At 58.8% G+C, this 57,671-nt stretch carries 42 protein-coding genes and 1 tRNA gene (2 of these 43 cut by a window edge); 19 read left to right on the top strand and 24 right to left on the bottom strand.

Annotation, left to right across the window (positions count from 1 at the left end; translation table 11 throughout):
* The 4 genes from MWH26_RS14120 to MWH26_RS14105 form a co-directional block, all read right to left on the bottom strand.
* A protein-coding gene (locus MWH26_RS14120) for a hybrid sensor histidine kinase/response regulator (protein WP_247974796.1) crosses the window boundary here: on the bottom strand, window positions 1-2,251 show its 5' portion. The gene continues 1,394 nt to the left of window position 1, outside the view; the window shows 2,251 of its 3,645 coding nt (coding positions 1-2,251); its start codon is at window positions 2,249-2,251; its stop codon lies beyond the left edge, outside the window.
* 204 nt (window positions 2,252-2,455) lie between these two features.
* Complete coding sequence (locus MWH26_RS14115) at window positions 2,456-4,495, bottom strand: OmpA family protein (protein ID WP_247974795.1); 2,040 nt, start codon at window positions 4,493-4,495, stop codon at window positions 2,456-2,458.
* A gap of 147 nt (window positions 4,496-4,642) precedes the next feature.
* A complete protein-coding gene (locus MWH26_RS14110; RefSeq protein WP_247974794.1) occupies window positions 4,643-5,707 on the bottom strand; it encodes a tetratricopeptide repeat protein in 1,065 nt (354 codons plus the stop codon).
* 149 nt (window positions 5,708-5,856) lie between these two features.
* A complete protein-coding gene (locus tag MWH26_RS14105) occupies window positions 5,857-6,150 on the bottom strand; it encodes a hypothetical protein (RefSeq protein ID WP_247974793.1) in 294 nt (97 codons plus the stop codon).
* Between the two features lie 190 nt (window positions 6,151-6,340).
* Here MWH26_RS14105 and MWH26_RS14100 point away from each other — a divergent pair, with 190 nt between their 5' ends.
* On the top strand, window positions 6,341-6,763 hold the full coding sequence (locus MWH26_RS14100; protein WP_188556178.1) for a BrxA/BrxB family bacilliredoxin: 423 nt from the start codon (window positions 6,341-6,343) through the stop codon (window positions 6,761-6,763).
* 109 nt (window positions 6,764-6,872) lie between these two features.
* Here MWH26_RS14100 and MWH26_RS14095 read toward each other — a convergent pair whose 3' ends face one another.
* Both MWH26_RS14095 and recQ read right to left on the bottom strand, forming a co-directional pair.
* Complete coding sequence (locus MWH26_RS14095; protein ID WP_247974792.1) at window positions 6,873-8,582, bottom strand: carbamoyltransferase family protein; 1,710 nt, start codon at window positions 8,580-8,582, stop codon at window positions 6,873-6,875.
* Between the two features lie 179 nt (window positions 8,583-8,761).
* Window positions 8,762-10,960 (bottom strand): DNA helicase RecQ, encoded by a 2,199-nt coding sequence (recQ, locus tag MWH26_RS14090; protein ID WP_247974791.1) that lies wholly within the window; start codon window positions 10,958-10,960, stop codon window positions 8,762-8,764.
* Window positions 10,961-11,134: 174 nt separating this feature from the next.
* On the opposite strand from recQ, the gene MWH26_RS14085 reads away from it, so the two are divergent.
* Window positions 11,135-12,112 carry a KpsF/GutQ family sugar-phosphate isomerase gene (locus MWH26_RS14085; RefSeq protein WP_375374019.1) on the top strand — a complete coding sequence of 326 codons (978 nt, stop codon included), beginning with the start codon at window positions 11,135-11,137 and terminating at the stop codon, window positions 12,110-12,112.
* 257 nt (window positions 12,113-12,369) lie between these two features.
* On the top strand, window positions 12,370-13,497 hold the full coding sequence (locus tag MWH26_RS14080; RefSeq protein WP_244697238.1) for a mannose-1-phosphate guanylyltransferase: 1,128 nt from the start codon (window positions 12,370-12,372) through the stop codon (window positions 13,495-13,497).
* Between the two features lie 95 nt (window positions 13,498-13,592).
* On the opposite strand, the gene rlmB is transcribed toward MWH26_RS14080, so the two are convergent.
* The 5 genes from rlmB to MWH26_RS14055 form a co-directional block, all read right to left on the bottom strand.
* Complete coding sequence (gene rlmB / locus MWH26_RS14075; RefSeq protein WP_244697237.1) at window positions 13,593-14,555, bottom strand: 23S rRNA (guanosine(2251)-2'-O)-methyltransferase RlmB; 963 nt, start codon at window positions 14,553-14,555, stop codon at window positions 13,593-13,595.
* Window positions 14,519-15,733: a GWxTD domain-containing protein gene (locus tag MWH26_RS14070; RefSeq protein WP_247974789.1), complete on the bottom strand. Its 1,215-nt coding sequence runs from the start codon at window positions 15,731-15,733 to the stop codon at window positions 14,519-14,521. The genes rlmB and MWH26_RS14070 overlap by 37 nt, the downstream gene beginning before the upstream one ends.
* 102 nt (window positions 15,734-15,835) lie before the next feature.
* Entirely contained in the window at window positions 15,836-18,826 is a 2,991-nt protein-coding gene (locus MWH26_RS14065; protein WP_247974788.1) for a glycosyltransferase family 117 protein, read from the bottom strand.
* A 219-nt stretch (window positions 18,827-19,045) separates the two neighbouring features.
* A complete protein-coding gene (locus tag MWH26_RS14060; protein WP_247974787.1) occupies window positions 19,046-19,486 on the bottom strand; it encodes a T9SS type A sorting domain-containing protein in 441 nt (146 codons plus the stop codon).
* Between the two features lie 353 nt (window positions 19,487-19,839).
* Window positions 19,840-20,601, bottom strand: a complete 762-nt coding sequence (locus tag MWH26_RS14055; RefSeq protein ID WP_247974786.1) for a biotin--[acetyl-CoA-carboxylase] ligase — start codon at window positions 20,599-20,601, stop codon at window positions 19,840-19,842.
* A 42-nt stretch (window positions 20,602-20,643) separates the two neighbouring features.
* Here MWH26_RS14055 and rsfS point away from each other — a divergent pair, with 42 nt between their 5' ends.
* Window positions 20,644-21,039 (top strand): ribosome silencing factor, encoded by a 396-nt coding sequence (rsfS, locus tag MWH26_RS14050; RefSeq protein ID WP_247974785.1) that lies wholly within the window; start codon window positions 20,644-20,646, stop codon window positions 21,037-21,039.
* A 99-nt stretch (window positions 21,040-21,138) separates the two neighbouring features.
* Window positions 21,139-23,256 (top strand): ATP-dependent zinc metalloprotease FtsH, encoded by a 2,118-nt coding sequence (ftsH, locus tag MWH26_RS14045; RefSeq protein ID WP_244697233.1) that lies wholly within the window; start codon window positions 21,139-21,141, stop codon window positions 23,254-23,256.
* 79 nt (window positions 23,257-23,335) lie between these two features.
* Here ftsH and MWH26_RS14040 read toward each other — a convergent pair whose 3' ends face one another.
* The gene (locus MWH26_RS14040; RefSeq protein ID WP_244697232.1) at window positions 23,336-23,536 is read right to left on the bottom strand and encodes a hypothetical protein; all 201 of its coding nucleotides are present in this window, start codon (window positions 23,534-23,536) and stop codon (window positions 23,336-23,338) included.
* Between the two features lie 278 nt (window positions 23,537-23,814).
* Here MWH26_RS14040 and MWH26_RS14035 point away from each other — a divergent pair, with 278 nt between their 5' ends.
* The 5 genes from MWH26_RS14035 (at window position 23,815) to MWH26_RS14015 (ending at window position 30,333) form a co-directional block, all read left to right on the top strand.
* Window positions 23,815-24,477 (top strand): LutC/YkgG family protein, encoded by a 663-nt coding sequence (locus MWH26_RS14035; RefSeq protein ID WP_244697231.1) that lies wholly within the window; start codon window positions 23,815-23,817, stop codon window positions 24,475-24,477.
* On the top strand, window positions 24,452-25,246 hold the full coding sequence (locus MWH26_RS14030; RefSeq protein WP_247974784.1) for a UDP-2,3-diacylglucosamine diphosphatase: 795 nt from the start codon (window positions 24,452-24,454) through the stop codon (window positions 25,244-25,246). The genes MWH26_RS14035 and MWH26_RS14030 overlap by 26 nt, the downstream gene beginning before the upstream one ends.
* Window positions 25,247-25,301: 55 nt before the next feature.
* The gene (locus tag MWH26_RS14025) at window positions 25,302-26,162 is read left to right on the top strand and encodes a hypothetical protein (RefSeq protein WP_247974783.1); all 861 of its coding nucleotides are present in this window, start codon (window positions 25,302-25,304) and stop codon (window positions 26,160-26,162) included.
* Window positions 26,163-26,355: 193 nt separating this feature from the next.
* Window positions 26,356-27,519, top strand: coding sequence for a zinc-dependent alcohol dehydrogenase (locus MWH26_RS14020; protein WP_247974782.1), 1,164 nt, complete (start codon window positions 26,356-26,358; stop codon window positions 27,517-27,519).
* Between the two features lie 186 nt (window positions 27,520-27,705).
* Window positions 27,706-30,333: a S8 family serine peptidase gene (locus MWH26_RS14015; protein ID WP_247974781.1), complete on the top strand. Its 2,628-nt coding sequence runs from the start codon at window positions 27,706-27,708 to the stop codon at window positions 30,331-30,333.
* A 384-nt stretch (window positions 30,334-30,717) separates the two neighbouring features.
* Here MWH26_RS14015 and MWH26_RS14010 read toward each other — a convergent pair whose 3' ends face one another.
* The gene (locus MWH26_RS14010; RefSeq protein WP_247974780.1) at window positions 30,718-31,521 is read right to left on the bottom strand and encodes a M57 family metalloprotease; all 804 of its coding nucleotides are present in this window, start codon (window positions 31,519-31,521) and stop codon (window positions 30,718-30,720) included.
* Between the two features lie 528 nt (window positions 31,522-32,049).
* On the opposite strand from MWH26_RS14010, the gene MWH26_RS14005 reads away from it, so the two are divergent.
* Window positions 32,050-33,525 (top strand): PSP1 domain-containing protein, encoded by a 1,476-nt coding sequence (locus MWH26_RS14005; RefSeq protein ID WP_247974779.1) that lies wholly within the window; start codon window positions 32,050-32,052, stop codon window positions 33,523-33,525.
* Between the two features lie 11 nt (window positions 33,526-33,536).
* Entirely contained in the window at window positions 33,537-34,043 is a 507-nt protein-coding gene (locus MWH26_RS14000; protein WP_247974778.1) for a gliding motility lipoprotein GldH, read from the top strand.
* 94 nt (window positions 34,044-34,137) lie between these two features.
* Here MWH26_RS14000 and MWH26_RS13995 read toward each other — a convergent pair whose 3' ends face one another.
* On the bottom strand, window positions 34,138-34,329 hold the full coding sequence (locus tag MWH26_RS13995) for a cold-shock protein (protein ID WP_044003100.1): 192 nt from the start codon (window positions 34,327-34,329) through the stop codon (window positions 34,138-34,140).
* A gap of 141 nt (window positions 34,330-34,470) precedes the next feature.
* On the opposite strand from MWH26_RS13995, the gene MWH26_RS13990 reads away from it, so the two are divergent.
* Complete coding sequence (locus MWH26_RS13990; RefSeq protein ID WP_247974777.1) at window positions 34,471-35,418, top strand: hypothetical protein; 948 nt, start codon at window positions 34,471-34,473, stop codon at window positions 35,416-35,418.
* A 67-nt stretch (window positions 35,419-35,485) separates the two neighbouring features.
* Here MWH26_RS13990 and MWH26_RS13985 read toward each other — a convergent pair whose 3' ends face one another.
* The 3 genes from MWH26_RS13985 to MWH26_RS13975 all read right to left on the bottom strand — a co-directional run bounded on the left by MWH26_RS13985 (window position 35,486) and on the right by MWH26_RS13975 (window position 38,648).
* The gene (locus MWH26_RS13985) at window positions 35,486-36,352 is read right to left on the bottom strand and encodes a YjiK family protein (protein ID WP_247974776.1); all 867 of its coding nucleotides are present in this window, start codon (window positions 36,350-36,352) and stop codon (window positions 35,486-35,488) included.
* A gap of 189 nt (window positions 36,353-36,541) precedes the next feature.
* A complete protein-coding gene (locus tag MWH26_RS13980) occupies window positions 36,542-37,573 on the bottom strand; it encodes a ComEA family DNA-binding protein (protein ID WP_247974775.1) in 1,032 nt (343 codons plus the stop codon).
* Window positions 37,574-37,673: 100 nt separating this feature from the next.
* On the bottom strand, window positions 37,674-38,648 hold the full coding sequence (locus MWH26_RS13975; RefSeq protein ID WP_247974774.1) for a hypothetical protein: 975 nt from the start codon (window positions 38,646-38,648) through the stop codon (window positions 37,674-37,676).
* Between the two features lie 123 nt (window positions 38,649-38,771).
* On the opposite strand from MWH26_RS13975, the gene MWH26_RS13970 reads away from it, so the two are divergent.
* From MWH26_RS13970 to MWH26_RS13960, 3 genes are all read left to right on the top strand, one after another.
* Window positions 38,772-39,353: a DinB family protein gene (locus tag MWH26_RS13970; RefSeq protein WP_244697219.1), complete on the top strand. Its 582-nt coding sequence runs from the start codon at window positions 38,772-38,774 to the stop codon at window positions 39,351-39,353.
* Window positions 39,354-39,596: 243 nt separating this feature from the next.
* Window positions 39,597-45,902: an alpha-2-macroglobulin family protein gene (locus MWH26_RS13965; protein WP_247974773.1), complete on the top strand. Its 6,306-nt coding sequence runs from the start codon at window positions 39,597-39,599 to the stop codon at window positions 45,900-45,902.
* A gap of 153 nt (window positions 45,903-46,055) precedes the next feature.
* Complete coding sequence (locus MWH26_RS13960; protein WP_247974772.1) at window positions 46,056-46,499, top strand: hypothetical protein; 444 nt, start codon at window positions 46,056-46,058, stop codon at window positions 46,497-46,499.
* An 83-nt stretch (window positions 46,500-46,582) separates the two neighbouring features.
* On the opposite strand, the gene MWH26_RS13955 is transcribed toward MWH26_RS13960, so the two are convergent.
* The 4 genes from MWH26_RS13955 to MWH26_RS13940 form a co-directional block, all read right to left on the bottom strand.
* Window positions 46,583-47,371: a hypothetical protein gene (locus MWH26_RS13955; protein WP_247974771.1), complete on the bottom strand. Its 789-nt coding sequence runs from the start codon at window positions 47,369-47,371 to the stop codon at window positions 46,583-46,585.
* A 163-nt stretch (window positions 47,372-47,534) separates the two neighbouring features.
* Window positions 47,535-47,861 (bottom strand): 2Fe-2S iron-sulfur cluster-binding protein, encoded by a 327-nt coding sequence (locus MWH26_RS13950; RefSeq protein ID WP_188556204.1) that lies wholly within the window; start codon window positions 47,859-47,861, stop codon window positions 47,535-47,537.
* A 102-nt stretch (window positions 47,862-47,963) separates the two neighbouring features.
* Window positions 47,964-48,977: an NAD(P)/FAD-dependent oxidoreductase gene (locus tag MWH26_RS13945; RefSeq protein WP_244697212.1), complete on the bottom strand. Its 1,014-nt coding sequence runs from the start codon at window positions 48,975-48,977 to the stop codon at window positions 47,964-47,966.
* Between the two features lie 134 nt (window positions 48,978-49,111).
* Window positions 49,112-49,531, bottom strand: a complete 420-nt coding sequence (locus tag MWH26_RS13940) for a hypothetical protein (protein ID WP_247974770.1) — start codon at window positions 49,529-49,531, stop codon at window positions 49,112-49,114.
* Between the two features lie 477 nt (window positions 49,532-50,008).
* On the opposite strand from MWH26_RS13940, the gene MWH26_RS13935 reads away from it, so the two are divergent.
* The gene (locus tag MWH26_RS13935) at window positions 50,009-52,864 is read left to right on the top strand and encodes a TonB-dependent receptor (protein ID WP_247974769.1); all 2,856 of its coding nucleotides are present in this window, start codon (window positions 50,009-50,011) and stop codon (window positions 52,862-52,864) included.
* A 48-nt stretch (window positions 52,865-52,912) separates the two neighbouring features.
* Entirely contained in the window at window positions 52,913-54,433 is a 1,521-nt protein-coding gene (locus MWH26_RS13930; protein ID WP_247974768.1) for a beta-helix domain-containing protein, read from the top strand.
* 330 nt (window positions 54,434-54,763) lie between these two features.
* Here MWH26_RS13930 and MWH26_RS13925 read toward each other — a convergent pair.
* The 3 genes from MWH26_RS13925 to MWH26_RS13915 form a co-directional block, all read right to left on the bottom strand.
* A tRNA-Arg gene (locus tag MWH26_RS13925) sits at window positions 54,764-54,840 on the bottom strand.
* A gap of 131 nt (window positions 54,841-54,971) precedes the next feature.
* Entirely contained in the window at window positions 54,972-55,697 is a 726-nt protein-coding gene (locus MWH26_RS13920; protein ID WP_247974767.1) for a TVP38/TMEM64 family protein, read from the bottom strand.
* A 73-nt stretch (window positions 55,698-55,770) separates the two neighbouring features.
* Window positions 55,771-56,706: a DUF2167 domain-containing protein gene (locus tag MWH26_RS13915; RefSeq protein ID WP_247974766.1), complete on the bottom strand. Its 936-nt coding sequence runs from the start codon at window positions 56,704-56,706 to the stop codon at window positions 55,771-55,773.
* A 212-nt stretch (window positions 56,707-56,918) separates the two neighbouring features.
* Between MWH26_RS13915 and MWH26_RS13910 the strand changes: the two genes are divergently transcribed.
* A protein-coding gene (locus MWH26_RS13910) for a cystathionine gamma-synthase (protein WP_247974765.1) crosses the window boundary here: on the top strand, window positions 56,919-57,671 show its 5' portion. It continues 387 nt past the right edge of the window; 753 of the gene's 1,140 nt are visible here — the first part of the coding sequence; the start codon lies at window positions 56,919-56,921; its stop codon lies off the right edge, out of view.

The raw sequence follows: 57,671 nt of genomic DNA, 5'->3' as shown, positions 1-57,671 counted from the left end.
GGGAAGACGACTGAATGGCCTCCAAATACTCGCCCTGCTCAGCATCTACGGGAGTATTGCGCAGCAAGTGAGTCAGGCCGATGACCGCATTCATGGGCGTTCGGATTTCGTGGCTCATGTTGGCCAGAAACTGAGCCTTCGCCCGGCGCGACGCCTCGGCCGCGTCCCGGGCTACCACCAAGTCGGCGTTGATTTGTTCGGTTTGAGCTTTTTGCTGGCGCAGCTCGGCGGTTCTTTCGCGCACGGTGGTTTCCAGCTGTAGCTTTTGGCGGCGCAGCGTGATTTCGCGCCCCCGTACAAACGCCCAAATAGCTGCTCCCGCCGCCAGCACGCTCAGCGCGGCAAACCACCACGTGCGCCAGAAGGGAGTTGCAATGCTGAAGCTGGCGGCAACCGGCCTCGACCAAGGGCCATGTTCCCCGGAGCGGGCCCTAACTTCGAAGGTATACTGACCCGCGTCGAGGCGCGGAAACTGCGCTTCGTCCACAGTGGTAGGACGGCTCCATTCCGCGTGGTAGCCCCGCAGTCGGTACTGGTACTGTACGCCCGCTCGGCCCGGCAGCAGGCTGATGCCCCGAAACCGAAATGACACCCGGTGCTGGGTAGCCGATAGATCACCTAGTTGCTGGGGCGGGCGGGCAGCACCATCTACCTCGCTGGTTAGTAGGGCTGGCTGCGGCGCGCTGGAGGTAGGCAACAGGTGTGGCGCATCGGTGCGCAGGCGCAGCAGGCCGGAGCGGGTGCTAACCCACATGCAATACTCGTCTTGGGCTGCGGCAACCTGGGGTAGCAGGCCTTGGACCAGTGGATTGTCGGGCAACGTAGCCGGGGCAAAATGCTGCCTGGAATCCGCGAAACTGATGGCATTGCGGTGAATGACTGCTATCTGCTTCCGGCGAAAGTCGGGCTGGAAGCTGCCGCCCCAACGTAGGGGTAGCAAGGCGTAGACATAAGGCGAAGCCAACCCCTGCGCAGTGCTGTAGGCTTGAAATTTACCTTTCGAGTAGCACAGGATTCCAGTGCCTTCCGTCCCAATCCACACGCGACCGGCCTCATCAGTCAGCAACGCCGCTACATCAATGCCGCCTTGGGGAAAACGATGGTACCGAAACTGCCCGCGCTGCCACACGGCCAGGCCCGTGTCGTGGGTGCCCATCCAAATGCCGCCGGTCGTATCAGTCGTGAGGGCGTAGATGGTGTTGTGCAGCAAGCCATTGGCCGTGGTGAAGTGCTGGGCTGGCCGGGCGGAATCAGCGGGCAAACGGTACACGCCGTCTAGTGCCGTGCCTACCCATAGGTCGCCGTTGGGGTGCTGGGTGAGGGCCGTAATGCTTGCGTCCATTGGCAGCCGTCGAACCCGCTTCATCATGGGCTTGGGGCGGGTAGCTGCTAGTTGCATTTGCCAGAGACCATGCCCGGTGGTGCCCGCCCACACAGAGGCGGGGGGAGAGTTAGGGTTGGAGCCATCGGCAACCGGGTGCCCACGTCCGTCCGGCGTTTCTAGCACCACGCTCGGTGGGTAGGGTAGCAGCTTGCCGGGGAAAACAGTCAGCGGCGAAGTGCGCCGGGGATTCTTATCTAACTGAAACAACTGCCCCGTGCTGAGCATACCAAAGGCTTTGTTCTGACTGAACAGCGCCCGCACTGTGCCCGTGGGCGAGTTTTCGACGAAAGGAAAAAAGGTAATATGCCGGTCCGACCAGCGCCACAACCCCCGCCCGGCAGTCCCGATCCAGACATTATGCTCCCGGTCGGTTAGCACGCATTGGGCTACGGTGCCAGGGGGTAGTACTTGCGATAAGGAAACCGCGCCATCAGGAGCAGCCAGTGTTGTATCCGGGGGCGCAATACCCTGCGGGGCCGAAAAACCCGCTGCCCGTGCCGCCTGGGCAGATACCCGCTGCAGCCGCTGCCCCTGCCAGCGCGACACCGCGCCCTGATAGTGCCCAACCCACAGCTGGCCGGTGCGCGGGTGCACGTACAGGCGAGTGACAAAATCCTCGGCCAGCCCCTCGGCGGTAGTAAACGTCACGAATTCTGTGCCATCAAAGCGTACCAAACCCTCGGCGGTACCAATCCAGAGGTAGCCGGCACGGTCCTGGGCCAGGGCATAGATGAATGGCTGCGGTAGGCCCTCAGCGGCCCCAAACTGCGTTACAAACCGCTTGGCTGGCAGTAGCTGCGCCGTAGCCGCGGCACTAAACAGCGCCCAGCCCAGGAAAACTAGAACAAACCAACGGCAAAAGCGCATGAACGAAACGGGTAGGATCAGCAAGTTACGCCCTTGCCCTACGGCGCGGGTGGCGCTTTGGCCGGGCGGTAGATTTTCCTCGTTGAATCCCGAGAACAGGCCGCTTGGTGAGCTGCAACCAAACCATAAGACTGCGTTACTACCCGCTGCCTAGGCTGGCAACGGCGGGTAGCAGCGCAGTCTTTTCGCCTTCCTTCGTAGCTCCTACTTACCCGTCACTTTAAACTCGGTGCGGCGGTTAAGCTGGCGGCCGGCCTTGGTAGTGTTGGGCGCCACCGGCTGAGCATCGCCATAGCCGGCAAAGGTCAGGCGGCCTTTATCGATGCCCTTCCCGACTAGGTATTCCACAACGGCTTTGGCGCGGCGCTGAGACAGGTCCTTGTTGTATTCAGCTTTACCTACGTTGTCGGTGTGGCCAGAAATTTCCAGGCGCAGGGCAGGGGTTTCGGTGAGTAGCTTCTGCAGGCGCTCCAACTCCCCGGTGCTTTCCTTGCGCAGCGTGGCCTTGTCGAAGTCGAAGAAGATATTGTTCAGCACCACTTTCACCCCTACGTCCAGCTTCTTGAGGGCAATGTCTTTCACTACCTCCGAGTAGGCGGCCCCGGCCGGCAAATCAAAGTTTTCAGAGTGGAACAGGTAGCCGTCTTTGCGCACCACAATGCCATAGTTGATACCTGAAGGCAACGACACCAGGTAGCGCCCTGACTGCGCATTGCTCTGAAACGAGGCAATAACTTGGTTCAGAGAGTTGTCGATAACGTCGATGGTAGCCTCGGTGGGTTGCTTGCTGGCCTCGTCGGTAACTACCCCTTTCAGGATAGTTACCTGGGCCGAGGCAATGGCTACCGGCGGGGCCAGCAGGGTTTCCTTAACCGGCTGCACGCGCGAGGCCAGCAACTGGTCTTCCTGGCTGAGCAGCGGCGGCTTTTCGGGCCCGAGAAAGGTAATCTGGTAGATGTCCTTAGAGCCTAGCCCATCATCCCGGAACGAGGAGTAGTAGCCGTGGCGGCCCGAGGCGGAAATCACGAAGAATACGTCGTCATCGGGCGTGTTAATGGGCCAGCCCAGGTTTTCCGGCGGGCTCCATTTGCCGTTCTGGAACACCGATTTGAAGATGTCGTAGCCGCCCATGGAGTTGTGCCCCTCCGAGGAGAAGTACATGGTCTTGCCATCGGGGTGCAGAAATACGCCTTCCTCCCCGTACTGAGTGTTAATGGTAGAGCCCAGGTTAACGGCTGGGCCCCGGCCCTCAATTTCAATCCGGTAAATGTCGCGCCCCCCGATGCCGCCTTCCTTGTCGGTGACAAAGTACAGGCTGCGCCCGTCCGGGGTGTAGGCCGCCGACGACTCGTGGGCCTTGGAATTGATGCGGGAGCCTAGCTTCTGGGGCTTGCGCCACTGCGCGCCCCGCAGGTTGGCCTCGTTCAGGTCGCCGCCGTTTTCCTCCAGGTATACCAGTAGCCGCTGCCCATCCGGCGCCAGGCCTACGGTGGCATCGTGGCCCTCGGTGTTTACCGGCTCGCCCAGGTTGCGCGCCGCTGACCACTCGCCCTTGCCCGTGCGAGTACTTTGGTACACGTCCTCGAAAAAACCACCGGTTTCGGGGTCCTTTTGGCCACCCATGGAGTTGTCGCGGCGCGAAGTGAACAGGATGACGGATTCATCGGCGGTGATTACCGGCCCGTAATCGGCGAAGGCCGAGTTTACGCCCGGCCCGGCATTGTCGATAAACACGCGGCTGGGCTTAGCCGCTAGCTTCCGGCCGTTCTCGCACTCCCGGATTTTCTTCTGAATATCCTGGCTGAAACCCGCCGTATTCTTGGCGCCGGCCGCCGGGGTAGCACGCTTATACTCGGCAATGGCCTCGTCCCACTTGGCATTTAGGTGCAAGCCCCGGCCCAGCAAGTAATGAATGCGCGGGTCTACGTCGGGGTTGAGCTGGTAAGCCTTCTGCAGATATTCTAGCGCCCGGGGCTTAAAGCCGGAGTGCAGGTAACAGTCCCCGATTTTGAGGTTGAGCTGGGCGTTATTGGGGTTGAATTTTTGGGCTGCTAGGTAGTGGGGGAGGGCCTGCTCGTAGCGGGGTGGGTCCAGGTCGTAGAACTCGTCGCCGGCCTTAATTTCCTTCTGTGCCGTTTTCAGCCCTTCCTTATCACTGCCGAACTGGTCTTTGCTGAACTCCACGTTCTGGGCCGTAGCCGCCGTGGCCGAGAGTAGCAGCAGGGCGAGTAAATACTTGTGCATATTCAATGGTGGCGTTACCGGCTCATCCTGCAGAGGCAGAGCATGTGGCGTGCTGACGGTGGTATGGTAATTTGATTACTCACGAGCGAGATGCTTGGGCTGCGCCTCTACAGCACGTTCTGAGTTTAACAGGAGGTAGGTTGCGCCTTATTCAGCTCCGCAGCCGGAATTGGCCGCATGGGTGTTACCTATTTCCAGTCCCAACTCGGCCGCTTTGCGCCAGTCCTGGCAGGCGGCTTCGGGTTGGCGGAGCATTTCGCGGGCGTGGCCGCGGTTGAGGTAGGCTTCGGCGTACTGCGCGTTCAGGCCAATGGCTTTGGTAGCATCGGCTTCGGCGCGCTGGTAGTCTTCCAGCTTGAGGTAGGCGGCGGCGCGGTTGTTCCAGGCAAAGGCATAGCTGCCATCCAGGGCCACGGCCTTGCTAAAATCTTCCACTGCGCCTTTGTAGTCGGCCTGCTCGAAGCGGGTGCTGCCGCGGTTGGTGTAGGCGAGGGCGTTATCCTGTTTTTTGGCGAGGTAGTCGTTGTAGTCCTGCAGGGCACCTTTCAGGTCGCCGGCGCGGCGGCGGGTAGCGGCTCGGTTCAGCAGGGCCGGTAGCAGCTCGGGCTGCAGCTTTAACGCTTGGGTATAATCCTGAATGGCGGCGGGCAGGTTGCCTAACTGACGCTGAGTGCTGGCCCGGTCGTGCCAGGCGTAGGCGTAGGTAGGGTCCGCTTTGATGGCCGCGTCGAAATCAATCTTGGCAGCTTGGTATTCGGCTTTCTCGAAGCGTAAGGCGCCGCGGTAGTACCAGGCGGGCGCGTAATCAGCCTTCAACTCGGTGGCTTTGCTGTAGTCTTGTTCTGCCTCCGTTGGCTGTTTCAGGGCCTCGCGGGCCTGGCCACGTCCGAAGTAGGAGCCAAAGGTGCTAGGGTCGAGCTTGATGGCCTGGTCGTAATCCTGCACGGCGGGCTGGTACTCTTTGAGCTCGTAGCGTACAGCAGCCCGGTTGTAGTACGCTTTGGCAAAATCGGGCTTGGCGGCCAAAGCCCGGTCGAAATCCTGCAGAGCAGCCCGGTAGCTTTTCTGGTTGAACTTGGCTACGCCGCTGTTATAAAGCTTCTCCGCAAGCTGGGCTGGCGGCAGGGTAGTAGCCCGCACCGTATCTACCTGAGCGTGGGCCGCAACAGCTGCCAACAGTAAGGTAGCGGACAAGAAAGGTATCTTTTTCATAGCATCCCGCCAGTTTCAACGGCGCGGGATAAATATAATTTTAATTACGCAATGGTCAGCAAATCAGATCAATGAATGTAGGTAAGTGTAAATTTATCAAGATGTAATATACCCAATTGCTTTACGTCGCTTATAGGCCGCACGCCGGTTTAAGCGGTAAGCTGGGTCCGAACCAACTCTTCCCACTCCCGACGCAACGTGCCATAGAACGCGGGACGCCCGGCGCGGCGGTACCAATACGCGGCGTTGCCCTGGTCACCTTCTTGGCGGTGCAAAAAGGCGTGCAGCCAGTTCTGCAGTGGGTCGTGTTCATTGTCCTGGGCAATGTCGTGGGCTTGGTGCCACTCGTCGCGGCCGGCGTGCCAAAGGGCAATGAGCAGGGGCGACAAGCCGGCGGGCGGCTCCGGCTGGGTCTGCGAGGCAAGGAAAGCAGCGTAGGTCATAGTAGTAAGCAAACGGTCCGGCAAAAGCTACCCGCAATTGCCGGACCAAGCTTTACGGAAAGTAAACTTCCGGGCCCAGTTCGTGGTTCTATACGCCGACCGTGGCAGTGCGGCGGCAGTTACGTAATTTCGTGCTGCCGCCGGCCTTCCCGTCGTCGGAATAGTTCACCTTAAAGCCTAGCTTTCACCTATGGCCACGTATCCCGAATACATGGTAGCGCCGATTCGCCAGGACCTCGTTGAGGCCGGTTTCGAGCAGCTGATGACCCCCGAAGAAGTTGACACGGTGCTCAACGAGCAGAGCGGTACCGTACTGGTGGCCGTTAACTCGGTGTGTGGCTGTGCCGCCGCCAAAGCCCGTCCGGCCCTGAAAATGGCCGTTTCTAGCTCCGACAAAAAGCCCGCTAAACTGGTAACAGTATTCGCTGGCATGGAAACGGAAGCCGTGGCCAAGGCCCGCGAGCATATGCTGCCCTACCCACCCAGCAGCCCTTGCATTGCCCTGTTTAAAGATGGTGAGCTGGTGCACATGATTGAGCGTTACCACATTGAGGGCAACGATTTGATGCGCATCGTGAACAACCTGCAGGGTGCCTTCGAGGAGCACTGCTAAACCTGAGCTGCTGCTTTTGCCCATCAGCAAGAGTATCTGACCCAAGCAAAAGCCCGTCACAACATTCGTTGTGACGGGCTTTTCTGCTGAATACGGGACGAATACCAGCTTATTTCCGCAGCAGAAACGGCCCCAGTACCAAGGCATCGAGGCCGGAGCGTAGGTAGCAATCCAGGGCGTCGGCCGGCGACTCTACCATGGGCATGCCGTTGAGGTTGAAGGATGTGTTCAGCAACACAGGTACCTCACTTCGCTTTTCGAAGGCGAGCAACAACTCGTGAAATAGTGGGTTATCGTCGGCCCGGACGCTCTGGAGCCGGCCCGTGCCATCGTCGTGTGTGACGGCCGGGAGGCGCTGCTGGGCTAGCGGGAGCAGCGGAAATACCTTTTCCATGAAATAAGCCGTTTCACCCGCTGGCAAATCGAAGAACTCGTGCTGACGTTCCACGGGCACTGCGGGGGCAAAGGGCCGGAAGGCTTCGCGGTATTTGATGCTGGCATTTACCCGGGCTTTCATGTCGGGCAGGGTGGGGTTAGCCAGAATACTCCGGTGCCCCAGGGCGCGCTGGCCCAGCTCCGAAGCTCCCTGAAACCAGCCTATTACCAGCCCTTCGTGAAGCAAATCCGCCGTAGCTTCGGTGAGATTAGAAGGGCACTCATACTGCAGCTTGCGGCGCTGGAGCTCCTTTTCAATGTCAGCCGCCACGTATTCCTGGCCAAAGAAATTATGCGTGCTAGCCCGGCTTGGTTCGGCCGGAAGGTTGAGCACGTACTGCCGGCCGTACAAGGCGCTGCCCACACTGATGCCGGTATCGTCGGGGGTAGCGCCGATGTATACTTCCTGGTAAGGTGTCCGTTGGGTGAGCTTGCCGTTGAGCACCGAATTCATGAGCACGCCCCCACCCAGCACCAGGCGCCGCTGGCCGGTACGGGCGTGCAGGTTGCCCAGAAGCTCAAACACAACCTCCTCAGTGATGCGCTGCACGGCAGCCACAATATCAAATTCGCGCTGGGCGGGCTCAGCGCCGGGGGGTAGGGGCGCTCCGAGCAGCTCCACCAGCTTGGGCGAGTAATAGTGCGGCGTAAAAAACAGGAAGAACTCGAAATAGCGCAAGTCCAGCTCAAAGTGCAGGCCGCTTACCTGAATCAGGGGCCGCAGCACTTCGTAGTACGTCTGCGGGTTGCCGCGCGCCGCCAAGGCCATAATCTTCCACTCGTCGCCGTTGGGACGGAAGCCCAGGAACTCCGTGAAAGTGCCGTAAAACAGTCCTAGTGAGTGAGGTGTGCGGTTGGCGGCCAGTTCCTGTAGGCCTGCCGTGGTAGCCGTGCCCATAAGCCCCGTAGTGGTTTCGCCAAAGCCATCGGCTACAAAAAAGTCGGCCTCTGCGAAGCCTGATTGCAGCAGGGCATTAGCCAGGTGGGCGCGGTGGTGGTCCACGTAATGCAGCCGCATCTGAGTGCCCTCCGTACCGGTCAGCGTTTGATTGATGCAACTGACGCCGCCTTGCAGTGCGGCCAGTTCATTGAGTGTGAGCTGGGCCAGCTTGCCCCGGTTTTGGAAGGCATCGGCTAGGGTTTGCTGGGGCTGCAGCAGGTAGGGAGCTGGGTTCCAGCCGATAAATACGTCGGCAATATCCGTCAGCTCAATGCCGGCCACCTCGCAGCAATACCGAATAGCCAGCCGCGGAAACGACTTATCCTGTTTCACCCGGCTCAGCCGCTCCTCCGCAATGGCTACCCGCACCCGCCCATCGGGCCCCAGCAAACACGCCGAGGAATGGAAGCCGCTGCAATTGATACCAAGAATGTACTGTGCCATTAGAAATCAGGAAATGCTACCTACCCGCCAAAAGTACACATTCTGAAAACGGCCATTTCGGCCCGGCAACTGGACCCCAACGCTACCCCACCACGCAGCAAAAAGCCCCGCCATCTGGCGGGGCTTTCCACTAAATCAACTCCAACACAAAATCCGACAAATCCGTCTGAATCCGTTGTTTAGTTGGCTACCTCACTCAGGAATTTGATGCGCATTAGGCGCAAGTCCTCTTCAGTGTAGTCGTCGGTGCCGAGTTCCTTGAGGGCTGCGGCAATGTTATCGGTTTGGGCCGTCATGAAGTAGTCATAAATCTCCTCCTGCCGCTCCTCATCCAGCACTCCGTCAATGTAGTAGTCGAGGTTGAGCTTGGTGCCGGCGTAGCAGATGTGCTCAATTTCCTCCATCAGCTCCCGCATGTCGATGCCCTTAGAGGAAGCAATTTCCTCCAAATCCATCTTCTTGTCGATTTGTTGAATGATGTAAATCTTAATTTTTGACTTATTGACGGCTGATTTGACCACCACGTCGGCGGCCGTTACAATGTCATTCTCGTCCACATACTTTTGGATCAAGGCCAGGAAGGGCGCACCAAACTTCTGCGCCTTGCCCTGGCCTACCCCCGACACGTGGGCCAGGTCATCCATTTTGGTGGGGAAGGTCGTCGCCATTTCCTTCAGACTCGGGTCCTGAAATAGCACGTAGGGGGGCAGATTCTTCTGCTGGGCCACTTTCTTACGCAGGGCCTTCAGCATGTCAAACAGGGCCTCATCATGACCGGCGGCCTGCTGAACTTCTTCTTGTTCCTGTTCCTCTTTCACCTCTTCCTCGTAGTTATGGTCCTTGGTGAGCTTGATTGAATGCGGATTTTCAATGAAGTCAATACCCTTGGCCGTAATCTTGACCACGCCAAAGTTTTCGATGTCCTTTTCCAAGTAACCACTGAGCAAGGTCTGGCGCAAGAGTGAGTGCCAGAATTGAGCGTCGTGGTCTTTGCCCTGCCCGTAGATGGGTAGTTTGTCGTGGCCGTAGCTTTCCACGTGCGGGTTGTTCATGCCCATGAGCACGGTGCCAATGTGGTCGAGGCCAAACCGTTCGTCGGTTTGCACTACCGCTTTCAGGGCCATGCACACTTCCTCCTTGGCCTCAAACCGCTCTTTAGGGTGCTTGCAGTTGTCGCAGAAGCCGCAGTCCTTCTCGAAATGCTCGCCGAAGTAGTGCAGTAACTGCTTACGCCGGCACACCGCCGAGTCGGCATAATTGGCCATTTCCTGCAAGAGCAGCTTGGAGTTGTCGCGCTCCGTGACGGGCTTGTCCTTGTTGAACTTCTCCAGCTTCACAATGTCGTCGTAGCTGTAGAACATCAGGCAGTCGCCCTCCAGACCGTCGCGGCCACCGCGGCCGGTTTCCTGGTAGTAGCCTTCAATGCTCTTGGGCGTGTCGTAGTGAATCACGAAGCGCACGTCGGGCTTGTCGATGCCCATACCGAAGGCAATGGTGGCCACAATTACGTCGCAGTCTTCGTTCAGGAAGGCATCTTGGTTGGCCATGCGCACGTGCGGGTCGAGGCCGGCGTGGTAGGGGAGGGCGCGCACGTCGTTGACTTTCAGCAACTCAGCAATTTCCTCTACCTTCTTGCGACTCAGGCAGTACACAATACCGGCCTGGCCCTTGCGCAGCTTCACGTACTGAATCAGCTGCTTTTTGGTGTTGTGCTTGGGCCGCACCTCATAGTAGAGGTTGGTGCGGTTAAAGGACGTTTTAAAAACCGAGGCATCATCCATCTGCAGGTTCTTCTGGATGTCCTGCTGCACTTTGGGGGTAGCCGTGGCCGTGAGGGCAATGATGGGCACCTGCACGCCCAGCCCATCAATAATGCTGCGAATTTTGCGGTACTCGGGCCGGAAGTCGTGGCCCCACTCCGAAATACAGTGGGCCTCATCAATGGCTACAAAGCTGATGGTGGCCTTGTTGAGAAACTCAATAGTTTCGTCCTTGGTCAGGCTTTCGGGTGCCACGTACAGCAGCTTCACTTCGCCGCTAATCACGTCCTTCTTGACCTTGTTCATCTCCGACTTCGACAAGGTCGAGTTCAGGAACTGGGCATTCACCCCGAAAGCATTCAGCTGGTCCACCTGATTTTTCATCAGGGCAATAAGCGGCGAAATGACGATGGCCGTGCCCGGCAACACCAGCGCGGGAAGCTGATAGCACAGGCTTTTGCCGGCGCCAGTAGGCATGATGACGAACGTGTTATTGCCCGCAATAACGTTCTGAATGATGTCTTCCTGTACGCCCCGGAACTGACCGTACCCGAAAACTTCCTTTAACTTGCCTTTCAAATCAGCCTCTTGCTGCACTTGTTGTTTCACGGCTGGCATGGACATCCTCACTTACTCAATTGGGGTGGTAGATTGGATAAACAACACAACGTGTTGCTTACTCAATCTAAGGATTTTATGGTATTCGGTGCTAAGCGAAGGAGGTAAAGAATTGGGGCCAACCCCAAAGTCACCGGCACTGTTCAGCTCCCGATACGCAATATCAAATTTAGATTGAAACCGCAGAACGAACTCAACTTACTTGCAAAAAAAGTGCTTCAGCAAGAAGCGGAAGCAATTCAGGGAGTTGCCGATGCCTTAGCCCGTACTCCCGATTTTGCACAATGCGTAGAAGCCATTCTCTCTTTGCGGGGAAGGGTAGTGGTAACCGGCATTGGCAAGAGCGCCCACATTGCGGCCAAAATGGTGGCTACCTTCAACTCCACGGGTACGCCCGCCCTGTTCATGCACGCCGCCGATGCCATCCACGGCGACCTGGGCATGATTCAGGCCGAGGACTTTGTTATTGCCATCAGCAAGAGCGGTGATACGCCCGAAATCAAGGTGTTAGTGCCCCTACTTAAGCGCAAGGGAGTGACGCTGGCGGCCCTGGTCAGCAACGCTGAGTCCTACCTCGCTGTGCAGGCCGACTACGTTCTGCACGCTCCTGTGGAGCGCGAAGCTTGCCCGCACAACCTGGCCCCAACTACCAGCACTACCGCCGCCCTGGCCCTAGGCGATGCGCTGGCTGTGTGCCTACTGGAGTGCCGCGACTTCAGCCGGCAGGATTTTGCCCGCCTGCACCCCGGTGGTACGCTGGGCAAACAGCTTTACCTAAAAGTTGGTGACCTAAGCCGGCAAAATCAGCAGCCGCGGGTGGTAGACACGGCTCCACTCAAAGAAATCATTCTGGAAATTTCGGGTAAGCGCCTGGGCGCTACGGCCGTACTGGACAGTGGTAATGCCCTAATTGGCATCATTACCGACGGCGACCTGCGCCGGATGCTGACCACGTTTGAAGGCCGGCTGGAAGCCGTCCGGGCCCGCGACATTCTAACGCCTGCCCCCGTGACAATTGACGTGGACGATTTCGCCGCGGAAGCTCTCACGCGCATGCAGGACCGCAACATCACCCAGCTGGTAGTGACTGAGCATGGGCACTTCGCGGGCTTTATTCATTTGCATGATTTGCTGCGGGAAGGATTGGTATAGTAGCTCGTTCAGTATGAGTACTTAGCTGCTTCAGCTACAAGTACTGGATGTAGTTGAAGGTTAATGAGTATAATTAAATAATTTACAAGAATTATTATATATAACAAATATTCCGTTATCATTGCCCAAAGTCATAGTAGAGAATAAGCTGCTTATTGGTACATTTTACGCTTCTCGTAACCAGCTTACGTTTCTCGGTTTGGGCTTTTAGTCAGCTTACATCTTCTTGCTAAACACGGGCTTCACGTCCGGCTTCGATGGAACAGCATACGTATCTCGTTGTGATGGCTGGCGGCATTGGCAGCCGCTTCTGGCCCTTTAGCCGCACGCATCATCCCAAACAGTTTCATGATGTGCTGGGGCTCGGGCGCTCCATGCTTCAGCTCACTGTCGACCGGTTCCGGGGCATCTGCCCGCCCAGCAACGTATTCGTCGTCACGAACCGTGATTATACCGAGTTGGTCCAGCAGCACCTGCCGGAGCTTCCGGCCGATCAAATTTTGGGCGAGCCTATTGGGCGGAATACAGCGCCTTGCATTGCCTACGCCAGCTACCGCATAGCCCAGCGCGACCCGGAGGCCATCATTGTGGTAACGCCGGCTGACCATGCCGTCATGCACGAGGAAAACTTCCGGGCGGCCATTCGCACGGCTCTCGACGGGGCCCGCACCCACAACGTGCTCATTACCCTCGGCATCCAGCCCTCCCGCCCCGATACCGGCTACGGCTACATCCAGTTCATCGACGAGCCAGTGCAGCCCCAGCACGTGCAAACCGCTCCTGGGCACGAGGATGGTGTTTTCCCGCAGGAGCTACGGAAGGTGAAAACCTTTACCGAGAAACCTAATCTGGAGCTAGCCAAGATGTTCGTGGCCAGCGGAGACTTCCTGTGGAACTCCGGCTTGTTCGTGTGGCGCGCTGATGCCATAATTCAAGCTTTCCACCAGTACCTAAGCGACATTGCCGAGGTGTTCGATGAGGGTTGGAACGAGCTAGGAACTCCTGAGGAGGAAAACTTTATTTCCCGGGCTTATACCCGCTGCCGCAACATCAGCATCGACTACGGGGTGATGGAAAAGGCCGATAACGTATACGTGCTGCCCGCTGACTTCGGGTGGAGCGACCTAGGCACCTGGGACTCCCTGCACCGCATGGGCCACCACGATGCCGACGAAAACGTGGTAGACGGCAACGCCCTACTCTACGATACGAGCGAGTGCGTTATTAAAACACCACCCGAGCGCCTCGTGGTAGTACAAGGCCTGGAAGGCTACATTGTAGCCGAGTACGACAACGTGCTGCTCATTTGCAAGCGCACTGAGGAGCAGCGCGTAAAAGAATTTGTCGCCGACGTGAAGTCCAAAAAGGGCGTAGGCTATAATTAAACATTAGGAATCGGAAGCTAAAAATCGAACCGGCTGTCATCCTTTCTGTATCAGGATGATAGCCGGTTCGATTTTTTTATCTTAGCAACAGCTTTCTACTTCTTCACTAAGCGTTGGCGTAGCACTTCGTAGAGCATAATGCCGCTAGCTACCGATACGTTGAGTGAGCTAATTTGCCCGGCCATCGGGATGCGGAGCTTGTGGTCGGCGAGGCGCAAGTATTCGGGGCTGATGCCGTCTTCCTCGCTACCCATCAGCACGGCTAAAGGACCCGTCAGGTCCACGGTTTCGGCTTCCAGGCTGGCGTCTGACTTCTCGGTACAAGCCACCACTTGCACCCCCGATTCGCGCAGGAAAGTCAGGGTGTCTTTCAGATTGGGCTCCCGGCACACCGGAATCAGGTTCAGGGCACCGGCCGAGGTTTTTAGCGCGTCGCCGTTTACTTGGGCGGCGCCGCGGCTGGGTACCACAATGGCGTGTACGCCCATACACTCGGCGTTGCGAGCAATAGAGCCGAAGTTGCGCACATCCGTAATGCGGTCCAGCACCAGCAGAAGCGGGGTTTTGCCCTCCTCGTACAAGCCCGCCAGAATGCTGTCTAGGGGCATGTACTCAATCGGCGACACGTAAGCAACAGCGCCCTGGTGGTTTTTGCGGGTAATGCCGTCGAGCTTCTCCACGGGCACCATCGACACCGGAATGTTGGCCGTTTTGGCCAGGGCCGTAATGTCCTGGGTCATGGAGTTTTTCGTGCCACGCAGCAGGAAAATCTTGTCCAGGGTGCGGCCGGCGTTCAGGGCTTCCAGGATGGGCCGTAGCCCGAAAATCATGTCGATGCTGCGGTCCTGGGCTGGGCGGTGGGGGTAGCGTGGCTTGTCTGAGCGGCTACCTTCAAAACGGCCACCTTCGGCCCGGCTTCCCTCGAACCGTCCTTCCTCAGAGCGGCCTTCTTGCTCGCGCGGAGCTGGCCGCCGGTTAGGAACGGGGCGGTTTTCAGAATCAAAAAATTGGCGGCGCTCAGTTAGCGGCCGGGGCGGGCGGTTCGTCCTTTTCTCCATTGCTCCACGGCGGCATACCAGAGTTGTTCGTACTCGGGGCGGCGCACCAGTTCGTAGTTATCGGGGGCAAAGGTACTGGGTTTAGCGCGGAACACGAAGGTTCCGCCCAATCCCTGGTCGGCGCGGTAAAGCCACCGTTCTTCGCCTGCCTCGCGGTACACGGTTTCCGGCGGGCCCAGCACTAAGTATAGCATCCCTCGGTCGGAAAGCCAGCCGGCTTTATGGGCGGAAAAAAGTTGGTTGGCTTCCTGCACGCGGCCGTAATAGGTGCGAATCAGCTGGCGGGCAATGGTTTGGTTATTGCCGGCCACCGTAAGCCAGAATTGGTCCACGGCTTTTTTGGGGTCAGGGGCATCAAACAGCTTTTTACGCTCAGCTGAAGTTGTCAGGTAGAGTAGGGGCGCAATCAATTCATCGGCCGACGTTAGGGCTGGAAAGGTATTATCTTCCACTAGCAGCCCACTGCGCGGCTCCTGCTCGCTAACCCGCAGCAAATACAGTCCCGCTTGAAACCGGAGCAAGCTGCCTGCCTGGTAGCGCACCGAGTCTTGGGCGCTGAGCTTGCGCGGTTGGGCAGGCTGGGCGCCGGGTCCGGCCATGGGCGGAGCGGCGGCTAGGGAGCTGAGCGGGTAGCGGTAAGCCTGCACGTTCAGGTCGGGGCCGTAGGAATCAATCATGAACGGTTCCCCGGCGCGTACATAGTGACGCAGCAACGGCTGCCCCACGGAATCAGTCAGAATAAAGGACCGGGACAAATGCTCCGGCGTCAGGCGGAGCCAGGCGGCTTCGCCCGAAGCAGCTTCGTCGGCGGGGCCCGTCGCCAGGCTAAGCACCTGGCCCACGCGCAGGCGGTTCAGAGGTAGGCAGAAATCCAGGGTAGCCGTTTCGCCTTCCCGGCGTAGGCGGCGCGCAACATGACGAACGGTATCTTGCCACAGCACCCGTTTGGCGTCGTAATCAGCCCATAGGGCAACATGCAGCGGAAAGCCGCGCCGGATCTGGGCAGCGCTGGGAAAACGGAGGTAGAGCCGCACACTGTCGCCTTCCCGCCGGGTATCTATCACAATGCGTCGGTCAGGCCGGTACTGGGCGGCAAAATCCCGGCGCGGTGCGGCTGCCAACGGCAGGCTGCTCCCCAGGCTTAGCAGCGTGAATAACAGGTAGTAAAACGGTTTCACGAGTGGGAGCAGATAAAGAGTAGGAGGACAAGGTAGGCTTTCTAACGACAGAAGCCGACCCCATTGCTGGAGCCGGCTTCTGAGCGGCAAAAACTGTGCAGCTTAGCGCTGGTAGTACTGCTGGAGCAAGCCAATGGCCTTGGTAGCCCGTTGCTGGTCGCCAATCTGCTCGGCGGCGCGGCCGATGCTGTTCAAGGACATTAGGTAGGTCTGGAACTCCTGATCAAAGAGGGCGCTGTTATGGGTACTGTAGTAAGCCAGGGCCCGCTCGGCGCGGCCAGTCATGGTATCCATGATTTCGTTGGCGCGGTCTTTTTCGCCCACGGCCACCAGAGCCGGAATAAACTGCGGCACGTAGTAATCATAAGGAATAGCCTTGTCGGGCATCACCTCGAAAGCCTTGTCGAGCACTTGCTTGGCGCGGGCTTTGTCGCCCTGAGCCAACAAGCTGTTCGCTAGGCGCGAGAACTTGTCGCGGTAGTTAGCTGGGAAGCGCAGGTTGTTCTCGTCGTAGAAGATATTCGGGTTGTTCAGGCCCCGGAAGGCGAATTTCTTCATCAGGTTGTCATACATCAGTTCCGTGGCCACGTAACCTTCGTCGCTACCACCTTTGGGGTCGTAATTCGGGTCTTTGGCGGGCAGGATGCGGTAGGCCATGCCATCGAGCTGGAAGTAGGGTTGCAAGCCCATGAAGTCGCGCGAGTCTACGGTGCTGGAGAAGTACACCGGACGCTGCCAGTTGTTGGTGGCCAGAATGTCCAGAATTACGAGGCTCTTCTTCTCAATGGCGCTCTTGCCTACTTCCCACTCCATGCGCGGCACCAATTGGTCAAGACGGTCGGCGGGAATAATGCCCATTTTAGCCACGGCGGCCGTGTCAATGGGCAGGTAGAACTTGCGGGAAGGGAAGGAAAGCAAGGACTTCGAGCCGTCGCCGTAGCTCACTTGTAGCAGGGGGCTGTTCTGTCCTACCAACTGCATAAACTGGCGCACGTCAATCTCCTTAACCGAAGGATTCTCGGCGTAGGGGAGGTAGTCGTTGGTGCCCTGCTTGTAGTTAGCATTCTCCATCGAGATGGGCAGCGGCTGCGACTTATACGAGCGGCGCTTCATCTGGTCGATGTACCAGTCGGTGTTCAGGTAGCTCAGTACGGCCACGCGCACGTCAGTGCGTACGCCTTCCACCTCCTGGGCGTACCAGAGCGGGAAGGTGTCGTTGTCGCCGTTGGTGAAGACAATGGCGTTGGGCGCCAGGGAGTTCAGCAGGTTCTTGGCCGAATCAACGGAGTTGTAGCGGTCTGAACGGTCGTGGTCGTCCCAGCCCTGGACCACCATAATGCCCGGTACTAACAGGCCCAGCAGCGTCACCACGCCCGCCCGCGCTGTTTCCGACTTCACGGCTTTTTCCAGCAGCTCAGCCAAAGCCAGCACGCCCAAGCCAATCCAGATGGCGAAGGCGAATGTGGCGCCGGCAAAGGTGTAGTCCCGCTCGCGGGGCTCAATGGGCGGCTGATTTAGGTACACTACAATAGCCAGGCCCGTCAGCAGGAACAGCAACCCTACTACCAGGGCATTGCGTCCGTCGCGACGCACTTGGAAGAACAAGCCTAGCAACCCCAGAATCAGGGGCAAAGCAAAGAAAGCGTTGCGAGCTGGGCTGTCGGCAATGCGCTCCGGCAGGCCCGCGCCGGTGGGGCTACCCCACAAAATGCCTGACTGCTGAATGTCGCCCTCGCGGCCCACGTAGTTCCACATGAAGTAACGCCAGAACATATGGCCCATCTGGTACTTGAACAGGAACGACAAGTTCTGGCCCATGGTGGGCTTCACGCCATCCTGAATGTCAACCCACTTTTTGTAGTTGTAGAGGTGAAGTGGATCAGAGCTATACAGGCGCGGGAGCAGCATTTTCTCGCCGGGCGCGTACTGCAGTTCCGGACGGTACTCGGCCACCACATACTTGTCGCCCTGGCGCACGTAGCGCGGCGCACCGTCTTCCTGAGCAATGGGCTGAGCGTTAAACTGAGGACCATACAGCAGGGGCCGGTCGCCGTACTGCTCGCGCTTCAGGTAACTCACGAAGGAAAGCACATCCTCCGGGGCGTTTTCGTTGATGGTAGGGTGGTAGGAGCTGCGGATGGGAACAATCAGGTAGCTGGAGTAGCCAATCAGAATGAACACGAAGCTCAGCATCACGGTGTTCAGCAGGCGGCTGCGGCGCCGGAACGACTGCCGGAAGCCAAACCAGATTAGCCCCACGAACAGCAGCAGAAAAATCACCAGGCCCGAGTTGAAGGGTAGGCCGAAAGAATTGATGAAGAATACTTCAAATGCGCCGGCCAGAGTAGGTAGGCCCGGAATGATACCGGCCAGAATCAGGCCCACAATTACGCTGCTCACTACCAGCGTAATAATGCCGCCCTTGGTGGTAGGGTTTTGGGTACGACGGTAGTAGTAGATAAAGCCTAGGGCCGGAATAGCCAGCAGGTTCAGCAAGTGCACGCCTATGCTCAGACCAATCACGTAGGCAATCAGCACGAGCCACCGGTCCGAATCAGCCTCATCGGCGCGGTTTTCCCACTTCAGCATCAACCACACCACGGCTGCCGTGCACAACGACGACATGGCGTACACCTCAGCTTCTACAGCATTAAACCAGAACGAATCGGAAAAGGCATAGGCCAGGGCTCCCACGGCGCCTGCTCCCAGAATCAGTAGGGTTTGGCCGAAGGTAGGCTCTAGGTTCCGGTCGTCGTGCATGCCGGGGCGGTGCAGCACCAGCTTCTTGGCCAGCATGGTGATAATCCAGAATAGGAAAAGCACCGTGAACGAGGAACTCAGGGCCGAGAGCGTGTTTACCAGTACCGATACCTTCGTGACGTCGCCGAAGGAAAGCAGGGAAAACAAGCGGCCCAGCAAGAGAAAGGTAGGGGCTCCGGGCGGGTGGGGCACCAGCAGCTTGTAGGAGCAAGCAATAAATTCGCCGCAGTCCCAGAAGGAAGCCGTGGGCTCCAGGGTGAGCAGGTAGGTAACAGTAGCAATGGCAAATACCAGCCATCCCACTAGGTTATTCAGGCTTTTGTAACTCCGCATACGAAATAAAGTGAGGCTGACCACGGCCAGCCCGCTGCTGAACGACGGGTTTTTAAGGTCCGGAAAGGAAATCAGTGAAAGATCAAAAGTAGAGAATAAGTAGCGAGAGGCGGTAGGCAGGTTGCGTATCCGGGCTAGTTTCTACTCCGGTAATTACCCGGGTACAAAAAAAGCAGCCTGGGAGCAGGCTGCTTTTGCTGTAAGACTTTCGAGGAAGTCCTAGTTCTGTAGCATAAGGCGTTTGGTTGAAACCACCTTATCGTTCTGCACCAAGCTGTAAAAATACATACCCGGGGGCAGGTCCGAAAGGTTCAAATTCATACCGCCATCAGCCGCTTCCGGCCGTAACCCTACGCTACGCACTTCCCGTCCAATAACGTTGCTCAACCGCAGCTTATAATCAGCCCACGGCAGTTTTTGGCCCACGGAAATAGTAATCAGGCCCCGCGACGGGTTTGGATAAACGGAAAGTGCGGGTGTAAGCGTACGGGCCGCCGCTGAAGTAAGTGCTGCGCTCGGGCTTACTTGTTGCCAAGAGGTAGCAGCTCGCGCCGGAAGCTGGCGCGCCGTAGCGGCTTTCAGCCGGACAGTGGCCGCCAGCAAAGGCAGTTGCCACAGCAACAGCAGCAATACAGGGAAAAAGCGCGTAGTAAGTTTCATGGCATTCAGGCGACGTCTGGGGCGCACAAAGTAAGTGTGCGAAGGAATTAAATAAGTAGGGGCATCCTCAACGGGACAAAGCGGCAGGCAGTGCAGCTGCCACCTGGAATGACAACTACCGTGCCTTGTTGCCAGGGTAGGTTTGCCAGCCAGATGTCTGGTTAGAGGAAGAAGTTGCATGCAGGTTTAAGTAAACTTACGACACGCGGAAGTAAATAGTTGAGGGTGAAGGTAGTAAAATTTCAAACGATAAAGGCGAAATCCTCCTAGCTAGACGTTTTGGCTTAACCGCTGACAACCTGTTAAACGGATATACTGGAGCGGGTGACAGCCAGAAATATTCTATTTCTACCTCATATATAGCGAATTTCTTTTAAATCAAAATAATACAGTTGGCCGTTGCTGGCAAGGGCTAGGCGACCGGCTTCATCAACCCCCATAATCTGGCCCTTTATTCGGCGGCCGCTCACCTCATACTCGTGCTCCTCCTGAAACTGGTACAGCACCCGCAGGTACTCCGTGCGAAGCGCCCCTACCCGCCCTGCTCGTAACTGCAAATACCGGCGCTCCAGGCTTTCCAGCAATCGGGCGGCCAGCGTGGGCAGTTCATAGGCCCGCCCGGTCAGGCACGTCAAGGAGGTAGCGGTTGCTACGTCAAACTCCCGCTGGTTAATATTTAATCCAATTCCGACGATACTATGCTGAATCTTCGGGCCGCTTAGTGTGTTCTCAATCAGAATGCCTCCTAGCTTTTGCTGGCCGAAGAAAATGTCGTTCGGCCATTTCACCCGCAAGGCTGGATCAGCGCCGAGCAGGACCGTCAGCCAATCATGCACCGCCAGGGCCACGGCTTGGCTTAGCAAAAACTGATCGGCGGCGGGCAAGAAACTAGGGTGCCACACTACCGAAAGCGTCAGGTTTTCGCCCGGTGCGGCCTCCCATTGGTTGCCTCGTTGGCCCCGCCCGGCGGTCTGTTTGTCGGTAATGACGCAACAGCCGTCCGTGGCCCGGTTTTGGACAGCTAACTGGTGTGCCTCGGTGTTCGTCGAGGGGCATTCGGGCAACCAGACAAGCTGTTGGCCCGTGAAGAGCGTTTGGGGGGATATAGCCTCCACGTGTTTTTCGTACTTTGTGACGTTCAAACCTAACAATACCCCATGAAAAGTACCCTGGTTCGGCAGGATTCGGACAAGTTGGCAGATGTAGTAGTGCGCGGCATGCAAGAGAAGAAAGCAGCCGATATCGTGGTGCTCAATCTTAAAGACCTCAAAAATGCCGTAGCCGATTATTTTATAATCTGCTCGGCTTCTTCAGATACGCAAATTGACGCTATTGCCCGCTCAGTAGAAGAGGAGGTAGAAAAGCTCACTGGTCAGAACCCTTGGCAAACCGAAGGGCGCATGAACCGGGAGTGGGTCCTGCTCGACTACGTGGATGTAGTAGTGCACGTCTTCCTGCGTGACCGGCGCCAGTTCTACGGCTTGGAAGAGCTGTGGGGCGACGCGCAAATCACGTATGTGGAGGAAGAGGAAACTCCGGCGGTGATAAGGTAAAACTCACCCCACGGCGTCTTGCAAAATACTGGCGGATGCGCCAACAATCATTCAAGTGGCGTGTTGCGCCTTTGTTTCTTGTCTTAGCAACCTCAATTCATGTCTGATACGACGCCAAAAAAGAAAAAACCTATGCTGCCCAATCCCGCGCCACGGCCCGGGATGCAGCTCTGGGTGCTGACGGGCTTGGTGGTGCTCATCCTCGGGATGGTGTACCTCTCGCGCAGCAACCCCGTGATTGAAATTACGCAGAAGCGCTTTGAGCAAATGCTTTCGGCCGGCGACGTGCGCGACGTAACCCTCGTGAACGACAAGCAGGTTGAGGTTACGCTCACCTCCGACGCTACCAAGAAGCCTCCGTATGATGCCGAGCTGAAGCGCCGTGGTCCGCTTTCCATGGAGCAAGGTGCTCAGTACGGCTTCCGGGTGGTTGATGGCAAAACCTTTAAGACGGACCTAGACAGGGTGCAGTCTACTTTGCCTGCTGACCGCCAGGTTGGTCTTAAGGTAGTGGACCGCACGGGCTACAGTGAGTACGTTACTACCTGGGGCTTCATGATTGTGCTGTTCGTGGGCTTCTGGTTCCTGATGCGCCGCATGAGCGGAGCTGGGGGGCCGGGTGGTCAAATCTTCAATATCGGCAAGTCTCGCGCGGCGCTTTTTGAAGGTGGCGACAAGGTGAAGATTACCTTCAAGGACGTAGCCGGTCTGGAAGAAGCCAAAGAGGAAGTGCAGGAAATTGTGGAGTTCCTTAAGAACCCCTCGAAGTTCACCATCCTCGGTGGTAAAATCCCGAAAGGCGCCTTACTAGTAGGTCCTCCCGGCACCGGTAAAACCCTGCTGGCGAAAGCAGTAGCAGGCGAAGCTGACGTGCCGTTCTTCTCCCTGTCGGGCTCCGACTTTGTGGAAATGTTCGTGGGGGTGGGCGCCGCCCGGGTGCGTGACCTGTTCAAGCAGGCCAAAGCCAAGGCCCCGTGCATCATCTTCATCGACGAAATTGACGCCATTGGCCGCAGCCGCTCCCGCGGTAACGTGCCCGGCGGCAACGATGAACGGGAAAACACGCTGAACTCCCTGCTGGTAGAAATGGACGGTTTCGGTACCGACTCCGGGGTTATTATCCTGGCCGCTACCAACCGCCCCGATACCCTGGATTCGGCCCTGCTGCGTCCGGGGCGCTTCGACCGCCAGATCAGCATCGACAAGCCAGACATTAACGGCCGCACCCAAATTTTCAACGTACACCTGAAGCCGTTGACCTTGGGGCCCGATGTGGAAGCCAAGAAGCTGGCCGCTCAGACGCCTGGTTTTGCCGGCGCTGAAATTGCCAACGTCTGCAACGAAGCCGCCCTTATTGCCGCCCGCCGCGACAAAAAGATGGTGACCATGCAGGACTTCACCGACGCCGTAGACCGTGTCATCGGTGGTCTGGAGAAGAAAAACAAAATCATCAGCCCCGGTGAGAAGAAAGTAGTTGCCTACCATGAAGCTGGCCACGCTATTGCGGGCTGGTTTCTGGAGCACGCTGATCCGCTGGTGAAAGTTAGCATTGTGCCTCGGGGGGTAGCAGCGCTGGGCTACGCGCAGTATCTGCCGCGGGAGCAGTTCCTCTACAACACCGAGCAGCTCATGGACGAAATGTGCATGACCCTGGGTGGCCGCGCCGCCGAGGAGCTAGTGTTCGGCAAGATTTCGACCGGTGCCCTTTCCGACTTGGAGCGCATCACGAAAACGGCCTACAGCATCGTGACCATGTATGGCATGAACGCCAAGCTGGGCAACGTTTCGTTCTACGACTCAAAAGGTCAGAATGAGTATGGCTTCACCAAGCCGTATTCGGAGGCTACCTCGCAGATGATTGACGAGGAAGTACGGACCATTATCGAGCAGGCTTATATCCGTACCAAGGAGCTGCTGACGGAGCGTCGGCACGAACTGGAGGTAATTGCCAAGGAACTGCTTGAAAAAGAGATTCTACTGCAAGATGACTTGGTGCGCCTCGTGGGTCCTCGTCCCTTCGATAGCCAGACGACGTACCAAGCGCACATGGCCGGTACCGACCGGAGCGAAACGCTCAGCGAGCGGAAGCAGGAGCACCCAGGTGTTCCGCTCGGCAACGACCTCCCAGACCTGAATCTGCCCGGTATGGACAAGGACCAAAACGGCACTACTGGCACTGCCACCGAACCTAGTGGTAGCGCAGTAACGCCGCTCTAATCTAGCCCCTGGCACTCACAGAAAAGCCCCCTTACCGCTACGGTAAGGGGGCTTTTCTATGAGTAAGAAAGTTGACTTGCTACTTATATTTTGGTTGGCGTTCCTGCAGATAAACTCGGAAAGCCGGTAAGGCTTTGGCCTTCTCAAAACCATGCCGGGCAATGGCTGTCCGTACGGCGGGTAGTAACTCGGCTAGCCACGCCTCAAAATCGGCGGTGGTAGCGTTGTAGCTTTCCGGAGAGGAGGTAGTTGCGGCAAGAGGAGTAGGCCTATCGTTCATGTACAGTTCGTTTTAAAACGGTATTTGCCAAAAGAGTGCCAGCTAATCACTGCCTAGGATTTGTACAAATTGACTTCTTCTACATAGTTCTGATCAAGTATAATAAAGCCCGTTTATAGTCACTATTTGCCTATAAGGTGTTCAAGTACAGCCCAAAATTTTACGGGGTAGTTCAATTATTGCCTCAGTATCGGGTCGGAAATAGGTAAGGGTAGGGCCAGGCTTCTTAAAATCATGCCGCCGTAGAACGCAAACCGAATCCTTGTACCTTTACTTTCATGGCGGATACTTCTCGTGATATTATCCTGCGGCGCATTCGGGAGTCCTTGCGGCAGCCGGCGGAGCAGCCGGCGCGCCCCGACTTTGCGGCGCCTCTGCACCCCCGGCCCACGTCGGATGATGACCTGGCGGTGGCGTTTGCGCAGAGCTTTGTGCGGGTAGGGGGCGTGTTCTACTATTGCGAGTCGGTGGAGCAGTTCTACGATGCGCTTTTCGCCTATAAGCGGGAAAAGAATCTGGAACACCTTTACGTATGGGAACCCGAGCTGAAAAAGCTGCTGCACGAGGGCAATATTGTTTTTCAGGGTGATGAAGCGGACTTTCGGACCAACGCCGACGCTGGGCTTACGAGCTGCGAGGCCCTAGTAGCCCGCACGGGTAGTGTAATGGTAGCCGCCGGCACGGCTAGCGGCCGCCGCCTCAGCATCTACCCCGATCAGCACCTGGTGGTAGCGCGCACCTCCCAGGTGGTAGCCGACATTGGCGACGCCCTGAAGCTGATGCAGCAGAAGTACGGGCCCGACAAGCTGCCCTCCATGATTTCCCTGACCACTGGGCCAAGCCGCACGGCCGATATTGAAAAAACGCTGGTGCTCGGCGCCCACGGCCCGCGCAGCATCGTCTTGTTTTTACTGGATGACGCGCCCGCCGCAACTACCTGACCTCGCGCTGCCCCCGGGCCGCCGCGTGTATTTTGCTTCTGATTTTCACTTGGGTGCCCCCGATGCTGCCCGCTCCCTGGAGCGGGAACGGCGCATTGTGCGCTGGCTGGATATGGCCGCCCAGGATGCGGCAGCCATCTACCTGCTAGGCGACATCTTCGACTTTTGGTTTGAGTACCGCCATGCTATTCCCCGGGGGTTTATTCGGTTGCAGGGCAAGCTAGCCGAACTGACCGATGCCGGCCTACCCGTGACATTTTTTACCGGCAACCACGATATGTGGATGTTCGATTACTTCACCAAGGAGTTAAATATTCCTGTCCTGCGCAATCCGGTAAGTCAGCGCATCGGGGGGCACACGTTTCACATCGGCCACGGCGACGGGCTGGGCCCCGGCGACCATACTTATAAGGTATTGAAGCGCGTATTTGCCTCGCCGGTAGCTCAGTGGTTGTTTGCCCGGCTGCACCCTAATTTAGGTATCGGCATTGCTAACCGCTGGAGCCAGCACAGCCGCCTGCAAAACGGCGCCGCTGATGAGCAGTACTTCGGGGAGGAAGAATGGCTGCTGACCTACTGCCGACAAGTACAGCAGCAGTTTCCGCACGAGTACTACGTATTCGGGCACCGCCACTTACCGCTGGATGTAGCAGTTGCCCCTGGTAGCCGTTACGTTAACCTAGGAGAATGGGTCAATTATTGCTCCTACGGCGTTTATGATGGCAACCAGCTGGTGTTGCAGCACTTTGAGCAAGGGAAACAAAGCTAAGAGTATAGCGCCTGGGAATATGAAATGGACTGCTGCCTGTTCCTTAGTTCTAGGGTTGACGCTTACCACTTTGGTTGGTGCACTGGCGCAGACTACGGCGCCCGCAGCGGGCTCTGTGGCACCTGCCGCGCAAGCCGCGCCCGTAGTAACCGTTCCGGCCAATACGAAAGCTGCCGGTAGTACCTGGCAACTGGTGCGCACTATTGCTCTGGCCCAGCCCGGACCGGCTTCCCTGGACCGTCGTGGTAACCTCTACGTGACGGATTCCCAGAATAATCTGCGCCAGTACGGGCCCGATGGGCAGGCCCTCAACACGTATTCGCCCCCGTTGCCGGGGCATACGGCTCAGGTAGAAGCCTGGAACACGGCCAAAGTTCTGGTGTTCTACGATGACCGCCAACAGGCAGTGCTACTCGACCGATTTCTAACGCCGATTGGGGAAGTGCGCTGGCCGGACTATCTCGACGGGCAGGTGCGGGCGGCTACCTTGGCTCCCGACGACCGGTACTGGCTGCTCAACGAGTCGGACCTAACGCTGCGCCAGTTTGATGCGGCCCAGAAACGGTTCACCATCACTACCCCGCTCGACCTGCTTATTGGTCGTACCCGCCCCGATTTCCGGTTTCTGCGCGAGTACCAGAACAACCTCTACCTTGTAGACCGCACCAGTGGCATCTATGTCTTTGATAACCTGGGTAACTACCGCAAGAAGCTCCCGCTTTTGGGGCTGAGCTACGTTGGTTTTCGGGCCGACGAGCTGTACTACCTGGCTCCTGATGGCCTCCGATTTTTCCACCTGTATACCCTCGCCGAGCGGGCGGTACCCTTGCCCGTAGCGGGCGCCCAGCAGGTGGTTGTCAGTGACCAATATGCCTACGTGGTAAGTGCTGCCGGCATTCAGGTGTATAAAATATAGGCCCTTGCTGAGGGCAGGAAGCTGCGCAACAGCAGCTGACGGCTTGTGAATCAGGAAATAGCCGAGCTTAAGGAGGGCCTGAGGAGGTAGCACGGCCGGGTGGTCGTAACTCGTACTGGGTGCGTGGCGTTATGCTAACAGGCTGACTTTGAGTCAGTGCCTGTTCTGTTTCACTCCACCATACTATTCAGTTATGAAGGCACTCGTGTATCACGGAATGAGAGACGTGCGCGTCGATACCGTTGACGACCCGGAAATTGAAGATGCGCGCGACGCAATTATCCGCGTGACGAGCACGGCCATCTGCGGCTCCGACCTGCACATTTACAACGGCAGCATTCCGCAGCCTCGGCCCATGGTACTTGGTCACGAGTTTATGGGCATTGTGGAAGAGGTAGGCAAAGGCGTGAAAGGCAAGCTCAAGGTCGGCGACCGGGTAGTGGTGCCGTTTCCTGTTGCCTGCGGCACCTGCTATTTCTGCAACCATCAACTGCCCGGCCACTGCGAAAACTCCAACCCTGACCACTACGGCCCTGAAGGCGGGTTGCTGACCGAAAAAGGCGGGGCGCTGTTTGGCTACACCGATATTTACGGCGGCTACAATGGCGGCCAGGCCGAGTACGTGCGCGTACCCTACGCCGACTTCGGCCCCCGAGTAATTCCGGATAGCCTCACCGACGAGCAGGCCCTATTCCTGACGGACATCTTCCCAACGGGTTATTCCGGCATTGATTGGGGTGAAGTAAAAGGCGGCGAAATTGTGGCCATTTTTGGGGCCGGACCCGTGGGTATTATGGCCGCGAAATCGGCGTGGCTGCGCGGGGCGGCCCGGGTAGTGGTGGTTGATACCCTGCAGTACCGGCTCGACAAGGCCCAGCACGCCACAAACTGCGAGGTTATCCGCTGGGAAGATGCTAAGTCAGTAGTGGAGCAGATCCGGGAGCTAAGTGGCGGGCGTGGTGCTGACGTGTGCGTGGAGTGCGTGGGCTTCGAGCCTGACCGAGATTTGCTGGACCGGGCCAAGGCCGTTATCAACCTGGAAAAGGGCTCCGATAAAGTGCTGCTGGCTTGCATGAGTGCGGTTCGCCGGGGCGGCATCGTGTCGGTGCTGGGCGTGTACAGCTCCCCCTTCGATAACTTCCCTATTCATCAGTTCTTTGACAAGGGCATTACCCTGCGGGGCGGGCAGGCACCCGCTCAAAAGCACATTGATAAGCTGCTGCAGTATGTAATTGAGGGCAAAGTGGTGCTGGATGACATCATCACGCACCGGCTGCCCTTGGCCGAAGCCGCCCACGGCTACGACATTTTCCGCAATAAGAAAGACAACTGCGTGAAGGTGGTGCTAAAGCCCTAACCGGCGCTCTTTCTTACCTATTCTTGCCTAGTACAAAAAAGGGCCGGCTACTTGCCGGCCCTTTTTTGCGTCGGCTTGGCTTGGCAGACGGCGCTCTGTAATCCGGGCTATTTTCTACTTACATTTGAAAGAGACGACTTCGGTCGTTGCCGATCCTGTTTTGCCTTTTCACAACCAATTCCAGCTATGTCTGCTGCTTCTTTCTGCCGTGCCTATCTTCGTTTCGTGTTGGTAGCCGGCAGTGTGGCTAGTAGCCTGGTAGGTAGGGCCCAAACGCTGCCGGTGCGCACCAGCAGCCGGGTAGCTCCGGGCCTGGAAGCCAACCGCGCCGGGCGAGCCTTGCGCGTAAGCGTTACCAACCCGGCGGCTTTTCAGCAGTGGCTAACCCAGCACCAACCGCGGGCTGTGGCAACGGCCGAGCCTCGGCACGCCGGGCTCTGGCAGGTGCGCGGCGTTACGCCCGCTGAGCTAACGCAGTGCCCTTGGGTGAGCTTCGTGGAGGTAGCCGACCGCCGGGCCCAACCCGAGCGCCAACTCAACACCGCTGACCTTGCCGCGAATAAAGTTACCACGGTGCATGCGCGCTACCCCGCCTTAGCGGGCCAAGGTCTGACAGTATCGGTCAAGGAAAGTCCGCTGGACATCAATGATATTGACTTTAAAGGCCGCCTGGTTAACCCCGATCCGCAGGCCCAGCTGCTGAACTCGCACGCCACCATCATGGCTACGCTTATTGCCGGGGGCGGCAACTCCGCCGTGACCGGTAAGGGGGCCGCCTGGCAGGCCCGCATTGCGCAGTCGAGCTACGATAACTTACTTCCTGACAATACCACCACGCTTGCCAGCCAGGGCGTATCGGTGCAAAACCATTCCTACGGGGTAGCCGTCGAAAACTTCTACGGCCTCGAGGCTCGCGCCTACGACCAGCAGGTACGCCAGCGGCCCGAGCTGCTGCACGTATTCTCCGCTGGCAATTCGGGTAACCAGCCCGCGCCCGCTGGGTCTTACGCCGGCTTGGCGGGGGTAGCCAACCTCACGGGACAGTTCAAAAATTCCAAAAACACGCTGAGCGTGGGCGCGACAGATGCGCTGGGCCAAGTAGTACCCCTCAGCTCCCGCGGCCCTGCCGCCGACGGCCGCCTCAAGCCGGAGCTAGTAGCTTTTGGCGACGGCGGCACGTCCGACGCGGCGGCTTTGGTGTCGGGTATCAGCCTGCTGGTGCAGCAGGCTTACCGCGACCAGCAGAGCAAGCTGCCCGCGTCGGCGCTGGTGAAAGCGGCCTTGCTAAATGCCGCCGATGATGCTGGCCGACCCAACGTGGATTTTGTGGCTGGCTACGGGCAGGCTGATGCGCTGGGCGCCGTGCAAACCATTCTGGAGCGCCGCTTTGCGGAAGGTTCGGCTACGCAAAGCCAGGAGCAGATTTTTACGATTACCGTTCCAGCCGGAACGCATCGGCTAAAGGCCACGCTAGTTTGGAATGACCCCGAGGCGGCCGCCAATGCTACTACTACGCTCGTTAATGACCTCGACTTGACCCTGGCCCGGCCGACTACGGGGCAGCGCTGGCTGCCCTGGACGCTCAGTTCCTTTGCTCATCTGGACTCGTTGGCCCTACCCGCGCGGCGGCAAGCCAATCACCGCGACAATGCCGAGCAGATTACCCTGGACCTACCAACAGCCGGCACCTACGAATTGCGGGTGCGCGGCTACAACATAGCGCAGGGGCCGCAGGCCTTCAGCTTGGCCTACGAGTTTGAGTCGGGTCTAACGTGGGTACATCCCACGCGGGCCCGCAATCTGCGGGCTGCAGAATCGGTGTTGCTGCGCTGGCAGTGGGCGGGGCCAGCTACGGCGGCCCGCCTGGAGTACCGCCCGGTGGGGCAACCTACCTGGACTATTCTGGCGCCCTCCGTAAACTTAGCCCAGCAAACGTTTCGCTGGACAACGCCCGAAACAACGGAGCCAGCTCAGTTGCGCCTCCTAACCGGCGCAGGTACCGTGGAGTCGGATACGTTTTTCGTGGCCCGGCCGCTGGCCTTGCAGGTTGGCTACAACTGCCCCGATGAAACCCTGCTGACCTGGGCGCGGGTGCCGGGCGCTACCCGCTACCAAGTGTACCAGTTAGGCGCCACTCACCTGCAGCCCTTCCGTTTAGTGGCGGATACCGCTGTGGTACTTACCGCAGCAGAAGCGGCTACCCGCCACTTTGCCGTGGCTCCCGTCATACAGGGGCGGGTAGGGGAGCGGGGCAGCACCACGGATGTAACGCAGGTAGCGCACGGCTGCTACGTGCGCTCCTTTCTACCCCGGCAATTGGTCACGGATACTGTGCGGCTTGATTTAACCCTGGGCACTACTTACCGGCTGCAGGCAGTGGTGTTGGAGCGCCGCCTAGCGGACGGCTCCTTTCAGGCAGTCCAGACGATTACCCCGGTGCGCCGCACCAGCCTAGTGCTAACCGACCCCAGTGCCCTGGCTGGCCGGGCTCAGTACCGGGCTCGTCTGGTGCTTACTACGGGGCAGCTGCTGTACAGTGCCATCGAGGAAGTGTTTTTTGTGCCCTCAGCCTCCGATGTGCTGGTGTACCCGGTGCCGGTGGTGGCGGGCGAACCGCTCACCTTAGTCGGGCCCCGAGACCAGGCCCTGCACATCCGCATATTCGACCTGACGGGCCGTTTGCGGCTGGAGCGCACCACGGATGGGGGCACTATTCAGGCACAGGATACCCATGCGCTGGGGAAAGGTACCTACTTACTCCGCATCAGCGTTGCGGGCAGCCGCGAGGTAACCCGGCGTATTGTGGTGCTGTAGCAAAATCCCTAAACCGTCCTGTCCGTCACCTAAGTATTCTGCTGGACTTGCGGATGCTAGTTTCGCCGTGCTCGGTAGTGAGACAGTCCAGCTATATAAAGGAGAAGCTTCCCTAACGTGTGCGGCCTGCCGTGAGGGAATTGCGTGTGAAAAGGTGCCGCTTTGTAGGTGACTATGCTTCTCGGTAAGGGCTCTGCAGATTGACGCGGCCAAGCAACTACCAGCAGGGGTAAATAAATTGATGACGACGGGTAGCCTCAGTCGTGCGTCATGCATAAGCTAATAGGCAGGATGCAATGGTCAGCCGTCAAACTCTATTACAACAAAAGCCCTGGCTCGGATGAGCCAGGGCTTTTGTTTGCTTACTGCGTACTACCCGAAAGGCTAGTAAACGTAGTTCAGAGCAGTTACGTCGTTGGCATTGAAGGGGCGGTTAGCGCCGCTGCCAATGCAAGCCAGCATCCAGGAGTTAGGATCTGGGCTGGTGGGCGTGCCGGGGATGTGGATGGCGCCAACGGTGCTAGCACCTTCGTTCACGGCCGAACCACCGCAGCTGTACTGACGGCCCATGTAGTCCGTGTGACGGAAACCGATGCAGTGACCTACTTCGTGAGCCAGAATGGTGGCAATGTACGTGGAGGCATTGGCCGTGCCAATAGCACCAACGTTAACCGAAACCGAGCCGTAAGGGTTGCCGCCCGAAGGGAAGCCAGCCGAAGCCAGGTAGCTAGAACCCGAAGGAGCCGCGTTCATAACGATGTTGCCACCCGAGGTAACGCGGGAGAAACGGAGGCTCAGGTTTTGAGCATTGTAACGACGGATCAGCTCGTCGGTGGCCGTGATGTAGGCCGAAGGCAGGCTGGTCGAAACGCGGATAGTAATGGTGCGGGGCAGACCACCTACCAGGTTGGTGGTGCGGTACTGCTCATCCTGGCCTACGCGCATCATCTTGTAGTCAGGCGTGCTGGACAGCATTTCGTCGGTCAGCATGATGTCGCCTTCCACGATTACACCACCGGCTACTTTCTGAGCACCAGCCGTAGAGAAACCAAGCGTTTTGATCTGGTTAACAGTCGTCTCCGATACCTCATTTTTTACTTCAACATTGGCTTTTTCCTGACAAGAGGAAAGCGACAAGCTGGTAGCAGCCAACAGGGCGAGGGGGGCGAGTACTTTTAGTGTCTTCATGTGTTTTGGTTGTGGTTAGGTAAAAGAACGCTGTAAACATAGGCTTTCGTTATCGATATTTCAAAACTAAGGCTCTGTAATTGTCAAAATTATATACAAACAAATAGCGCGTTATCAAACTTGCAATCTTTCTACAGTTGAGCAGAAAATAGGATTTATCCCAATTATGAATTTTTGATGAAAATTGATTTTTAATGGTACGAAGCGAATATTTGCCCCAAATGCTCAACCTCTTGAATAGCACTGCTTGGGCCGCTTCAGGCCGCTAATGAACTGATGATATATTTTGAGGCGTTAGTGCCAGCACTGCCCGCCGCCTTGAAATCTGTATCTTTGTCTAGAACCGATTTCAGGCGGAAGGCTACCTTTCGCTTTACCACATAGATCTTTCAGGCCGTGGCTTGCTCATCCTGCTCCTCCTCCGGCGGGGGCTGCTCCACTACATCTGCCAAGGGCTGCGGCTCTAAAGGCAGCTGCAGTAGCGGCTGTACCCGCCTTAATGTATTCGACTGGCTCCAGGACCTGGATATGCCCAGCGACTTTAAAGAATTTGACCTTGTAGAAGTCCGCTTTAAGGGCGGACGTAAAGACTTTTACCGCAATAAGAGCCGCCTGCCACTCGTCACGGGTGATGCTGTGGTCGTTGAATCGGCCGGCAGCGGTTGGCATCTGGGGCACGTTTCGCTGAAGGGCGAGCTGGTGCGCCTGCAGATGAAGAAAAAGAAAGTGCCTCAGGACTCGAAAGACATCCGCACAATTTTGCGGGTAGCTACTGAGCAGGACGAGGAACGTTGGCAGGCCGTGCGCGACCTGGAAACCGGCACCATGTTCAAGGCCCGCGCCGTGGTAGATGAGCTGCGCCTGAAAATGAAGCTCTCCGACGTGGAGTACCAGGCCGACCGTACCCGGGCAACCTTTTTCTACTCCGCCGACGACCGGGTTGACTTCCGGGACCTGATCAAGCGCCTCGCCGACGAGTTCCGGGTGCGGGTAGAAATGCGCCAGATTTCCTTGCGCCACGAAGCCGGCCGCCTCGGCGGTATTGGTTCGTGCGGGCGAGAGTTGTGCTGCTCTACCTGGCTCACCGACTTCAAGAGCGTCAGTACAACCGCCGCTCGCTACCAGAACCTGAGCCTAAACCCCGCCAAGCTCTCGGGCCAGTGTGGGCGCCTTAAGTGCTGCCTGAACTACGAGCTGGATACCTACCTCGATGCCCTAAAGGATATTCCGCAGGTGCAGCGCCCCTTGCTCACGGAGAAAGGGGAGTACACCCTCCAGAAAACCGACATCTTCAAGAAGAAAATGTGGTTTGCCGTGCGCGGCGACAACAACTGGGTGGTAGTACCCACGGAGCGCGTGCGCGAAGTGCTGGACCTAAACAAGCGCGGCGAGAAGCCCGAAAGCCTACTGATGCCCGTGCGCGAGGAGGAAAAAGCCCCTGAGGTTACGGCCATTGTGGAAGGTTCCCTGGAACGCCTCGACGATAAAATAAAAGCCTCCAAACGCAGCAAGCGCGGCAAGAAGAAAAAGGGTTCCGAGGACGTAGCGCCGGTAACGGCCAGCGCCCCCCGGGCCGGCCGCTCAAGCGCGCCCCGCCCGAGTGCTACCCCCGAGCCCCGCGAAGCAACTGCCCTTCCGGCCACGGCTGCGCCCGAAGGAGAAGCCGCCCCAGCCGGGGAGGAGCGCAGCCGCCCCCGCGGTGCCGCTGCCCGTCCCCTAAACCGGCGGGGCCGGGGCCGGGGTGAGGGCAAGCGCACCGACGCGGGCCGAACCGGGGAAGGAACTTCTACCCCCGCAGGCGCCGCTGATACTACCCGCCCCCCGCGTGAAGCACGTCCGCCCCGGGCCGCCTCCGCCGGCGAAGCGCCGGATGGCGCGGCTGGGAGAGGTGACACGGGGGAGGGCCGCCGCAACCGTTCGGGCCGGCGGGGTAGTGGTGGCCGCCCGGGCCGTGGTGGTACCGGCCCTGAGGCCGGGCCTACTTCTTCTCCTGCTGCCTCCTGATGCTGTTGCGTATGCGTTTCCTCTCTCGTGTACTACCGGCCCTGGCGGCGGGACTCCTGCTACTGTCGGCCTGTGACCAAAACCAGGTATTCGAGAAGAATATCGACCTGAAGTCGCCAGCCGGTGACCCCTACGTGTGGGCCGTGCAAGACAAGCCGACCTTTGAGTTCGATATCACCGACACTACCCAACGTTACGATGTGTACTTCAACATCCGCAACGCCGCGGACTACGAGTACTACAACCTGTACGTGAAGCAAACTCTCACGGCCCCGGATGGCAAGCCCGTGTCGCGGCGGCTGCACCAGATGCTACTGCTGGACCCGCAAACCGGCGAGCCGCGCGGCAGCGGTACCGGCGACATTTACGACCACCAGATTCTGGCCTTGCCTAACCAGCAGTTCCGCCAGGTAGGGCGCTATAAGCTCATGCTGGAGCAGTACATGCGCCAGGACCAGCTCCGCGGCATTATGGCTGTGGGCGTGCGCGTGGCCCGGCGGCCAGCCGGCAGCGAGTAACATAACGCGAGGAGCCCGTAGTTTACCAGCAAAAAACCCCGTTCGGCATGCCGAACGGGGTTTTTTGTTAGGTCAAGACAAGAGTCAGGGTCGCTTAGATGCGCTCCACCTTCACAGCGTTCTGGCCCTTTTTGCCATCGATGATATCGAATGATACCCGGTCGTTTTCGCGGATTTCGTGAACGAGGCCCGTCTGGTGCACGAAAATCTCCTGGCCATTTTCATCTTGAACAATGAATCCATAGCCTTTCGACTCATTGAAAAACTTCACTTTACCGGTTTTCATAGCGGAGTGTAAGCGGTTGTGGGGTGAAAGAATGGCGGTAAATCTACATGGTTTTCCAACTTAGCAAAAGTCTGCCGGGCCGAACGCGGGCGAAAGGGCTACGTATGAAAGCCTATTCCAGCTCCTCCATATACCCTCGCCATGACTGATTCATCTAACCCCGCTTCTTCCACGCCCCAACTGCCTACCTCTCCTGCCACGGCTAACAACGAGCCGCAAGCAAGTGGGGTGGCTGCGGAGCAGTCGAGCCTTGAACCCGTGCCCACGGAACTGCAAACACCGGCGAATACCACTGGTCAGCAGCCCTTTGCCCACAACCCCAACCACGAGCAAAACGAGGTAGCTGGCGCCAGCCGGGGCGAGTTTGGCCGGCAATCAGACCAGGGTATTACCCAGGGCGGGTACGGAGCGGAGCTTAGCCGGGGCAACGCTACCTACGCCGGCACTCTGGATACTCCTGTGCCCACTACTGGCTACATTGGGGAGCGGCAGCAGCAGCCCAATGATTTTGTAAGTAATGAAAATGGCAGCTATGGCACCCAGCCCGTCGGTGCTACAGCACCCAGTGGGTCGGCCGTCGGCACGGATTTCGCCAACGACAATGCGGCTCCCAAGGGCACTGATTCAGGCTATGCGGAGAACTACGGCACATCCTCGCTTGGGGAAGCCCGGGCCGGGAGCGGCCAGCCCGATGCTAGCCACCGCAACCAACAGGAAGACTACAGACCAAACCATCCGGAGGGTGGCCCCGAGGGCCTGCGGACGGGAGTAGCCCCCACCAACACCAGCCAGGGCAGCAACGAGGCCGATGCCACGCCTACCCGCGGCTCGCGCAGTGGCTACCAGGCTGCTGGCTCCCCTGATGCGCAGGGCGGCCAGCAAAGCGGCTTTGGCTCCAAGGGCGGCTCGTATAATGATGAGTACGCCTCGGCTGCTCCCAACGACCAGCAGGAGGGGGCGCCTACCCGCGGTGACTACGACAGCCAGGATGCCGCGCGCAACTACGGCGGCGCTTCCGACGACCGCACCGGCTCCGGCGAAGGCACTGACTATGGTCCCATGCCGACCCGCAGCGGTGGAGCTGACTAATGGTGCCGCCGCCTCACCGCAACAGCCCTGCCCAACCACTACTACGGTACAGTTGGGCAGGGCTTTTTTAGCGCTTGCGCGTCACGGAAAACAGCTTGCCTTTCTCGTTGCTGAAAATGAAATCCTGTTCATTCACGAACACCAAGGCCTCGGCCTGCCCTGACTCGGGCAGCGCCAAGTTGCTTTTCAAGCCGTCGAAGAGGCGGCGGCCGGGTAGGCGCTCAAACAGGTAGGCCTGCTCGTAACCCAGCAGCACTACGCGCTTGCCATCAGGGCTGATATCGGCGCTGGTAACCCAGGTAGGTAATTGCAGGCTGTCGGCTAGGCGGGCCAGGTGGCGCCCCGGCCGCGCCGGCAGCACGTATTGCTTGAGCCAGTGACCTTCACCCCGGTTTTTAGTGAAGAGGTACAGACTGTCCTGGTAGTAGTAGAAGGCCTCACAATCGAAGTTGCGCTTGGGCTTGCGGGGTGGGAAGGCCCGCTGATCGGGGTAGCTGAACTCGATGGTGTCAACTTGGTTGAGGCCAGAGCCGCTGAGCCGGTAAATGCACAGATTGCGCCGCTTGTTCTGGTTGTTGCCAAAGTCGCCCAGGTAAAGGCGCTGCTCGTCGTCCTGGGTTAAATCTTCCCAATCGATGTTCTGCAGGGGCGCCAGGTCCAAGGTTTGTAGCAAGTCGCCCTGGCGGGTGATTTTGTACAGGCGGGCCGTATTGCCGCCATCGGCGTGGGTCCATAAGTCGCCCTCGGGGCCGGCTATTTCCAGCCCTGAGCTTTCGGCTACCCGTTGCCGGTCGAGTCGCCCGATTTCCTCTACTTCGTATTGGTCCTCCGCGCTGCCAAAGTCGCCCCGGCCTTGGTCGGAGCTACAGCCACAGTAAGCTGCAGCCGAAAGGAAAAAGCCGAGAACTAGCTTCTGAGGCGCTGAGAAAGGCATAAAGGACGCATGAAATCTACAACCCGGGCAAATAATAGCCGGAGCTACGGGAGCCTACGCTAAGTAAGCGCGTCCCACGGCCGAAAATTACCATTTCCAGCCGGAAGCCACCGCACTAGCCGCCGCAAAGGTGGCGGTTACCTCTGCTCGCCCTCGGGGTAACTCAGAACCGGCGCGGGTTACAGGCCTTTATTTCAGCTCCAGATAAGGCGCTAGTTTGTCAAAAGTGGCCTGATCCAGAATCCGAATCTGACGCAAATCAGTGGGCTGCCGAAACGGGCCGTGCTGCTGCCGAAAAGCAACGAGCACGCGGGCCAGGCGCTTGCCAACGTAAGGGTGGGCCTGCAACATCTCGAACGAGGCATTATTAACATCCAACATAGCTGGCGCGAAGCCCGGGGCCACGAAGGTGTACTTGCGCAGGCTGTCCACCAGGTCGGGCGCGTCGCGCAGGGCATAAATCTCGGCGGTTTGCTCCTTGTTCTGGAAGCCCCCGAGCCGCTGCCGGTACTCTATGATGCGCCGCGCGTAGCCCCGGCCAATGCCCCGAATTTGCATGAGCTGGGTGGTATCGGCGGCGTTGAGGTCAAAGGCTGCCAAGCGGGTGGGCTTGCGCGGAAACCGGCTTCCCGCGGTTTGCTCAAACGGCTTACGGTCTGGGTACGGGCCACGGCTGGGGTAGGAGCGAGCCTCGCGCGGAGGTAACTGATCCGGCAGCTGCATGTAGGGGGCTAGGCGGGCGTACAAGTCGGGTTCCAGGCCGTAGGTCCGTTGAATCTGCTCCTTAGCCCGAAAGCCGCCAATAACCTCCCGGTAGTGGACCATGCGGCGGGCTACGTAGCTCGGCAGGCCCCGGGCTTCCCAGTCGGTGGCCGTAAGCTGGTTGGGGTCGAAGGGGGTTAGCGCAACCTGGGGCACCGCCCCGCGCCGCGGGTAGCGGCTAGCAAAGGCCGGCCGGGTAGTGCGCCGGGCCGCCAGTTCCGTGGCCCAATTGTTGAGCTGCTGCTGGTCGGGGGCAGGGTCATAAGCCGGCAAGGCCGGGCGCAATAGGCGAGGAAGCACCAGCCACAGCACGATCAGGCCTAGCAGCACCACAAAGCCAGAGGTTTCGCGCCGGGAAAAGCCGAAGTAGCGCCGCACGGCACGCAGCACCGGCCAAGAGCCGCGCCTTCGACCAGAAGTAGGAGCAGGCCGGGAAGAAGCGGGGCGCGAAGCGGGCATAGCAGAATAAGTAGAGTTTAGCCATAATATTACTGATTTCACAAATAAACGAAATCAGCGCAACGCTCCACTTTTATTTTATTTCTGCTATCCGTGGCGCCTACCGCCGAATCTTCACGTCTACATCGTAGCGGTAGCGGGGCGGGCCCCCGAGTGGCACGGCGAAGAAAGGCAGAGCCACGTCGTACTGGTCCGTCACGTAAAACACTAGGTCGTTGGAGGCCTTGGAAAGCGAGGTTATTTGCAAGTCCAGGGACAGGCCGTGCTCCTTGTCCGTGATGGGATGGACGCTGTTGGCCCAGCGGTTGTCGCCGCTCACGGTGGCGGAATGACCGTTTTTGGCAACGCTAAAGATTTTCAGGGTCACGTCTCCATCCACGTCGAAGTTGCTTTGCTTAATGCTCACTACCCGGTCGTTCACGAAGGGGTAGAGGTGGGTTTTGGCCTTGAGCTGGGGCGAAAGCCGGAAGCTGTACTCGTAGGTAAAGGCATTGCCACCTTCCACGGGCACGTTCTGGGTAGGCGACGTGCTCAGGAAATATCGGTACAGGTTGCCGTCGTCGCCCTTTTTGCCCTGGGCCACCAGCTTAAACACGTAGCCATCAAACTCCTTGACAAATTCGCCCTCCAGCGGGTTAAGGGGCCCGAAGGTGTACCAGCGGTTGTCATAGGTTTTCTCGGCACCGAAGGCCATTTGCTTCAGCAAGGTACCCGAGCGAAAGTTGCCCTGGGGCTCGGTGCGGCGGGCATCGGGGCCGGAGTGGGCGCCCGGCCCGCCGTAGAGACTGAACTCGGTGGTAGTGTTCCAGCCAAACTTGGCCTCGTCGTGCTGTCCGCCGCAGTCGGGGTCAAACAGGCGGATGTAAACCGGCTGACGGTTTTCCTTCGGAACCAGAAAAAAGAACGTCTGGGTGAAGTCATCGTCGCCCCAGCTTTTATCGGCCTGCGCCCCAAACGTGACCAGGAACGCTACGTTTTCGCCCGGGTTGGGCACGGCCTGGGCCGTGGCCTCGGTGGGCAATAGCATCGTGAAAATCCCCAGAAAGCTCAGCAGTACGTATAGAAAACGAGGCATGCCCCGAAGGTACGCTACCCACTGAATTTTACTTCAATCTGGCCGCGCAAGCACTACGGACATTGACGAAACCGTTTGCGGGGTGTATCATTACAGTCTATTCCGCTTTACCGCCCGTCCACTATGAGCGCCACCGCCCGTCGCACAACTGATTTTCTGGATTCCCTGGCTGCTGAACTGCAGCGGGTACGGGACATCACCAACCGCCGCTTCCGTCCGCTTACTGATGACCAGCTGAACCGGGGGCCGGGGCCGGGCAAATGGAGCGTGGGCCAGTGCCTGGAGCACCTCAACATCGTAGGCGGACTGTACTTGCCGGTAATGAGCCGCAAAATTAAGGCTGCCAAGGAGCGTGGCTCCAAACCGGCGGAGCTGGTAGTACACGGGTTTTTCGGGCAGAAAATGACCGAGGCCATGCGGGTGCCGGCCACCGAAAAAACCATGAAAACGCCCCAGCAGTACGCCCCCAGCGGCTCGCGCCTACCCCGCACGGTGCTGGAGGTGTTCAGCCGCCAACTTGATGAGCTGGACAGCCTGATTGAGCAAACCCGGGACATCAACGCCAACGCCGTGCGTATCCCTAACCCTATTATTCCGCTGCTGCTCCCGCGCCTGACCGACGCCTTGGAACTGCTGGTAGAACACATGAAGCGCCACATCCTGCAGGCCGAGCGGGTGCTGGATGGCCAGCGTATCAACGCCTGACCCAGGAATTTTCCGCGTTGCTTGGTGGATAGCGAACCGGAGGCAGGAAGTATTTTAGAGCGAGTACTGACCCTCGCCACAGCCCGAATCCCCGGTTGCTCCGCTTGGAGTGGCCGGGGATTCGGGCTGTAGGGGTTGCCGCGGCGAAAAGAAAAAGAGCTTTTTAGCGAGGAGCTGTATGGAATCAGCGCGGCTCCGGCATCAGCTGTTTACCAATTTGCCCGCCTGATCCGTTCTACCCCTATGCGTCCTTTCCTGTTAAGCTTGCTGGCCGTGCTGCTGCTGTTTTCCGCGGGCTCCTCCCAAACTACCCCGCCCGGCAACGGCCCCAGCGGCAACCCGGCTATCTGGAAAAAGATAGAACAACTGCTGGCCAAAGACCAGACAGCTTCGGCTGCCAAGCTGCTGGAGCCCCTGTACCAGCAAGCCCGCCGCCAGCAGAACACACCCGAGCACCTACGAGCCTTGCTCTATAAGCTGCGCCTGCTGGAAGCCCGGGAGGAGGAGGCCGATGTGCAGGCGATTCAGTTGGTAGAGCGGAACTTGAAAACGGCGCAATTTCCGGCCCGGCCGGTGCTGCACAGCCTGCTGGCCCAGCTCTATGAGCGCTACTACCAGGGGCACCGCTACCAACTCTACGACCGGACGCGCACCCAACCCGATACCGCCGACCAAAGTAGCACCGACCTGCGCACCTGGGATGCCGCCCGCTTGGGTGCAGCCGTAATTCGGCATTACCGGGCCTCGGTACAGGACGAGCCCCGCCGCCAGCAGCAGCTAAAATTAATTACCCTGGGCTCCCTCAGCCGGGGCGGCAGCGCTGAGGGTCGCGCCCTGCGCCCCACGCTGTATGAGTTGCTGGCCCACCGCGCCGTGGAAGGCCTTCGCAACGATGAATACTACGTAACCCGGCCGGCTCAGCAGTTCCAGCTGACGGATGCGGCCTTGTTTGGTTCGGCTGCGGAATTTACCCGCCTGAAACTGCAGGCTCCAGTAGCCGACTCGCTCAATGGGCAGCTCCATGCCCTGCAGGTCCTTCAGCAGCTACTGGCTTTCCGCCTGCAAGATGCCGCCAACCCCGCCGCCCTGGCCGATGCCGACCGGTTGCGCCTAGAGTTCGTGCACGAGCACTCGGAGCTGCCCAACAAAGCCGAGCTATACCGTACCGCCCTAGCCCGTGCCGCCGAAACGTACAAGGCCCTACCCATCAGTGCGGAGTTCCGGGTGCTGGAAGCCGGTACCTGGCAGGAAACCAACCCCGCTAAAGCCCACGAGCTGGCCGTAGCGGCCGCCACGCAGTTCCCAAAGTCGCGGGGAGGACGACAAGCGGCGGCCCTGCGGCAGCAGTTGGAGCGCATGGAGCTAGGTTTTACTGCCGAGGAGGTGCTGCTGCCCAATCAACCCTGGTTGCTGCGCCTGATGGTGCGCAATGTTCCGCGCCTCTACGCCACAGCCTACCGCATCAGCAACGCTCAAGTTCTGCGCCAGCTGGAGCGGCCAGAACTCCAGCAGGATAAAACCTGGCGCCAGCGCTACGCCCGGGCCTTGGCCGCCAAGCCCGCCGCTACCTGGACCCTAGATGCACTTGGCCCCCAGGACTTTCGCAGCCACACCGTGCAGCACGCCGGGCCGGCTTTGCCGCTGGGGCACTACCTCATTGTGCTCAGCACCGCTGCCAACAATCCCACCAAGGAGCAGCCCGGCGCGGTTACCGCCTACGGTCAGGTGCAAGTGAGCGAGCTAAGCTACGTGCGCCGCAGCGCCGGCCGTACCGCTGGCCCCGAGTTGCTGGTGTTGCACCGCCAGAACGGCGCGCCCCAGGCCGGCGTGCGGGTACTGCCCTTTCTCGCTACCTATAATCAGGCGGCTCGTCGTATGGAAGTGCGGCGGGGGCAACCTGATCAAACTACCACCGGGGGGCAGGTGAAAATTCCCCTTAGCACTTCGTCAGACTACACGCAGTTCAGTCCGGCACTGTTGAGCTACGGTGCTGACTCCCTCTGGACGGAGGACCTGGGCAATTTTTACTCCCGGAATAATCAACCGCAACAACCAGAAAGTCGTCCGCGCTGGCATTTGTTTCTGTACACCGACCGCGCCATTTACCGCCCGGGCCAAACGGTGTACTTCAAAGGCATTCTTACCGAAACCATTCGGGCTGTCACGCGGCCCTTCACGAAGCATGGGGTTGCCGTGGAGCTAAAGGACGTGAATAGTCAGACGGTGAAGACCCTGAAATTTACAACCAATGACTTCGGCTCCTTTCACGGCTCCTTTGTGCTGCCCACGGGTTTGCTAAACGGCGAAATGTCGTTGCAAACACAGTATGGCAGCCAAAGCTTCGCCGTGGAGGACTACAAGCGGCCTACCTTCCAGGTCGCGTTTGAGCCAGTGAAGGGCGTGCCCGTGCTGGGGCAGGAGGTAACGGTGCGCGGCACGGCCACGGCCTACGCCGGCCAGCCCATTGACGGGGCCACGGTGCGCTACCGAGTGGTGCGGCGCACGTTCTGGCCCCTGTATGGCCGCAGCATCTACGGCAATAGCCGGCCCGAGCAGGAAATTCTGAGTGGTACCACTCGCACCGATTCAGCCGGAGGCTTCGCGGTAACGTTCCTTGCCAAAGGGGAGGACTTGCAACAAAGCAAACGCGGTGGCTGGGCCCCTGGCTATGTGTTCGAGGTAACGGCCGACGTGACGGACGCCGCCGGCGAAACCCGCACCGGCACTCAGCGCGTGAGCCTGGGCACCGAGGCCCTGACGCTACGCCTGGAGCTACCCGAGTTGCTTAACCGCGCCCAGTTACCCACGCCCCGCCTCATCAGCACCAATGCCGCCGGCGAGGCCCAGCCCGCCAAAGGTCAGCTGCGCCTTTACCGCCTCTCGCCACCCACCCGCGCCCTGCGCCCCCGCCTCTGGGAGCGGCCCGAGCGCGAGGCCCTGAGCCAAGAAGAGTTCAAGCGCCGCTTCCCGCTGGATGCCTATGGCAAGGAAGACAACGACAGCACCTGGGCCCGTACCCTGGTGCTTACGCAAGACTTCGACACCGACAAAACCCCGCTGCTGCCCGCCCTGCAAACCACCCTGGCCGCCCAAACGCCGGGCCGCTACCTGCTGGAAGCCACGGCTAGCCTAGGAGCGGCCGGTCAGCCTGCGGCCCGCACGGAGCAGCGGTTCACCCTCTTCGACCCCACCACTACTACCTTGCCCGTACCCACAGCCAACTGGTTTGTGCCCCTGCAAGACAGCGTAGCGCCCGGCCAAACGGCCCGCTTTCTGGTGGGTAGCTCTCAGGAGGGCGCCCGGGTGCTGCTGGAAGCCGAAGCCAAGGGCGAAACCCTGCACCACCAGTGGCTGACGCTACGCGCCAATGAGCAGCGCGTGGTGGAGATACCTGTGCCCGCCGCTCTCGGTGAAGCCCAGCTCTACGTGCACCTCACCCAAGTGCGCGACAACCGCCTCTACACCCGCATGGCCCCAGTGCAGATAGCCACGCAGCCCGCCCCACTGGTGCTCAGCATTGCTACCTTCCGTGATAAGCTACAGCCCGGCCAGAAGGAAACCTGGCGCGTCACTATTCACCAGACCGATGGTAAACCCGCCGACGCCGAGCTGCTGGCCACGCTCTATGATAAGTCGCTGGACGTATTCCGGCCCCACGATTTCGCCGCCCCGAGATTCTACCAGCCGTATTTCCCGCCCACTCTGGCCTGGAACGGCCACTTCGGGACGGAGGATGGGGTGGAGCTGTTCAACCAATACGTTGCCTCATATTACCCGGCTGCCATTCGCTACCCGCATCTGAATATGTGGGGATTATGGGGCAACGATGAAATTCCGGACCAAGAGGAATCAAAAGATAAAGTAGTAGCCTTGAAAACCATAAGAGGCAACACTGATAATCCTGCTGACTTAGCCGGTTTAGAATCTAGTGAAGGCGCTATGGCCGTTGCTGATCAGGAAATGGCTCCAATGGCCGCCGCTGTATCTGCTCCTAGAATCCAAGTGCGCGGGGTAGCACGGTCGGCTAAGTTCCGAGAAACTACTAATAGTGGCTCCACGCCTGCTGCCTCTCAACCCGACCTCAGTGGCGTGCAGGCCCGCAAGGATTTTCGCGAAACAGCCTTCTGGATGCCCGCCGTGCGTACCAATGCCCAGGGCGAAACTGTGCTGGAATTTCAACTGCCCGAAGCCGTGACGCGCTGGCAGCTGCTGGCCCTAGCCCACGACCAGCAGCTACGCACCGGCCTGCTGCGCCAGGAGCTAGTAACGCAGAAGAGCCTGCAGGTAACACCCAACGCCCCTCGCTTTTTCCGGGAAGGCGACCAGCTGACTTTCTCGGCCAAACTCAGCAACCTTACCGCCCAGGCCCTCAATGGTACAGCCCAACTTCTTCTGCTCGATGCCCGCACCCAGCAGCCCCTCGGAAGCCAAGTGCTACGCGGCCCCGCACAGGTGAAATTCAGCCTCCGCGGCAACCAGAGCCAAGCCGTCAGCTGGAACCTTACCCTGCCCGAAACTGCCGAAGACCAGCTCCCCATTGAGGCCATAACCTACCGCGTAGTGGCGCGGGCGGAAGTGGCTAGTCAGTCTGAAAAAGGCAAGACCGACCGTAAGCTTCGTAAGAAGTTAAAGAGTAGAGAATTAGCGGCTCAAAACCAAGGCACGGTAGAAGACGGGGAAGAAAATACGCTGCCAGTGCTGCCTAACCGCCTGCTCATTACCGAAAGTCTGCCGCTGGCGGTGGTGGGCCCGGCTGCTCGGGAGTTTGAGTTGAAGAAGCTCACCAGCACTACCTCCAGCACCCGCCGCAACTACTCGCTCACGCTGGAAATGACGCCTAACCCGGCCTGGTACGCCGTGCAAGCATTGCCCTACCTTATGGAGTACCCCTACGAGTGCTCCGAGCAGACCTTCTCCCGCCTCTACGCCAACATGCTGGCCGCCAAAATTCTGCAGAGCAACCCGCAGCTGCGCACCGTGCTGGCTGAGTGGCAGCGGGCCGCCCAGGCCGGCGACAAAGCTGCCCTGAGCAGCAAGCTGGAGCAAAACCAGGAGCTGAAAACCTTGCTACTGCAGGAAACGCCCTGGGTGCGCGACGCCCAGAACGAAACCGAGCGGATGCGCCGCCTTGCCGAGCTATTCGATGAGCCCCGCCTGAAAGCCGAAACTGCTCGTGCCCTCACCAAGCTCCGCCAGATGCAGCTGCCCGACGGGGCCTTCCCTTGGTTTGAACGCATGCCCGCCGACCGTTACATCACCCAGCTCATTGTGGCCGGTTTCGGCAAGTTGCAGAAACTAGGCGCTTTCGAGGCCCAACAAGACCCACAGGCCCGGCAAATTCTGCAGAACGCCGTAGCCTACCTGGATGGGGAGCTGCAGCGCGACTACACCCAGCTCCGCAAGCAGCCGAAAGTAGACCTCAAGCAAGACCACCTCACCGACTTGCAAGTGCAGGCCTTGTACGCCCGCAGCTTCTGGCCGGCGCTGGCCGTGCGTAAAGAGGCCCAGCCGGCGCAGGCATACTATCAGCAGCAAGCCGCTACCTATTGGCTCGGTCGTACGCGCTACGTGCAGGGGTTGGCGGCCCTGGCGTTGCACCGCGCCAAAACCCAGCCCGCTGCCGTTAAGCGCATCCTTACGGCCCTGCAGGAAAATGCCCTGCACTCGCCTGAATTGGGCATGTATTGGAAAGAGGTGCGCGGCGGCTACTACTGGCGCGAAGCCCCTACCGAAACTCAAGCTACCCTCATTGAGTCTTTTGATGAAGTGCTGAACGACCAGAAAGCCGTGGATGAAATGAAGCTGTGGCTACTTAGCCAAAAGCGCGTGCAGAACTGGGCAAGCACCCGTGCCACCGCCGATGCCTGCTACGCCCTGCTACTGCGCGGTTCCAATTGGCTGCAACCCACTAAGCCCCTGCAGGTAGCGGTAGGAGGGAAGGCCGTGCAGCCTACCAGTCAGCAGGCTGGCACCGGCTACTACAAAGTAACCTGGCCCGCCACCGAAATTAAGCCTGCCCAAGGCCGCGTAACGGTGCAGAAGCCCGATGCCGGCGTGGCCTGGGGCGCCTTGTACTGGCAGTACTTTGAGCAGCTAGATAAGATTACGCCCGCCGCCACGCAGCTGCAACTGGAGCGCCGCCTCTATCGGGAGCAGCGCACCGCCGCCGGCCCCGTACTGGAGCCCCTCACCGCGGCCACGCCCCTGCGCGTCGGCGACGTGCTGGTGGTACGCCTGGTACTACGCGCCGACCGAGACCTGGAGTACGTGCACCTCAAAGACCAGCGCGCCGCCGGCCTGGAGCTAATCGGCCAGACTTCTAGCTACCGTTACCAGGGCGGCCTGGGCTATTATGAAAGCCCCCGCGACGCGGCCACCAACTTCTTTATCAGCTACTTTCCTAAGGGCACCCACGCCTTTGAGTACCGCCTGCGGGCGGCCCAGGCCGGCAATTTCTCAGGCGGCCTCTCGCAGCTGCAGTGTCTCTACGCCCCGGAGTTTACGACCCACTCGGCGGGCGTGAGGCTACAGATTGCCGCCCAGCCCTAACGGCTGCCGGGTGGTAGTATCGGCGGAAGGAGCTGTACTATACCTGCAGATTATCTGAACTTTAGCAGAGCGTTTTGAGCCAATCCTTTGTGAATAGTACATTTGCCGCTCGTTTATTTATCAGGAAGGATGAAGTTGATGCATAAACTAGGAATGGTTACCGTTCTACTGCTCTGGAGCAGCGGTGCGGCCTGGGCTCAAGGAGACAAAAAGGCGCAAACAGCTACCCCTACCCAGCTCCCCGGCGAGGAAAAGCTTTCGGCGCGGGAACGGGCTGAGCGAGATTTTCTGATGCCCGTGCGACGCAAGCAGGCCGCTACCTTGCGGGCCGCCGCTGAGGAAGCCGGAGCCCACCAGCCCGCCGTGGAAGTAACCGCCCGCAACCTGGAAGCCACCGAGGACGACAAGCCTGCAGAAACCACCGAGGCCAAAGCCGCTCCCGCTACGGTTCACCACCGCAGCACAACCCACCGGCGCACTTCCTCATCTTCCCGCCGCCGGAGCACAAGCAGCCACCGCTCGTCATCGGCGCGCAAAAAAACAACGAGCAAAAAGTCGACTGCCAAGAAAAAAACCACCAGCCGCCGACGGCGCTAACGAAGGGGCACTACTTGGCGGCATCCTCAGTTGACGGCAGAGAATGACTGTAGCGCGGCGTGTGCCATTGCCGGTACTTCTGCTTACCAATGGCACGGGGGCCTAAACGCAGACCATCCATACCCCAGCTGGGCCGTGACGTAAGAACCCCGATGCCGTAGGGTTATGTTACCCTGTTGAATGGTACCCATATTATCCAAGTACTCCAAGCGCTGGGTGCTGACTTCCACCAAAGGCAGCAGGCCGCGCTGATAGTCTAGGCTGAACAATAAGAACTGCCGACCCGGAAAGGTGTAATGTACTTGGAGCGAGGCGCCTGCCAGGGGCGTCATTCGGCGCGGAAAGTGGGTGTTCAGCAACACCAGGGGCTGGTCGGGCTCGGGCCAGGTGTTAGTGTTGCCTCCGGCCGTAAAGAACCAGTTGTATGTTGCCAAGCTGCGGCGTAACTGATAAGCGTACCCCACAGTAAGGCCAGCGTCGATATTCCAGCGCGGCCCTATGGAAAAAATATCTAGGTACTGCAGGCCCAAACTGGTGTGCAACAGGCCCATGGCGCCAACACCAGTTCCCTGCCGCCCATACTGGCTGCGGTACTGTAGCATAGGAGACAACCCGGTAATGTGCTGGCCAGCAGTTAGTCCCAGATGCGGCGTCAGCGGAAACATGGTCCGGAGCTGAGCGGCCAACTGAAACGAGGCCCCACCACTAAAGCCCGCTGGTGCGGTAGAATGGCCGAGGCTGGCGGCGGAAAGCGAAACGCCTATGCTGCCGCTTATTTCCGGCGTGCGTTGCGCGTAGGCCGTGCTGCCGGCTACACTACTACCCAGCACCAAAAGCCCGCTGAACTGCAAGACACGTAATAAATTGGTCATAATTCAGAGTAGGATAAGGATACAGGTATAATGCGTAAACCAACGGCTAAGTAATAGCTTTTCCCCAGACCAGCCTAGCAGCCTGCAAACAAAAAGCAGAACCCTGCGGTGCTAGCACCGCAGGGTTCTGCTTTTTGTTTGCAGGCTGCTTAGCCGCTACCCCTTACGCGTCTTGGGGCATGAGGCGCACTACTAGCCCGTCGAGGCGGGGGGTAATGCGGATTTGGCAGGAGAGGCGGCTACCCTGGGTCATCACGGGCAGGCTTTCCAGCATGGCCAGCTCATCGTCGCTGGGTTCCGGCAGCTCAGGACCGGCCAGCACCTCCACGTGGCAGGTGCCGCACAAGGCCATGCCGCCGCAGGTAGCCTGAATGTCGTAGCCATCGGCCTTCATGATTTCCATCAGGCTCAGGCCCATATCGGTGGGGGCAACTACCTCCCGGCGCTGGCCGGGGGCTTCCTCCACATACACGCGTACTTCGTCGGTCATATTATAGGGTGTGAGGGTAAGAGGGTAGGAGGGCGTGAGGGAAAAAAAGTAAGAAGGTGCTGCTGCAAACTCCTGCCCTCACACCCTCTTACCCTCCTAACCTTACAAGGTGGGTACCCCGTTTACAGTGGTGTACTTGAGTACGTATTTCTTGTCGGGGTTGATGTACTTGAATGCTCCCTGGCACATCAGGGCGGCCTCGTGGAAGCCGCAGAGAATGAGCTTGAGCTTGCCCGGATACGTGTTAATGTCGCCGATGGCAAAAATACCGGGCTCGGAAGTGGAGTAGTCCACGGTATTTACTTTCACGGCATCATCTTCCAGCTCCAGCCCCCACTCGCCAATGGGCCCCAGCTTGGGCGTGAGGCCGAACAGCGGAATAAACGAGTCGGCCTCTACCTGCGCAGCCGTGCCGTCGTTGGCCGTAATCGTGACGCCGTGCAGCTGGCCGTTGCCGTGTACGTGCGTTACGTTGCTGCTCAGCACCAACTTCACTTTGCCGGCCTCGTGCAGGTTCTTTACTTTCTCGGCCGAGTCGGCGGCCCCGCGGAAGGTAGTGCCGCGGTGTACCAGGGTTACTTCCTTGGCCACATCGGCCAGGAAAATGGTCCAGTCCAGAGCCGAGTCGCCGCCGCCGGCAATAACTAGGCGCTGGTCGCGGAAGGTTTCGGGGTCGCGCACCATGTAGTACACGCCCTTGCCACCCTCAAAATCAGCTAGGCTGTCGATGGCCGGCTTGCGCGGCTCAAAGGAGCCCAGGCCGCCAGCAATAGCAATGGCCTTGCACAGAATTTCGGTGCCGTCAATGGTAGTCACCCGGAAAGAGCCGTCCTCAAGCTTTTCGTAGCCTTCTACCCGCTCACCCAAGGTAAACGTAGGGTGGAAGGGCTCAATCTGGCGCATCAGGTTCTGAACCAGGTCACCGGCCAGCACTTCCGGAAAACCGGGAATATCATAGATGGGCTTCTTGGGATAAATCTCCGACAGCTGCCCGCCTACCTGGGGTAGGGCGTCGACTACGTGACAGCGCAGCTTCAGCAGGCCCGCTTCGAATACGGCAAACAGCCCCACCGGGCCAGCTCCGATAATGCAGATATCGGTGGAAACAGAATTCATTAGCAGAAGGTGAAATTAAAAAGATGGCGACCAGAACGCAGCAGTATAACCACCTAGCCGCCCAAAACGTTGGGGCGAGCCTCGTTCGCGGCCGCAAAGATAGGCAGGCTGCGGCAGCCGACCCACCTTCACGCTCAGGCTACGAACCCAGACGTTACCGGCGCGTTGTGTTCCTGCAAAAAGCGCTCTGCCTCGGCCCGGTCTGTAAACCGAAAAACAGGCAACGCCAGCCGCTCCCCCAAGGCCCGACTCAGGGGCTGCATGGTAAGCGAGAAGGGGTGAACCTCAGCCATAGCGGCTAGTCCGGCTGCTTTAAGCAGCTCCCGCAGCGTCACGTACAGGGGCAGCAGGCGCACATTGGGCCCCAGCGTGCGCGACACGTCGCAGAGCATGGTAAAGCCCGGGCGGAGCTGCTGCAAAACGCGCTGCCAGTCAGCTAAAAAATAGGGTATGTCCTGGGCTAGCGTTTGCTCAGCACGCCGCTCATATACTACGTGGTTGTGAAGCAGGTCTAGGTAAATCCGATATTCAGGTCGGTAGGCGACAAGTTGCATAAGGAGTAGCAGGTAGCAGCAGCATACCGACAAACGGCTCAGCTCACAAAAAAGTCCCTTCTATAAAAAGATAATTCACATTCAGGTTCGCGGCACCCCACTGGTGCTAGTAGGTTGGTCGGAAGAATCAATAGGCCCAGCGCAGTAACGCAGGTATTCAGGCGAGCTTACTTCTCCTTTATTACAAGCAAAAAGCACACGGATCGGCTACCCCCAACGGGCGGGTAGAAGCTGGGCACTGCAACGGGCCGTCAGCTAGCTCCTTAGGCTCGCGCGCCAGCCCAGCAGACGCGGCTGGTAGCATTCAGTCGCGCGGCTTTTAACCATGCAAGTGAAAATTGTAAGCGGTTGATAAACAAAAATATATGATATAATAGGGCGCCAGGGCGCTGCGCTGCGGGCGGCTGAGTCAGGTAACAATTCAATAAACTAGGGGGCATATTGGGGTAACAGGGTGGGTCTACTTTTGCTGCCACTATGCAGAACACAATTACCCGGATTACCCTCGTTTTTCTCCTCTGCTGCGGTACCTTGTTTACGGCCCTGGCGCAGAGCACCGGTACTATTCAAGGGGTAGTGAAGGACGCCGCCACCCGCGAAGGAATAGTGGGTGGCACGGTCCACCTGGATAAAACCAGCATTGGCGGCCCCACCGACGTGGATGGCAACTTCCGGCTGGAAAAAGTACCGGTTGGGGAGTACGCCTTGGTGGTGTCGTCCGTCTCGTACAAAACCACAACCATCCAGAAAGTAACCGTGACGGCCGGCAAAACGACCGTAGTAAACACTCAGCTGGAAACCGACCAGCAGCAGCTCAGCGAGGTAGTGGTAACGGGCGTGCGCCGCACTAACACGGAAGTCTCAGTCATCTCGGAAATCAAGCAGGCCAACGTGGTCGTGAGCGGGGTTTCGTCGGAGCAAATCGTGAAAACCCAGGACCGGGACGCGGCTGAGGTTGTGCGGCGCATTCCGGGCGTAACCATCGTCGACAACCGCTTTATTCAGGTGCGTGGCCTGAGCGACCGGTACAACGCCGTGTGGCTCAATGATGTAACGGCGCCCAGCTCCGAAACTGACCGCAAATCCTTTTCCTTCGACATTGTGCCCAGCTCCCTGCTCGATCGGGTGCTGGTGTTTAAAGACCCCTCGCCGGAACTGCCCGGTGATTTTGCGGGCGGCCTGGTAAAAGTGTACCTGCGCAAGCCAGCCCAGAATGAGCGCCTATTGACGGCCAACTACTCCTCGGGGTACCGCAACGGCACCACGGGTAAGGACTTTTTCACCGACAAAACGCAGGCCGGCGACGCCTTCGGGTTTGGTGCCGTGAAGCGGGGGCTGCCGGGCGGCTTCCCTACCCTGGGCACTGCCTACCAACAGTATGAGCGGGATTTCTACGCCAAACAGCTCGAGAATACCTTCCCGATTTACAAAATGAAGGCCATGCCGGATGTGCGCTTTAACGCGGCCTATCTGAACCAGATCAACCTGAAAAACCTGACCATCGGCAGCATCACGTCGGTAAACTACACCAACACGTTTACCCGCTTCCAGATTGACCGCAACCAGTTCGACGGAGCCGGCCAGCGCACCGACCAGTTCAAGGATGATCAATCTTCGAACAACGTGCGCCTGGGGGCCATCCAGAACTTTAACGTGGTGCTAGACAACGGCGACCGGCTGGAGTTGCGCAACCTGTTCAACCAGCAGGGCCGCAACCAGGTAACCACCCGCCAGGGCTACGACAACGACGGCCGCCTGGTGCGTAACAGCTACCAGCTCGGCTACCAGGGCCGCACCACCTACACCGGCCAGTTGGCAGGCCAGCACACCTTTAATAAGGAGAAAACGACCCTCGATTGGGTAGGTGGCTACGGCTACTCGAACCGCAACGAGCCCGACCTGCGCCGCGTGTCGTACCAATCGATTCCTTCGACTACCGAAGGCGGTGCCCCTACTGAAACCGTGCTAACTCCGGGTGCCGGCCAGGTAGACGTGAACAACGCCGGCCGCCTGTACCAGAAACTTTCCGAGCACAGCTACACCCTGAACGCCAACCTTAAGCACCAAGTGAAGGTAGCGGAGCGGACCGTGGAGATTGGGGCAGGAACGTACCTGGAGTATCGGAAGCGCCATTTCCAGGCCCGGGCCTTTGGCTATTCCCTGAACGCGGCGGGCCTGCAAGGGCTGCGCAGTGAGGCCGTAGGCAACATCTTTGACCCCCAGAACATTGGCGCCGACGGCTTCCGCCTGACCGAAGACCTGAACTCGACTTACCGCTACAGCGCCTCCAATGAGCTAGAGGCGGCCTACCTCTCCTTCAATATCCCCATCACGGAAAAGCTCAAGCTGGTAACCGGTGCCCGCTACGAGCGGAACGTGCAGTCCATTGCTACGGGCATCAACGGTCAGCCCGTGGAGCAGGAGGTAACCACCAACTTCGTGCTGCCTTCCGCCAACTTCAGCTACAGCATCAACGAGAAAAACCTGGTGCGGGCTTCCTACGGCCGCAGCCTTAACCGCCCCGAGTTCCGCGAAGCTGCCCCATTTTTCTACTACGACTTCGACTTCAACGTGCTGAACTACGGCTCGTTGTACCTGAATCCGCTGACGCCGCTCAAGGTAGCTACCATCGACAACCTGGATTTCCGCTACGAGTTCTACCCCTCCAGCGGGGAGCTGATTCACGTGGGCGCCTTCTACAAGAAGTTTCATAATCCCATTGAAAACACGGTGGTGCTGACCACCAACCTGGCCTACACCTTCGCCAATGCCCCGAGCGCCTACGCCTACGGGCTGGAGCTGGACCTGAAGAAAAGCCTCAACTTCCTCGACAACGCCTTCGGGACGACTGGCCTGCGCAACCTCTCGGCCGTATTCAACGCCTCCCTAATTAAGAGCCAGGTATCCTTGGGCGAGAACTTTGTGGCCTGGGACCAGAAGCGCGCCCTCCAGGGCCAGTCGCCCTACGTGTTCAACGGCGGCTTGTACTACCAGACGCCCACCAACAGCTGGCAGGTAACGGCGCTTTACAACGTGTTCGGCCCCCGCATTCTGTTTGCTGGCAGCAACGACTACCCCGACGTGGTAGAGCTGCCCCGCCACACCGTGGACCTTTCCTTGACCAAAACGGTCACCAGCCGCCTGACCCTGAACGCTGGAGTGCAGGACGTGCTCAACCAGAAAGTGAACCTGGTGCAAGACTTCAACCGCGACAAAAAGTATGAGGCGAAGAATGATCCTTCGCTGGCCGGCTACCGCCGGGGCACTTACTACACGCTGGGCCTGCGCTTCAACCTGGAGCCCCGCGCCCGCGCGCTCACGCCGCTTCCCTAACGTTTCCTTTCTCTGCCTTTCCGCAACGAGTTTCATTTCACCCTTCGTATGAAAAAGAACACGGTATCCCTGGCTTTGGCTGCCACGCTGTTAGTAGGCCTGGCGGCCTGCAGCAAGGAGGACACAACGCCGGCTCCCAACGTAACCGGCAGCGGCACCACCCCCACGCCACCCACCACTACCCCCACCGGGCAGGTAGTAACGGTAGGCGGCACGGGTATCACGTCCATCACCACCAACACCACCTGGTCGGCGAGCAACAAATACCTGCTGAAGGGCTTCGTGTACGTGCGTTCCGGCGCTACCCTGACCATTGAGGCAGGCACCATTATTAAAGGGGATAAGGACACCAAAGGCGCGCTTATTGTGGAGCCTGGCGCTAAGCTGATTGCCGCAGGCACGGCCGATAAGCCCATTATCTTTACTTCTAACCAGCCGAAAGGCGCCCGTAACTACGGCGACTGGGGTGGCGTTATCATTGCCGGCAACGCGCCGGTGAACACCCTGACGGGCACCTCGCAGCCCGTGGTAGAAGGAGGCATTGATACCAAATACGGCGGCACCAACGAAGCCGACAACTCTGGTACGCTGCAATATGTGCGCATCGAGTTTGGCGGCGTGGCCTTCTCGCCCGACAATGAAGTGAACGGCCTGACGCTGGCTGGGGTAGGTAGCGGCACGACCATTGACCACATCCAGGTTTCCTACAGCGGCGACGATGCCTACGAATGGTTTGGCGGCGCTGTAAACGCCAAATACCTGGTGTCGCACCGCACCTTCGACGACGACTTCGACACGGACAACGGTTTCTCGGGCAAAGTGCAGTTTGCCGTTTCCCTGCGCGACCCTTTGCAAGCCGACCAGTCGGGCTCGAAGGCCTTTGAGTCGGACAACGACAGCCGGTCGAACCCCACGAAGCCCCAGACTTCGGCGGTATTTACGAACGTGACGGCCGTGGGGCCCATCATCAACACCAGCGGCGGCAGCTACAGCCCCCAATACACGGCGGGCGCCCACATTCGCCGCAACTCAAGCATTAGCATCCTGAACTCAGTGATTATGGGCTACCCCACTAATGTGCTGATTGACAATGTCATGACAGCCGCCAACGCCGCGGCCGGCGACCTGCGCTTCAAAAACAACATTGTGGCCGGCAGCCTCACGGGCTCCAACTCTGCCGGTGGGCAGCGCAGCCTCATTTACATTGGTGGCACGGGTGGCGGCGGAAGCCTAACGACCAACAACGTCATGGCCTCCGATTCCTCAGCTTGGGGTAGCGCCGTCGGGCCAATTACCTGGCTCAAGGCCAACGGGAACCGCCGCTATATCACTGCTGATAACGTGCAGCTGCTGAACCCCTTCAACCTGACGGCCCCGAGCTTCCTGCCGCGTAGCGCCTCGCCCATTGTGGCCACGAACGGTGTAACTGCCAACTTCACGGACAGCAAAGTATCGGATAGCTTCTTCACCAAGGTAAGCTACGTGGGCGCCTTCGCTGGTACTGGCGCTTCCAGTGACAACTGGCTGACGGGCTGGACGAACTTCGACCCCCAGAACACCGACTACTAAGTGCCTTAAGTGCTTGGTTGCTACCAGAACAGAAAAAGCCGGAACTGACCTCAGTTCCGGCTTTTTCTGTTCTGGTAAGTGTGCACTGGGGCCCAATGTGCGCAACTGCTGCCACTGTTTCTCCTGTACTCCTACGGCTTTGATTTCTGCTGCTGCTTCTAGCGCTATTTCGCTCCTAGATTAGGTTTGTAGGCACACGCAGCAATTTATGAGGATACGCATAGCCAGCAGTGCAGTTAGAACGTTTTGAAAAGTAAAACCGCACCCTGCGTCACAAACTAAAAAAGAAAAACCCCGATTCTGAGGTAGAATCGGGGTTTTGCAAGTGTGTGGTGGTCACGTAAGGAGTCGAACCTTAAACCTTCTGATTCGTAGTCAGATGCTCTATCCAATTGAGCTACGCAACCGTTATTTACCGTGTAGCGGAGCGTTCCTCCGTTTTGGTTGTGCAAAGATAGCGGGGAAAAAGCGGGCGGTGCAAATGAGAAGGTGAAATTTGTCCTGAAAAACCTGGCTGGCAGCTGCAAGGCGCTGAATTTCAGCTGAAATTTTTTTCCTCGTGTTTCACTCCGCGCTCCAGGGCGCGCTTAAGGGCCCGGGTAAATAGGAAGTATAGCCCGAACAGGGATACCGCTACCAGTACCACCACCAGCACCTTGCCCGCCGTGCCCGTGTCGGGGTCCTGAATGAGCAGTAACACGTCCTGGGCTTTCGTTCCGAGCCAGTAGAAGAACAAGGTGCGCGGCAGCATTCCGACCACCGAAGCCGTCAGAAACTGGCGGCGCGGCACTCCCATCACGGCCAGAATAAAGGTGATAAGGGCAAAAGGCAACACCGGGGACAGGCGCGTAAGCAACACTAGGCGCCAACTGTCAGCTCGCAGTTCGTGCATGATGGCGTGGGCCTTCGGGAATTTCTCCAGCAGCCCAATGAGCTTGCCTTTGTCGAGGGAGGTAGCCAGCATGTGCCCGAATAGGGCCGCCAACACGTAGGTCAGCAACATGCCAGCAAAGCCGGCCCAACCAAAGTAAAAGGCCGTTACCAGCACGACCACCGTGGTGTGGGTGAGAGCAAACGTCATGGTGAAGGCCACTACCACGAAGTAAAGCAGCATTTGCAGCGTGGAGGGGTTGCGCAACCACTCGGCGTTTTCGTGCAGGCCCCAGGCCAAGGCACTGTCGCCGACCAGTGGCAGCACCGCCAGCAGAAAAAGGGAAACCAGGGTGGACGTATTCTGGTGGAAAAGCTCTTTCAGGAAAGCCATAGGCAGCAAAAACAAACGGGCCGGCGCACACGTGGCCGGCCCGAAGGTAAGAACGTAAGAACGGCTCGGAAGGCTACGCTTCCGGATCGGTGTCGGGGGTAGGGCCCCCGGCTAGGGCAGGCTCCTCCGTGCCTTTGGCTCCGAAGAAGCGGCGGATGGCCGTCCAGGCGCCAGCCAGCAGGGCCAGGCCAATTTTCCAGAACTTAAGAAGCAGGGCGAAGAAACCTACTTTGGCCAGCACCTTGCCCGCTACCAGCCCGCCAATGCCGTAGGCTGCCACCTCGTCCAACTCGGGGTTAAAGTCGGCGTATTGCAGGCCTTTGCTAAAGGAAATGCTGGTGATGACGGCTGGAATAGTTTGGCGCACCTCAGCAAGCTGACTCACCGAGCCTACGGCGTTCAGGTTTAGTACGCCCTTGCGGCCTAACAGGCGCACGTTGTAGTTGAGCGTGTTTTCCGTGGCTTGCCCAAACTTCAGCTCCTTAGCCCAGTGCAGCACGTTCAGGCTCTTATCATAATAAGGCTTGGCGGCCCAGCCCACCAACGTAACGGGCTCGTAGCCAGCATCGGCGCGCTCCTGGTTGGCTTCTTCGGTGTCAGCCTGCATGTCCTTGAGCAGATCATCGTAATCAATGTCCTGGGCGTCATCGTCTTTCACGTAGCCCATCTTCTCGTATTCGACTACGAAAGCCCAGCTGCCGGCATCCAGGGGGCCTTTGCTGTCGGGAAAGATCATGCCCAAGGACTCGCCGTTGGGGTTGCCCCAGAACTTGGTGAGCACCTGCGTGCTTTGCGCGGCATCGAGGTAGCGGAAGCCAGCGGGCAGCGTGATTTCGCCTACGCTCTCGGGTAGTGTGATGCGCCCCGTCTGGTAATGGAGCGTGGCCTGCAAGGAATCAACCTTGGCCTGGTAGCGGGCGGCTGAGTCGGTAGAGGTGGGGGTAGGGGTAGCCGCAAAGCTAGCAGCCGGTACCCCGGCCAGAGCCAGAAGAAGTAGAAGTTTTTTCAAGCGTATAAATAGAAAAAGGTGACATAGATTTTGCTGACAAGATAGGAATATACCCAGCTAACCCGCGCGCTTCTCACTGCCTACACGAAAATAAATTGGCGAAAAGCGAGCGACTTAATCGTGTTAGCTGTTGTAGGGGCCACGTGGGAAAGAGGCCTGTTTTTTTACCTTTGCCGCTCCCATCACCTACCCCTCTTCTGACGCTACGTCCTATGAAATTTGGAACCAAAGCCATCCACGCGGGTGTGTACCCAGACCCCACCACCGGGGCCATCATGACCCCAATTTATCAGACCTCGACCTACGTGCAACGCTCCCCCGGCGACCACAAGGGTTTCGAGTACTCGCGCACCCATAACCCTACCCGCTCCCAGCTCCAGGATGCGCTGGCGGCCCTCGACAACGGCAAGCACGGCCTGGCTTTCGCTACCGGCATGGCCGCCATCGACTGCATCGTGAAGCTGCTGCAACCCGGCGACGAGGTCATCAGCACTAATGATCTGTACGGTGGTTCCTACCGTCTCTTTACTAAGGTATACCAGAACTACGGCATCAAGTTCCACTTCGTGCCCATGCACGATATGACGGCCGTGGAAGCCGCCGTGACGGAGCGCACCAAGCTAATTTGGGTGGAAACGCCTACCAACCCCCTGCTCAACGTCATTGACATTGCCGCCGCTTCGGCCGTCGCCAAAAAGGCCGGTGCCCTGCTCGTGGTGGATAACACCTTCTCGACGCCCTACCTGCAAACTCCGCTGGAACTGGGCGCCGATATGGTGATGTACTCGCTGACCAAGTACATGGCCGGCCACTCCGATACGGTGATGGGTGCCGTGATTGTAAACAATGATGAGCTGCATGAGCGCCTGAGCTTCTACCAGAACGCCTGCGGCGGCACGCCCGGCCCCCAGGACTGCTTCCTGGTGCTGCGCGGCCTCAAAACCCTGCACGTGCGCATGCAGCGC

The sequence above is a fragment of the Hymenobacter sublimis genome, assembly GCF_023101345.1.
Taxonomy (GTDB): domain Bacteria; phylum Bacteroidota; class Bacteroidia; order Cytophagales; family Hymenobacteraceae; genus Hymenobacter; species Hymenobacter sublimis.
This window is presented reverse-complemented; position numbering and strand designations above follow the sequence as displayed.

What these genes read in the sequence shown, in the direction of transcription:
- MWH26_RS14115 (WP_247974795.1), bottom strand. Translation starts at nt 4,495, where the DNA reads ATGCACAAGTATTTACTCGCCCTGCTGCTACTCTCGGCCACGGCGGCT.
- MWH26_RS14110 (WP_247974794.1), bottom strand. Translation starts at nt 5,707, where the DNA reads ATGAAAAAGATACCTTTCTTGTCCGCTACCTTACTGTTGGCAGCTGTT.
- MWH26_RS14105 (WP_247974793.1), bottom strand. Translation starts at nt 6,150, where the DNA reads ATGACCTACGCTGCTTTCCTTGCCTCGCAGACCCAGCCGGAGCCGCCC.
- MWH26_RS14100 (WP_188556178.1), top strand. Translation starts at nt 6,341, where the DNA reads ATGGCCACGTATCCCGAATACATGGTAGCGCCGATTCGCCAGGACCTC.
- MWH26_RS14095 (WP_247974792.1), bottom strand. Translation starts at nt 8,582, where the DNA reads ATGGCACAGTACATTCTTGGTATCAATTGCAGCGGCTTCCATTCCTCG.
- recQ (WP_247974791.1), bottom strand. Translation starts at nt 10,960, where the DNA reads ATGCCAGCCGTGAAACAACAAGTGCAGCAAGAGGCTGATTTGAAAGGC.
- MWH26_RS14080 (WP_244697238.1), top strand. Translation starts at nt 12,370, where the DNA reads ATGGAACAGCATACGTATCTCGTTGTGATGGCTGGCGGCATTGGCAGC.
- rlmB (WP_244697237.1), bottom strand. Translation starts at nt 14,555, where the DNA reads ATGGAGAAAAGGACGAACCGCCCGCCCCGGCCGCTAACTGAGCGCCGC.
- MWH26_RS14065 (WP_247974788.1), bottom strand. Translation starts at nt 18,826, where the DNA reads ATGCGGAGTTACAAAAGCCTGAATAACCTAGTGGGATGGCTGGTATTT.
- MWH26_RS14060 (WP_247974787.1), bottom strand. Translation starts at nt 19,486, where the DNA reads ATGAAACTTACTACGCGCTTTTTCCCTGTATTGCTGCTGTTGCTGTGG.
- rsfS (WP_247974785.1), top strand. Translation starts at nt 20,644, where the DNA reads ATGAAAAGTACCCTGGTTCGGCAGGATTCGGACAAGTTGGCAGATGTA.
- ftsH (WP_244697233.1), top strand. Translation starts at nt 21,139, where the DNA reads ATGTCTGATACGACGCCAAAAAAGAAAAAACCTATGCTGCCCAATCCC.
- MWH26_RS14040 (WP_244697232.1), bottom strand. Translation starts at nt 23,536, where the DNA reads ATGAACGATAGGCCTACTCCTCTTGCCGCAACTACCTCCTCTCCGGAA.
- MWH26_RS14035 (WP_244697231.1), top strand. Translation starts at nt 23,815, where the DNA reads ATGGCGGATACTTCTCGTGATATTATCCTGCGGCGCATTCGGGAGTCC.
- MWH26_RS14030 (WP_247974784.1), top strand. Translation starts at nt 24,452, where the DNA reads ATGACGCGCCCGCCGCAACTACCTGACCTCGCGCTGCCCCCGGGCCGC.
- MWH26_RS14020 (WP_247974782.1), top strand. Translation starts at nt 26,356, where the DNA reads ATGAAGGCACTCGTGTATCACGGAATGAGAGACGTGCGCGTCGATACC.
- MWH26_RS14015 (WP_247974781.1), top strand. Translation starts at nt 27,706, where the DNA reads ATGTCTGCTGCTTCTTTCTGCCGTGCCTATCTTCGTTTCGTGTTGGTA.
- MWH26_RS14010 (WP_247974780.1), bottom strand. Translation starts at nt 31,521, where the DNA reads ATGAAGACACTAAAAGTACTCGCCCCCCTCGCCCTGTTGGCTGCTACC.
- MWH26_RS14005 (WP_247974779.1), top strand. Translation starts at nt 32,050, where the DNA reads ATGCCCAGCGACTTTAAAGAATTTGACCTTGTAGAAGTCCGCTTTAAG.
- MWH26_RS14000 (WP_247974778.1), top strand. Translation starts at nt 33,537, where the DNA reads ATGCGTTTCCTCTCTCGTGTACTACCGGCCCTGGCGGCGGGACTCCTG.
- MWH26_RS13995 (WP_044003100.1), bottom strand. Translation starts at nt 34,329, where the DNA reads ATGAAAACCGGTAAAGTGAAGTTTTTCAATGAGTCGAAAGGCTATGGA.
- MWH26_RS13990 (WP_247974777.1), top strand. Translation starts at nt 34,471, where the DNA reads ATGACTGATTCATCTAACCCCGCTTCTTCCACGCCCCAACTGCCTACC.
- MWH26_RS13985 (WP_247974776.1), bottom strand. Translation starts at nt 36,352, where the DNA reads ATGCCTTTCTCAGCGCCTCAGAAGCTAGTTCTCGGCTTTTTCCTTTCG.
- MWH26_RS13980 (WP_247974775.1), bottom strand. Translation starts at nt 37,573, where the DNA reads ATGCCCGCTTCGCGCCCCGCTTCTTCCCGGCCTGCTCCTACTTCTGGT.
- MWH26_RS13975 (WP_247974774.1), bottom strand. Translation starts at nt 38,648, where the DNA reads ATGCCTCGTTTTCTATACGTACTGCTGAGCTTTCTGGGGATTTTCACG.
- MWH26_RS13970 (WP_244697219.1), top strand. Translation starts at nt 38,772, where the DNA reads ATGAGCGCCACCGCCCGTCGCACAACTGATTTTCTGGATTCCCTGGCT.
- MWH26_RS13965 (WP_247974773.1), top strand. Translation starts at nt 39,597, where the DNA reads ATGCGTCCTTTCCTGTTAAGCTTGCTGGCCGTGCTGCTGCTGTTTTCC.
- MWH26_RS13960 (WP_247974772.1), top strand. Translation starts at nt 46,056, where the DNA reads ATGGTTACCGTTCTACTGCTCTGGAGCAGCGGTGCGGCCTGGGCTCAA.
- MWH26_RS13955 (WP_247974771.1), bottom strand. Translation starts at nt 47,371, where the DNA reads ATGACCAATTTATTACGTGTCTTGCAGTTCAGCGGGCTTTTGGTGCTG.
- MWH26_RS13950 (WP_188556204.1), bottom strand. Translation starts at nt 47,861, where the DNA reads ATGACCGACGAAGTACGCGTGTATGTGGAGGAAGCCCCCGGCCAGCGC.
- MWH26_RS13945 (WP_244697212.1), bottom strand. Translation starts at nt 48,977, where the DNA reads ATGAATTCTGTTTCCACCGATATCTGCATTATCGGAGCTGGCCCGGTG.
- MWH26_RS13940 (WP_247974770.1), bottom strand. Translation starts at nt 49,531, where the DNA reads ATGCAACTTGTCGCCTACCGACCTGAATATCGGATTTACCTAGACCTG.
- MWH26_RS13935 (WP_247974769.1), top strand. Translation starts at nt 50,009, where the DNA reads ATGCAGAACACAATTACCCGGATTACCCTCGTTTTTCTCCTCTGCTGC.
- MWH26_RS13930 (WP_247974768.1), top strand. Translation starts at nt 52,913, where the DNA reads ATGAAAAAGAACACGGTATCCCTGGCTTTGGCTGCCACGCTGTTAGTA.
- MWH26_RS13920 (WP_247974767.1), bottom strand. Translation starts at nt 55,697, where the DNA reads ATGGCTTTCCTGAAAGAGCTTTTCCACCAGAATACGTCCACCCTGGTT.